The organism is Idiomarina sp. T82-3 (genome assembly GCF_001577655.1).
Lineage (GTDB): Bacteria > Pseudomonadota > Gammaproteobacteria > Enterobacterales > Alteromonadaceae > Idiomarina > Idiomarina baltica.
Genome location: NZ_LSBQ01000003.1, coordinates 173015 through 230289, shown reverse-complemented (window position 1 = coordinate 230289; position 57275 = coordinate 173015). Strand labels below are relative to the sequence as shown.

Here is a 57275-nt window from a genome sequence, read left to right as displayed (position 1 = left end):
GTTCATGCTAACTACCTTTAACTTATCAATTACTTCAGGTGAATAGACATATTAGGTCCACTCGCCTCAATATCACTCTCAAACCAACGCGCAGTCACGGTTTTGGTTTCGGTGTAGAAGCGGATCGCTTGCTTACCATAAGCATGCAAGTCACCAAAGAATGAACGTTTCCAGCCAGTGAACGAGAAGAACGGCAATGGCACCGGGATAGGAATATTGATACCGACCTGACCGACAGTGACTTCGTGTTGGTATTTGCGCGCTGCCGCACCATTCGAAGTGAAGATTGACGTGCCGTTACCGTACGGGTTGTTGTTCACCAACGTCAGTGCATCGTCTAGGTCCTCGACTTCCATCATACTAAGCACGGGACCAAAGACTTCCTTTTTATAGATATCCATATCAGCGGTGACTTCAGAGAATACCGTTGGACCAACCCAGTTGCCGTCCGGCAAGCCTTCCACGGTGCAACCACGACCATCGACAAGTAGCTTGGCACCTTCATTTTCACCGTCGGTGATCATTTGTTCAATACGCTCTTTAGCTTGTGGACTAATGACAGGTCCGTACGCTGCGTTCTCATCGTTCCAAGCGCCTGGACGAACTTTTGCAATCGCTTCAGCGACTTCAGGGATCCACTCTTTCGCCGCGCCGACAAATACTGCGACTGAAATTGCCATACAACGTTGGCCTGCCGCTCCGACAGAAGCACCGACGAGGTTGTTAATGACTTGCTGCTTGTTAGCATCAGGCATGATGACACAATGGTTTTTAGCGCCCGCGAACGCTTGTACGCGTTTACCGTTCTCAGTACCACGGCGATAAATGTATTCGGCGACAGGTACTGAACCAACAAACGATAACGCATGAATTTCAGGATGGTCTAAAACGAAATCAACTTGGTCTTTACCACCGTGAATCACCTGCAGTACGCCTTTAGGCGCGCCCGCTTGCTCAAATAGCTCAACTAAGCGTGTTGGCGTCAATGGATCTTGTTCTGAAGGCTTTAAGATGAAAGTGTTACCACAGGCAATAGCCATCGGGAACATCCATAATGGGATCATCGCGGGAAAGTTAAACGGCGTGATACCCGCACAAATACCGAGCGGCTGAATGTAGCTGTAAGAGTCGATAGAGCGTGCTACGTTTTCGACCGTCTCACCCATCATCAACGATGGAATGTTCGCGGCTTGCTCAACCACTTCAATGCCGCGCCATACATCACCTTTGGCATCTTCAAAGGTTTTTCCAGTCTCTTGCGCTAAGATTTCTGCAATTTCTTCTTGGTGTTCTTTAAGCAATGCCTGATAGCGCATCATGACACGAGCACGCTCAGAAACAGGCACTTCTTTCCACGTTTTAAAGGCTTCTCGTGCACTCGCAACAGCAGCTTCCATCTCGTCTTGAGTCGCGCATGGAGCTTCAGCAATCACTTCTTGGGTCGCTGGATTGGTTACCGGAATCCAAGACTCAGCTTTTGAAGCGCGAAACTCTCCGTCGATATACAGAGGCACTTTTTTAGACATAACTCACCTTCTTGTTGTGTTATTTTATAAACCAAATTTTCATAATCCTTAAAAGAGACGCATACCGTGCCACTTTTAATTCTTATTACGTTACTCTGGGCGGCAAGCTTCTCGCTCATCGGCGAATACCTTGCCGGCCAAGTTGATGGCTATTGGGTCGTATTTATCCGCATGCTACTGGCTTTGTTTACTATCTTGCCATTATTCAAATGGCGTCAGCTCAAAGCCTATTCGGTTAAAACACTGACCCAACTTGCCGGAATTGGTGCCGTACAAATCGGCTTAATGTACTTGTTTTTGTATCACGCATTTCTTTATTTGAGTGTCGCCGAGGTACTATTGTTCACGATATTCACCCCGCTTTACATTACACTCATCGACGAAATCATTTTAGGGCGCCGCCGCTTACCATTCACTTGGTGGCTCGCAGCCGCCATCTCAGTCTTAGGCGCTGCCATCATTCGTTACCAGGGGCTAAGCGCTGATTTCATTATTGGCTTTGCTTTGATTCAAGCCGCCAATTTATGCTTCGCTGCCGGCCAAGTAGCATACAAACGCTTAGACCTCGGCTCAACGCAAAATCAAATTCAACAATTCGCCGCATTTTTTGCCGGTGCTAGCCTCGTCTCTGGCTTAGGTGTTTTACTGTTTGGCAATCACCAAATGCTACCTACTACACCCTTACAATGGGGCATTTTGTTGTGGCTCGGCATTGTCGCCTCCGGCCTTGGCTATCTCGGCTGGAACCTAGCCAGCAAATGGGTCAATACCGGACAGCTCGCGGCTATGAATAATGCCTTAATTCCCGCTGGGATTCTCGTTAACGTGTTGTTTTGGCAACACGATACCGACTGGTTAAGATGGTTGCTGGGCGCGAGCTTAATTGTTATTGCTGTTATTTTGGCTTCGCGCCAGCAACGTAACCTAAGCCGTTGACTACATCATTTCAACGGCAAGTGCGACGGCTTCACCACCACCAATGCATAGTGAGGTAATACCCCGTTTCTCGCCGCGTTGCTTCAATGCGTGAAGCAAGGTAACCAGCAAACGGGCGCCACTGGCACCAATCGGATGACCCAACGCACACGCACCGCCGTGGACATTAACGCGGTTAGCATCAAGCTTCATTTCGTTGATTGCTAACATGGTGACCATGGCGAACGCTTCGTTGATTTCCCATAAATCGACGTCTTCTTTGCTCCATCCGACTTGGTTCAACAACGCGTCCATCGCGCCAATAGGCGCCACAGTAAACTCAGCAGGCGCCTGAGAATGAGTTGCATGCCCTTTAACGCGAGCAAGCGGTTTCAAACCGCGCTTAGCAGCCTCACTCTCGCGCATCAATACAAGCGCCGCAGCCCCATCCGAGATTGAGCTTGAGTTGGCAGCTGTAATAGTGCCGTCTTTCTTAAACGCTGGACGTAGTTGTGGGATCTTATCAAGTCGTGCTTTACCCGGCTGCTCATCGGTATCTACGGTAACATCACCCTTGCGCGTTGAATAAGTCAACGGCGTAATTTCACCTTTGAAGTAACCTTTTTCAATGGCGGCCTGCGCTTTCTCTAACGAGTTAATCGCGAAGTTATCCATCGCATCGCGATCTAATCCATACTTGTCTGCGGTATCCTGAGCATAACAGCCCATGGCTTTACCTTCGTACGCGTCTTCTAAGCCGTCGAGCATCATGTGGTCAAACAATTGACCATGTCCCATACGGTACCCATTACGGCCTTTGTCAAGTAAGTAAGGCGCACGCGACATACTTTCCATACCGCCTGCCACAACAACATCTGCTGAGCCTGCACGAATTAAGTCCGTTGCAAACATCGCTGCTTTTAAGCCTGAACCACAGACTTTATTAATGGTCGTAGCACCTGTGCTTTGCGGTAAACCGGCATATAACATCGCCTGACGTGCGGGCGCTTGACCTAACCCCGCCGGCAGTACGTTACCCATAATGACCTCAGAAACATCGGTTTCTTTGAGGCCGCTATTTCCTAACGCAGCTTTAATCGCAGTAGCCCCTAAATTAGGCGCACTGACTTCACTCAGGCTACCTTGGAAGCCCCCCATTGCTGTCCGGTTTGCGGCAACAATTACGACCGAATCGTTTGACATCTTTCCTCCAATACCACTTTACGTTAACGTAAACTTCCTCTAAGCTTAGATCTTAGGTCAACTAAAAAGCAAGTCTGATGAGTAACAAAATCACTTATACGATCGGCGAATTGGCAAAACAATTTGACATTACGACCCGTTCTATCCGCTTCTACGAAGACGAAGGGTTGCTGTCGCCTCGTCGTCAAGGTCAACATCGAATTTACAATAATAAAGATCGCGTCCGTCTAAAACTTATTTTACGTGGCAAGCGGTTAGGTTTCTCGTTAGCTGAAACCCGACGTTTATTTGAGTTGTATGACGCAGACAATAGTTCGGCTGCACAGTTAGAAAAGGTACTTGAGTTAATCGCCGAGAAAAAGGCATCACTCAAGCAACAAATGGAAGATATCAACGTATTACTGACTGAGCTCTCGGGTCTTGAGCAACGTTGCCAAGACGAACTTGAGTCAGTGCGAACGACAACCAAGAAAGTAGTCTCATCTCAGGAGTCATTATGATTACGCAATTTAATTCTTTTAACTTTGGCTTAGGCGAAACCGCGGACATGCTGCGTGAAGCAGTCAACGCATTTGCACGCGATGAAATCGCACCTCGTGCAGCTGAAATTGATGAAGCCAATGAGTTTCCAAGTGATTTATGGCGTAAACTCGGTGATATGGGTCTACTTGGTTTGACAGTTGACGAACAGTATGGAGGCTCAGGTATGGGTTACCTTGAACACGTCATCGCGATGGAAGAAATAAGTCGCGCATCAGCCTCTGTCGGCTTAAGTTACGGTGCTCATTCGAACCTGTGCGTTAACCAAATCGCGCGCAACGGCAACGAAGAACAGAAACAAAAATACTTACCTAAGCTCTGTACCGGCGAACATGTAGGCGCGCTCGCGATGAGCGAACCTAATGCGGGCTCGGACGTGGTCAGCATGAAACTGAAAGCCGAGAAGAAAGGCGACAAGTACGTACTAAACGGCAATAAAATGTGGATTACTAACGGTCCCGATGCCGACGTTTTTGTGATTTACGCTAAAACTGACGCCGAAAAGGCCTCGCGTGGTATCACCGCGTTTATCGTTGAGAAAAACACCCCAGGATTTAGCCAAGCCCAAAAGCTCGACAAACTTGGAATGCGCGGCTCAAATACTTGCGAGCTGGTGTTCGAAGATGCCGAGGTACCTGCGGAAAATATTCTCGGCGAACTTAATGGTGGCGTTGAAGTATTGATGAGTGGCTTAGATTACGAGCGCGCTGTACTCGCGGCGGGCCCGTTGGGCATCATGCAAGCGTGTCTAGATACCGTCGTTCCCTATATCCACGATCGTAACCAGTTCGGCAAAGCGATTGGTGAGTTTCAATTGGTACAGGGTAAGGTCGCAGATATGTATACGCGCACTAACGCAGCGCGTGCTTACGTTTACGCGGTGGCGCAATCGTGCGACCGTGGTGAAACCACGCGCAAAGACGCAGCGGGTGCAATACTTTATGCAGCCGAGCTAGCGACTCAACTTGCTCTTGATGCGATTCAATTGCTCGGTGGTAACGGCTACATTAACGAATACCCGACTGGACGTCTGTTACGTGATGCGAAACTTTATGAAATTGGTGCCGGTACATCAGAAATCCGCCGTATGCTGATTGGTCGTGAGTTGTTCAACGAGTCCAAATAAAAGGAGACGCTGTGGCTATTCTTGCAAGCAAAGTCAACACCCGCGACGAGCAGTTCAAAGCGAACTATGAATCGATGCAAGCGGTCGTTGATGACGTGAACGCTAAAGTCGAACAAATTAAACAAGGCGGCGGTCCTAAATATCAAGAGCGTCACTTGTCGCGCGGTAAACTTTTACCGCGCCAACGTATTAATAAACTGCTTGACGCTGGTTCAGCGTTTCTAGAAATCGGTCAGTTCGCTGCATGGGACGTTTACGACGATTACGTACCGGCAGCCGGTGTCGTGGCGGGTATTGGTCGCGTCGAAGGCGTTGAGTGCATGATCGTTGCTAACGACGCAACGGTAAAAGGCGGTACTTATTATCCCTTAACCGTTAAGAAGCATCTGCGCGCGCAAGAAATTGCCGAACGATGCCATTTGCCGTGTATTTATTTAGTCGACTCGGGCGGTGCCAACCTACCTCGTCAAGATGACGTATTCCCTGATAAAGATCACTTTGGTCGCATCTTCTTTAATCAAGCCAACATGTCAGCTAAGGGCATTCCGCAGATCGCGGTTGTCATGGGTCTATGTACAGCTGGCGGTGCTTATGTACCTGCCATGGCCGACGAGAGCGTGATTGTAAAAGAGCAAGGCACTATTTTTCTTGCCGGTCCGCCGTTAGTTAAAGCGGCAACGGGCGAGGAAGTCAGCGCCGAAGAACTCGGTGGTGCCGATGTACACACGCGGGTTTCTGGTGTTGCCGATCACTTTGCCCATAATGACGAGCATGCTTTGGCATTAGCGCGCCGTTCAGTGGCACGATTAAACCGCCCCGCACCCACTCAGTTAGATCAACGCGAAAGCAAGCCGCCGCGTTATGATGCAAAAGAACTCTATGGCATCGTTGGCACCGATTTACGTAAGCCTTACGATGTTCACGAAGTGATTGCGCGTGTCGTGGATGACTCTGATTTTGATGAGTTTAAAGCGAACTATGGCACCACGCTGGTGACGGGCTTTGCGCGTATTCACGGGTATCCCGTCGGGATCGTGGCAAATAACGGTATTTTATTCTCTGAAAGTGCACAAAAAGGTGCTCATTTCATTGAATTGTGCGCGCAGCGTAAAATTCCTCTCGTGTTCTTGCAAAACATCACCGGTTTTATGGTCGGTAAAAAATATGAAGCCGAGGGTATCGCTAAGCACGGCGCTAAAATGGTAATGGCTGTATCCTGCGCCAAAGTACCTAAGTTCACCGTGCTCATTGGCGGGAGCTATGGTGCAGGTAACTACGGCATGTGCGGACGAGCCTACGATCCGACCCTGATGTTTATGTGGCCAAACGCACGTATTTCGGTAATGGGTGGTGAACAGGCCGCCGGTGTAATGGCTCAAGTCACCAAGGACAATCTTGCGCGTAAAGGCGAAAAACTGAGTGCGGAAGATGAAGCCAAGCTGAAACAACCGATTGTTGAACAATACGAGAAGCAAGGTCACCCCTACTATGCTTCGGGCCGTTTATGGGATGACGGTATTATCGACCCTGCACAAACCCGCGATGTGCTGGGCCTTAGCATTGCCGCTTCACTTAACGCACCGATTGAAGACAGCCAATTCGGCGTATTCCGGATGTAAGGAGAGCAATCATGAGTGAATACACTGAATTTTCTATCGATTCTCGTGGTGTCGCATGGCTTACCCTGAATCGTCCAGAAGTGCACAATGCCTTCGACGATAAAATGATCGCTGAGCTCGTTGCCGCATTAACTGAAGTTGAGGAGTCTGAACAGGCGCGCGTTTTAGTATTGCGTTCCAATGGCAAAAACTTTTCCGCGGGCGCCGACTTAAACTGGATGCGCTCCATGGCGGATAAGGATTATCAAGAAAATATCGATGATGCCGCTGGTCTCGATCGCTTAATGAGCCAACTTGATCAGTTAAGCAAACCCACCATCGCACTCGTGCAAGGCGCTGCGTTTGGTGGCGCTGTTGGCTTAGCCGCCTGTTGCGACATGGTTTTAGCACTACCCAAAAGCAGTTTTTGCCTGAGCGAAGTCAAAATCGGCCTCATCCCCGCAGTGATAAGCCCTTATGTCGTACGTGTTATGGGTGAGCGCCAAGCGCGTCGTTATATGCTGACCGCCGAACGTTTCTTTGCCGAAAAAGCCTTGCAAGCAGGATTAGTCACTGAAATTGTTGAAGAATTTGAAGACACCTTGCCATCACTTCTTGAGGCACTATTAAACAATTCACCACAAGCCTTGGGCGCGTGTAAACGCCTTATTCGTGGCGTTGCACACCAACCCACTAGTGACCCGGTGCGCCGATTTACTATCGAGGAAATTGCAAAAATTCGCGTATCAGATGAAGGTCAAGAAGGCCTCACTGCATTTCTAGAAAAACGCGCGCCGCAGTGGCAAAGCAAAAGTTAACGGGATTATTTATGATTCAATCACTTCTTATTGCAAACCGTGGTGAAATCGCTTGCCGTGTTATCGAAACGGCACGCCAAATGGGTATCCGCACCATTGCGGTATACTCGGCTGCGGACGCACAGGCACGGCATACGCAACTTGCTGACGAAGCCTATTACATTGGTCCGGCACCGAGCAACGAAAGTTACTTAAAAGCAGACACGATTATCAACGTCGCAAAATCTGCCGGTGCCGATGCTATCCATCCAGGTTACGGTTTTTTATCTGAGAATGAATCGTTTGCTGAACTCTGTCAGCAGAATGATATTATTTTTGTCGGTCCACCGGTTTCGGCGATTGCTGCAATGGGGTCTAAAAGTGCCGCTAAAGCCATTATGGAAGAAGCGGGTGTACCTTTAGTTCCTGGTTATCATGGTAGCGAACAAGACGAAGACACACTATTTGCCAAAGCGAAAGAGGTTGGCTTCCCACTGCTTTTAAAAGCCGCTTATGGCGGTGGTGGTAAAGGTATGCGCGTGGTCGAATCGGAGCAGGATTTTAAATCTGCACTGAGTTCGGCAAAACGTGAAGCGAAATCATCGTTTGGCAATGACAAAATCTTGTTTGAGCGCTTTATCCGTAATCCACGCCACGTAGAGATCCAAGTATTCTGCGACCAGCATGGCAACGCGGTATACCTTGCAGAACGAGATTGTTCGGTACAACGCCGTCACCAAAAAGTCATTGAAGAGGCGCCTGCGCCGGCGCTATCGGAAACAACCCGTCAAGCGATGGGTGAAGCTGCCGTCAAAGCAGCAAAAGCTATTGACTACGTGGGTGCAGGCACGGTTGAGTTTTTATACGACGCCAGTGGCGAGTTTTTCTTCATGGAAATGAATACTCGCTTACAAGTCGAACACCCCGTAACAGAGATGATTACCGGCTTAGACTTAGTCGAATGGCAGCTCATGGTCGCCTCTGGGGACAGCTTACCGTTGACGCAAGACGCCGTCACCGTTAACGGTCATGCTTTCGAAGCGCGTATTTATGCGGAAGACCCTGCCAACGACTTTTTACCGAGCACGGGCACGATCCGTCACCTTCGTACCCCAGCAGTCAATGCCGGCGTGCGTATCGATACGGGTGTCGAGCAAGGTGATGAAATCTCGAGTTTCTACGATCCGATGATCGCCAAATTGATTGTTTGGGATACTGACCGAGATCGCGCCTTACTGAAGTTACAACGCGCTTTGAAGCAGTACCGTGTGACGGGCTTGCATACAAATATTGAGTTTTTACACCGGTTAGCAAGCCATCCAGCATTTATGCGCATGGATCTCACGACTGAATTTATCCAGCAGTATGAACAATCGTTATTCCCAGAGTCGACCCAAGATCTTAATTGGGTACGCACTGAAGCGGCAGTATTTGATGTATTACAACGTCAAACGCAAATCAACACCAACAATAGTCCGTGGGATCGTGCTGATGCACTGCGCTTGAATGAAGCCGCCGTGCACGTGGTTGAATTCAGTGACGGCGAAGAACTGAATCGTGTTGAGCTCGAGCAAACAGATAATGGCTTTAGCGTGACAATTGGCGAAGAGCGCTTTGCCATCCAAGCGAGTATCCGAGATGATCAGCTCAACGTTGTTGTGAACGGTCATCGCTATCAGCGCTACATTGCGACCAGTGATGACACACTCACTGTATTTACCGAGCAAGGTCCAGTGACACTGCATCGCCATAAGGTGGCTGATACCTTGGTCGATGACAACGCCGGTGGAGGCCTGGTCGCGCCGATGAATGGCACAATCACAGATGTTTTGGTCAGCAAAGGCGACCACGTTGAGAAAGACCAAGCCCTTGTCATCATGGAAGCAATGAAGATGGAGTACACCATTAAAGCGCATTGCGCAGGTGAAGTAACTGACGTATTTTTTGCCTCGGGTGACTTAGTGAGTGATGGTGACGAACTCGTTGCTATTGCCGAGAAGGAGTAAGCATGTTTAAACGCAGCGCTATGCCGGATGAAGTTAATATCGTCGAAGTCGGTCCACGCGATGGCTTACAAAATGAAGTGGCGGTTCCGACCGCCGCTAAAATAGAGCTGATTAATGCCCTGTCTAAAACGGGCCTAAAATATATAGAAAGCGCTAGTTTTGTCAGCCCGAAGTGGGTGCCACAGATGGCCGACAGTGGCGAGATCATGGAACAGATAGAACGTCACTCTGGGATTACTTACTCCGCTCTGACACCCAATCTAAAAGGATTGGAGAACGCGCTCGCGGTGAATACTGATGAGGTTGCCGTTTTTGGTGCCGCATCAGAACAATTTAGTCAGCGTAATATCAACTGTTCTATCGACGAGTCACTGGAACGCTTTCGTCCGGTAATCAGCCAAGCACGACAAGCGAATGTACGCGTACGCGGCTACGTCTCGTGTGTTCTAGGCTGTCCTTACCAAGGCGATGTACCACTCAAAGATGTCGCACATGTAGCGCAGCAATTGATCGAAATGGGCTGTTACGAAGTGTCCCTTGGCGACACGATTGGTGTGGGTACACCGCTACAAGCGGCTGAAATGGTCAAGGCTGTACTTGAGGTGGTGCCGGCCAACCAGTTGGCATTGCACTTCCACAATACCTACGGGCAGGCTTTAGCAAATATTCTTGCCTGTTTGGAACTCGGGGTGAATACCGTTGATAGTGCGGTGGCAGGCTTAGGCGGTTGCCCGTATGCAAAAGGCGCCAGCGGTAATGTAGCGACCGAAGATGTGGTATACATGTTAAACGGAATGGGCATTAAGACGGGCGTCGAGCTTGATGCACTCGTCCGTGCAGGTGCTGATATTTGTCAACACCTTGGGCATGGCCCTCGCTCTCAAGTAGCACTCGCAGAATTGGCAAAAAAAGGATAATTAACATGGCAGCAGAACGACTTTGGCAACCCAGTGCGGATCAAATCGCTGAAGCGCGCATGAGCGATTTCCTGCAACAGATAAACGTGCATAATGACGCGGGTCTTGCGAATTATCACGAACTCTATCAGTGGTCGATTGATAACAACGAAGCATTTTGGTCGCTGATTTGGGATTACTTTGATGTGATTGGCGAAAAAGGCGACGTCATTGTTCAAGATAAAGACAAGCTTCCGGGTGCCAAGTGGTTTCCAGAGGCTGAGTTAAACTTTGCGGAAAACCTACTGCGCCATAAAGATAACCACAGCGCACTGGTATTTCGCGGCGAGAACGGTGAGCGCCAAGAGCTCAGCTATGAAGCACTCTACTTGCAAGTTGCTCGTGCTGCACATGCACTAAAAACGCAGGGTGTATCGAGTGGCGATCGTGTCGCAGGAATGATGCCCAATTGCATTGAAACCATCGTAATGATGCTTGCCACAACGAGCTTGGGTGCAATTTGGTCATCCTGTTCACCGGATTTTGGTGTGCAAGGTGTACTCGACCGTTTTGGCCAGATTGAACCGAAAGTCCTGATGACAGTCGATGGCTACTTTTATAACCAAAAGAATCTCAATATAAAGGATAAAGTAAGCGAAATTGCAGACAACTTGCCGACTGTTGAGCATTTGGTACTTGTTAACTTTAGCGGTCAGTCAGAGGTGGTCGATGACGCTCGCATGGTGCGTTACGAGGACTTCCTAGACAATGATGCTAGCGATATTGATTTTGTAAGAAAGCCGTTCAATCATCCGATCTATATTATGTTTTCTTCAGGCACCACAGGCGTGCCTAAATGTATTGTTCACGGTGCAGGCGGCACGTTATTGCAACATTGCAAAGAACACGGCTTGCATACTGACTTAGGTCGTGAAGATACGCTGTTCTACTTTACAACCTGTGGCTGGATGATGTGGAACTGGTTGGTCAGTGGGCTCGCGTTAGGTGCTAAGTTAGTCTTGTTTGATGGTTCACCATTCGCTCCTAAACCGGAAGTGCTTTGGGATATTGCCGATGAAGAGCGCATCAGCGTGTTCGGTACCAGTGCAAAATATTTATCTGCGCTAGAAAAAGCCGATGTCAAACCGCGTAAATCTCACGAGCTAAAAGCATTGCGGAGCATATTGACCACAGGCTCAGTCTTGCCTCCAGAAAGTTTTGACTACGTCTACCGTGATATTAAAACTGACCTCTGCTTATCATCAATTTCAGGTGGAACCGACATTGTTTCGTGCTTCGCCCTAGGCTGCCCTATCCTGCCGGTTTATCGCGGTGAGTTACAATGTCGAGGACTCGGTTTAGCGGTCAATGTGTACAATGATCAAGGCGAAGCTGTTAAACAACAAAAAGGCGAGTTGGTGTGCGAGAATTCATTTCCCAATATGCCCGTTGGGTTCTGGGGTGATGACGATGGCCAACGCTATTTTAACGCCTACTTTGCACGCTTCGATAACATCTGGGCACACGGCGACTTTGCCGAGTTAACCGAACATGACGGCGTTATTATTTACGGTCGGTCGGATGCAGTACTTAACCCAGGTGGTGTGCGTATTGGCACAGCGGAGATTTACCGCCAAGTTGAGAAGGTGGACGTCGTCCTAGAGAGTATTGCTATCGGTCAACAATGGGATGACGATGAGCGCGTGGTACTATTCGTGCGTCTCCGTGAGGGCGTGCAACTTGACGACGCCTTAGTAAAAACCATCAAGCAAACGATTCGTGCAAACGCTACCCCTAGACACGTGCCTGCGGTTATATTACAAGTGAACGATATTCCAAGAACCATTAGTGGTAAGATCGTTGAACTTGCGGTTCGTAATGTTGTGCACGGACAACCTGTGCAAAATACCGATGCGTTGGCGAACCCCGATGCCTTGAACGAGTTTAAGGATCGTCCAGAGCTCAGTCGTTAAGAGAGTCTAATTCATGCGTTTAAAGCTTTTTGCGGGTGCCAAGCAAGCCGTTATTACCATAGTAACAGGGGTCTTAATCTCAATCATCGCGTTCTCCTATGTACGCTATCTAGAGAATATAGATGCACGCGAGGCACTTGAAAACGAAGCTTATAATATTCAGCGCGAAGTTCGACAAAACTTGGTGGCGCACTTATACGCCACTGAGTTGTTCGCACGTGAGTTAAAGCAGAGTAAACAAGAGCTCGATGATAGATGGAACGACGATGCGAATATTATCTCACTCTATTATCAAAGTATCACCGCGATGGTGTGGTTATCCCCCGATTTAGTCATTCAAAAATACTATCCGCCCGATCGTCAAGCTCAATTATTAGGCACGCCTTTCAAAGGTTCTGAACTGACAACGACACTCCTGAAGTCTGAGGGTAATCAGCATGCGATGATAGGTAGTGCCGGTAACTTAGGGCGAATCGGTAGCGACATTGTTATGTTTTCGCGCATCGAAAATGCCTCGCGCCAAGGCTTTTTAGGATTGATCATTAGTCTGCAAGATTTATTAAATAATGTCATTCGGCAGAATATTTCTGAAGGTTATCAAGTAGCTATTAGTCGCGACGGTCAGACGCTCTATCAGTTTGCCGGTGACGTCACCTTGCGAGACCAATGGGCCGTTAGCCGTACCCTTCAGCTGCTAGGCTCACAATGGCAACTGCATGTGTGGATGACGCCCGCACGGCTTGCAGAGGAACGACAAGGGCTTGCCCTCACCTTGTTATTTACCGGGTTATTCATCACGGCGATGCTGACCTTGGTGTTCTATATTGTTGCTCAAAGCCGATACAAAGCCCAGCAACTCGCAGATGCGAACATCGAACTTTATTCAGAAATCGACGAGCGAGAGCGCGTTGAAAAAGAAATCGCATATCTTGCTGAACACGACGCACTGACGCGTCTTATAAACCGCAATGCGTTAATGCGAATTCTTTCCGAATGGCTCGCTGATGACGCCAAGAACGGCCTTACTGCAATATTATTTATTGATTTGGATCGCTTTAAAGAAGTCAATGACGCGCTCGGTCATACCGTTGGCGATGAACTGATCAAGCGGGTAGCTCGCCGCATCAAAAAGCTTGCGCCCAATGAAGCTGTGTTGGCTCGTTCGGGCGGGGACGAGTTTCTATTAGCCGTACCTCACTCGACATCCCGTGAGCACATCTTGACGCTTGCCGATCAATTATTGCAAGCACTCGACGCCCATTTCTATGTCGATGAATACGAGCTATTCATTAGTGCATCCATTGGCATCGCATTCGCTGAAGATGCGGACAATAATCCCGAGTATTTAATTCGAAATGCTGATACGGCTCTTTATCAAGCAAAAGATAATGGCCGCAACACCTATCACATATATAGCCAAGCAGTGCATCGCGATTTGGCAAAAAAATTAGAAATGGTCAAACAGCTACGTCATGCAGTAGAGCAAGAGGCTTTAGAAGTTTATTATCAGCCGAAAGTAGAGTTACTTGGCCACCGAATTACAGGCCTTGAGGCGCTCGTACGTTGGGTAAAAGATGATGGTACAGTGATTGGCCCTGACCAATTTATTCCTATCGCCGAGGATACAGGCTTAATTATACCACTATCCGAATACGTCATGCGGACCGCCTGTAACCAACTTAAACGGTGGCACGAAATGGGCTTCAATGATCTCACAATGGCAATCAATATCTCGGGTAAGCAGTTACATCTGCCTGACTTAGTTGACACCATTGTTGATAATGTAAGCGAAGCACGACTATCACCTAAATGTATTGAGTTAGAACTCACGGAACAAGTGTTTATCGAAAATATACAATCGCACACCAACTTTATGCACTCCGTGCGTGAACATGGTATGTCGCTTGCTATCGATGATTTTGGCGTCGGCTATTCGTCGTTGTCTTACCTGAAAAACTTTCCAGTGACTTCGCTCAAGATTGATCGCTCATTCGTGCGCGATCTGCCAGACAACGAAGACGATGCAGTTATCGTTCAAACCATTATAAACTTAGCGAAGAACCTAAATATTCAATTAGTCGCTGAGGGTATTGAAACCAGCGAGCAAGTCGAATTTTTATTAAGTAGAGACTGTGGCATAGGACAAGGCTACTTATTCAGCCGACCAGTCCCCGCAGACGAAATTACACAGCTATTGCAAAACTATCATGGCCTGATGCCGATTGATATCAGCTCATGATTATGGAGGTTAACGTGGAACGCGAAAGTATGGACTTTGACGTTGTCATCGTGGGCGCCGGTCCATCTGGGCTGGCGGCAGCATGTCGACTAGGGCAACTTGCTCAAGAGAATGAGCAAGAACTGATGATTTGTGTGGTTGAAAAAGGTGCTGATATTGGTGCTCACATATTGTCAGGCGCCGTATTTGAGCCGCGCGCAATGAACGAACTCTTCCCAGATTGGAAGGAGCGCGGTGCGCCGCTCAATACAGCCGTCACAGAGGATGAAATACTGCTATTAAACGATGCGCAAAATAGTCGTAAATTACCGCATATTGCAGTACCGAAAACCTTCCATAACGAAGGTAATTACATCGTTAGCATGGGTAACATTTGCCGTTGGTTAGCGGAGCAAGCTGAAAGCCTAGGTATCGAAATTTTTCCGGGATTTGCCGCAAGTGAGTTAATTAAAAACGAAGACGGTAGTATTGGCGGTGTTATCACTGGCGATATGGGCGTTGCAAAAGATGGCTCAGAAAAAGATGGCTACATGCCAGGCATGGAGTTGCGTGCAAAATACACGCTTTTTGCTGAGGGCTGTCGTGGTCATTTAGGCAAACAATTATTGCAACAATTTCAACTCGATAAAGACGCGACTCCACAACATTTCGGTATCGGCTTTAAAGAAATCTGGGATATTCCGGCTGAACAACACAAACCGGGTAAAGTTGTACATACCGCAGGCTGGCCTCTTAATGACAACGGTTCAGGAGGGGGGTATTTATATCATGCCGATGATGGTCAGGTGTATGTCGGTTTAATTATCGACTTGAACTATAAGAATCCTTATCTCAACCCATTCCAAGAGTTTCAGCGATTCAAAACCCACCCTGCGATTAAAGCGGTATTAGAAAATGGTAAGCGTGTGACATACGGCGCACGAGCGATCGCTAAAGGTGGTTATTATTCATTACCTAAGATGACTTTCCCAGGCGGAATTCTATTAGGTTGTAATGCCGGCACGCTGAACTTTTCTAAGATAAAAGGTAATCACACGGCGATGAAGTCTGGCATGCTTGCGGCAGAAACTGTATTTAACGCGCTCGCTGAGGGCAAGCAGCATGATGACTTGGAAGTCTATAAAAGCGCATTTGAGAAGTCATGGGTATTTGATGAGTTGTACCGCTCACGTAATTTCGGTGGCGCAGTTCACAAATTAGGCACGGTACTAGGTGGTGCTTACAATACGCTTGACCAAAACTATTTTGGTGGCAAATTACCATTTAAATTTAAAGAGTGGACACCCGACTATAAATGCACGGAAAAGGCAAGTCATTATCAGCCGATAGATTATCCTAAGCCAGATAATAAATTGACGTTTGATCGTTTGTCGTCGGTTTTCTTATCCAATACTAACCATGCTGAAGATCAGCCGTGCCACTTGAAATTAAAAGATGCGGATATTCCCCTAACTGTCAACTTACCTGAATACGCTGAGCCTGCACAACGTTATTGCCCAGCGGGGGTTTACGAAGTCGTAGAAGAAGATGGTAAAGATGTGTTTAAGATTAATGCACAAAACTGCATCCATTGTAAAACCTGCGATATCAAAGATCCGAGTCAAAATATTACTTGGGTAGTCCCTGAGGGGGGTGGCGGCCCGACTTACCCCAATATGTAATTCAATTGAAAAAAAAGCGAGCTTAGCTCGCTTTTTTTATGTTTATAAATAAACAGCTAATCCAATTGTAATATATCTCGTATTTAGCATTTACTTATAGAATTACCAGTGAGAATTGTTTTATAAACACTGCACCCATTACTTAATTATCGGAGATGAATCCATGAGCGAGTTTATTAATATAATTTCACACGAACGTCGTTTGAACGCAGCCCTTAAAGAATTAGATTTAAACGAGCTATATGACATTCAAAAGAAACTCTCAAATGTAATCAGCAAGCGTGAAGAAGACGCACTCGAACAAGAAAAAGCACTTGAAGAAAAACGTCAGAAAGTCGCCGAACTTAAGCGCAACATGCAAGAAGCCGGCATTGATATTTCTGACATTTTAGAAGATGAAATTGGTGGTGATAAACTTGTATCGCCAAAACGTAAGCGCGCACCTAAACCCCCTAAGTATGAATTTAAAGACGAAAACGGCGAGTTAAAAACTTGGACAGGTCAGGGGCGTATGCCTAAAGCACTACAAAACGCGTTGGACAACGGTCGTGCACTTGAAGAGTTTTTGATAAAGTAGTGAAAAGTATTTAATTGGAGAATGTCATTGGGGATTCGAATACTCTTAGCAGTTGTGTTTTGCAGTGCATTGATGGCTGGATGTTCAACTGGTAACCAATATGGTTCACAAGAATCTGCTCTAAGAGCCCTCAATGTCGTCCCCAACGAAGTTGAGCTGCATGACCAGCAGCTCAACCCGAATCGCCATAAGATCTTGAGTGTTGTTACTGGAGATAGTTGCCAAGCCACCTTTCGTGGCGCCCCCGCTTCAACTCTAGATGCTCAACAAGCACTTCGTAACGATGCAGCACGTTTCAATGCGACAGATGTATTCGCTGTACAGTGCTTTAATATTCCGACAGATTCAAGCGCTCGGTGTTACACTCAAGTCAGTTGCGTTGGCAAGGCGACAGTACCAAAGCAGTAACTGTCGCCACGCCAATACGTTAATTCAATTCCACAAAATCTAAGGTAATATCGCCTACTCCGACTTCCGCTTTAATGCGATATTCACCCGAACTCGTCAACTCACTCTCTGAGGTCATTAATACGCGCTCTCGATTCGAGTTTCCACGCACCGAACCGCGGATACGGGTGTCACCAATGCCGGCTTCGGCTTTTACTCGCTCTACGTCACTACCGTGCAATACTAAGTCAATCTCACCCACGCCCACTTCAAAAGAGGCATTAGTGGTATACAGTTCACCAGACATCTCACCCACACCAAGCTCTGCATCAACACCTTTCATTTTGGGTAAGGTAATACACCAAGTAACTTCAACCTCTTCGTCATCCGGTTCAATACTTAATTCTAATTCATTACCGTGTTGATCGGCCTCTAAGTGCACGCTGTTAATATCACCACCACCATAGAAAAAACTATCATCATTGGCCTCTATAACGAGCTCAACTTCGACAACCTGTGAGTTTATATCGCCTTTCACGAATTCAACTGTTCCGACGGCTGCTTCAACACTCAGCTCTGTATCTGAAGACACGTTGAATGTATGTGAACGCTTAACAACGTCTTGCGCACAAGCTGCTGAAGTCACGGTCAAACCACCGACTAAAAAAATTGCTATGGGCCATACTTTATTTTTCATCATGTTGCTTTCCTTTCTATGTTATTTTTGTAGCTGACGCTCCAAACATCGTGAACAGGTCAAACTAAACAGTTATGTTGTAGTAAAGATTTAGCAAAGCGTGTGCCAAAGTTATTTTTTCTTTTAAATACAGAAACTTAGATAAATTTTTATAGCTTTAGTGCAATGCTTCTATTTTTTCCAACCACCAAAATTTAGTTAAATCCGCTAACAGTTAAGATAAATGACAAACAACCTAATGCCCCAAACCATCGCTCATATACACACACCTTTTCCTGAAAAGTTTTCTGTACCGCGCCAACCAGGACTCGCTACCCACGTTCAGGGCATCATCAAGCCTTGCGGTGATTACGATTATCCCGCAGCGTTCAGCGGAATCGAGCAACACAGTCATCTTTGGTTAGTGTTCCAGTTTCATCACAACAAAGACTCACAGTGGCAGGCACAAGTGAGACCACCGCGACTTGGAGGAAACCAAAAAGTCGGCGTATTTGCCACCCGCTCACCGTTTAGACCCAACAACATCGGTTTGTCGGCGGTTAAATTATTAGCGGTTAATAATGAACCGTACTTTCATTTAGTCGTCGCCGGTGCCGATTTAGTTGACGGCACTCCCTTAATTGATATCAAGCCTTATATTCCGTATTGTGACAAAATAGACGACGCCAGCAGTTCGCTCGCACCCGAAGCACCTAGCGCCAGCTTAGCGGTCTTTTTTGCTCGCGATGCGGCACATTTCATAAAGCAGCAAAAAGAGCTTTATCCGCAGCTTGAGTCGTTAATTGTTGAATTGCTTAGCTTTGATGTGCGTCCCGCCTACAAAAAGAACAAAACTGACAATAAAACCTACGCAAGTCGCCTATATGATTTAGATATAAAGTGGCGAGTTGTGGACAACGAAGTGACCGTAGAAAAAATTGTCCGCTATTGTCCGTAAAAGGCTTTGTCGCTTGCAGATAGGCTGTTAAACTTCCCTCCGATTTTGTTCAACTGACATAGAGATTGTTCGACCATGCGCAGCAGTCAATATTTACTATCTACTTTAAAAGAAACGCCCTCTGATGCTGAGATTGTCAGCCATCAGCTAATGCTGCGAGCCGGCATGATCCGAAAAGTGGCATCGGGACTCTACACATGGACCCCGACCGGTCTTCGTGTATTGAAGAAAGTTGAGCGTGTTGTACGCGAGGAAATGGAGCGTATCAACGCCTTAGAAATTTTAATGCCGATGGTGCAACCCGCTGACTTGTGGCAAGAGTCTGGCCGTTGGGATGACTATGGCCCTGAACTGTTGCGTATTAAAGATCGTCATGAGCGTGATTTCTTGTTAGGCCCGACCCATGAAGAGATTATTAGTGAGTTGGTAAGAAAAGAAGTCAGTAGCTATAAACAGTTGCCTTTGACACTGTTCCAGATTCAAACCAAGTTTCGTGACGAGATTCGCCCTCGTTTTGGGGTGATGCGTGCACGCGAGTTCATGATGAAAGACGCATACTCATTCCACTTAACGGATGAGTCACTGCAGCAAGCCTATGATGAAATGTACGACGCCTATTGCCGTATCTTCCAACGCTTAGGTCTAGACTTTAGACCGGTTATTGCTGATACAGGCTCGATTGGCGGTCACGCATCGCACGAATTTCATGTCCTAGCGGGCTCAGGAGAGGATGCCATCGCGTTCTCTGATGGTTCGGACTACGCGGCGAACGTGGAGATGGCAGAGGCAATCGCTCCGAAAACAAAGCGTTCACAACCCAGTCAAGATAAACAAGTACATGATGTTACAGGTCATGAAGTCAGTGCTTTCCTGCAGCCATTAGCTGTCGATGCACAACAAGCAGTACAATGTACTTTGGTCAAAGCCAGCGATGAAGTGGAGGCTGACGCCGTAATGTTAGTTTGGCGCGCGGACCACGAGCTGAATACCATTAAAGCTGAAAAGCTAACACAGATCGCAGCGCCCATTGAGGTGCTTGATAGCGATAAATTGATGGGTTGTCACGGCTCCTTTATCGGTCCTGTTAATGCATCAATGCCGGTCATCGTTGATCGCAGTGCCGCTGTGCTAGCCGACTTTGCTTGTGGCGCAAATAAACAGGGTCAGTGGTTGACTGGGGTCAACTGGGATCGCGATGCTGAAATCTCTGCTGTAGAAGACATTCGTAACGTTGTTGCAGGCGATCCGAGTCCATGTGGTCAAGGCACATTGCAGATTGCGCGTGGCATTGAAGTTGGTCATATTTTCCAATTAGGCAAAAAATACAGCAATGCGATGAAGGTGGGTGTATTGTCGGAAACGGGTAAACACGAAACCTTAACCATGGGTTGTTACGGGATCGGTGTTTCTCGCGTTGTCGCAGCTGCGATCGAACAATTCCACGATGACCGCGGTATCAACTGGCCAAATGAGTTAGCACCGTTTGAGGTTGCCATTGTACCAATGAATATGCATAAGTCGGCACGTGTACAAAAAGTTGCTAACGAACTTTATCAGCAACTTCGCGATGCCGGTTTTGATGTGCTATTCGACGATCGCAAAGAACGCCCAGGTGTTATGTTTACCGATATGGAATTGATCGGTGTGCCGCATCAAATCGTCATTGGTGAACGTAATCTCGATGAAGAAATGGTCGAGTATCAATCACGTAGTGACCGTGACAAACAAAAAATGCCGATTAACAGCGTGCTTGAGTTTTTGAATCAGACCTTGCGCAACGCATAATCACACTAGAAACCCCGCAAATGCGGGGTTTTTTATCAGCTTAACTTTCCTGTCCCGCCAATGGCTCGACATAGTGCAAATGCATATCCCACGGAAAGTGAATCCAAGTTTCTTGTTCAAGATCAGCGACATAATCGTCTACTAACTCAATACCCGCAGGCTTAGCGTAAACGGTGATAAACTTTGCCTTAGGCAAGCGTTTACGTAAAAACTTCAAGGTATTGCCCGTATCAACAAGATCGTCGACAACCAAGAAGCCCTCTCCATCTTCAGTGGCTGATACGTCTTTCAATAACGCCAACTCATCTTTTTGCTGATCGTGTGCATAGGAACTGACCGCAACACAGTCAACAGTACGTAAGTTTAATTCACGTGCAATAATCGCAGCTGGAACTAAACCGCCACGACTCACCGCGATTACACCTTTATATTGTTCAGCGGGTAACTGGCGGTGTGCCAACTCTCGTGTAGCGCGATGTAGTTCTTCCCAAGAAACAAAAAACTCTCTATTTGAGTGCCAACCCATAATCTGTTACCCCAACCAAATAAATTTACTAATAAATAATAACGCCAATAATACCACGCTAACGGTTAACTCTTTAGTCTTACCGGCCAGAAGCTTAATAACGACGTAACTGATAAACCCAAGCGCAATACCATCTGCGATAGAAAACGTGAGTGGTGTCATGAGTAGCACCACCATCACCGGTGCTGCTTCGGTAATGTCATTCCAATCAACATCCTGCAAAGTAAACAACATCAATACTGCGACATAAATAATTGCGCCGGCTGTTGCATACGGTGGAATCATGCCGGCTAATGGCGAGAAAAACATCGCTAAAAGAAACAAAACGCCGACCACCACTGCTGCAAGTCCCGTTTTACCGCCTGAGGCGACACCTGCGGCCGATTCGACATAACTGGTGGTAGTCGACGTACCCATCATTGAGCCAGCGACTGTCGCCGTGCTGTCGGCCATCAAAGCCCGCTCTAAACGAGGAAGACTACCATCCCTTTTAGCCAGTCCGGCCTTCTGAGCAACCGCCAATAACGTACCTGAGGTGTCGAACAAGTCGACAAACAAGAACGCAAAAATGACCGATAGCATACCTAAGTCAAATGCAGCCTCGATGTTCATCTGCATAAAAGTCGGTGCCAAGCTAGGCGGCATCGAAGCTATACCTGTAAAATCTACGTAACCTAGGACCCAGGCGATTAAGGTGATAGCAAGAATACTCATCAACGCAGCACCTTGAACACCTCGTGCTGCCAGTCCAATAATCGTAAAGAAACCAAACGCCGCGAGAATAACCGATGGATCGCCTAAGTGACCTAAAGTCACGATGGTGGCATCATTAGCCACCACAATATTCGCGTTCTTTAATCCAATAAGTGCTAAAAACGCGCCAATCCCCGCAGCGATCGCTCGCCGCAAGGTCATTGGAATGGACTGGATGATCCATTCCCGCACGCGAAAAACCGATAATATAAAGAAAGTAATACCAGAGAAAAACACAGCACCAAGGGCAGTCTGCCAATCGTACCCCATGCCGCCAACGACCGAATAGGTAAAAAACGCATTGAGCCCCATGCCGGGTGCTAAGGCGACTGGATAGTTCGCCCAAAACCCCATCACAAAACAACCTATTGCAGCAGCTAAACATGTGGCAACAAAAACGGCTCCGTAATCCATCCCTGCTTCACTCAGAATCGATGGGTTCACAAAAATAATATAAGCCATGGTTAAGAAGGTCGTAGCGCCGCCAATCACCTCCTTTTTCACCGAACTACCGCGACTGTAAAAGCCAAACCACTTATCTAACCAAGCCGCCACTGCTTGCATGAAATTCCCACCCTATTTGTGCAACAAATGCGATTTTTGGATTGAGCTTAAAAGCCGCGTATTCTATCCTATCGGGCAATAATTATGAATGCAGTATAAGGAATGAATCATGCCAACCGTATATTTTGTTGATGCCGAGGGTGGTCAACACGAGGCCGAAGTTGATGTAGGCACCAATGTCATGGAAGCCGCTACCGAAAATTTCATCGATGGGATCGTCGGTGAATGTGGGGGCGTTCTCTCATGTGCCACCTGTCATGTTTATGTCGACAAAGCTTGGTTAAGTAAATTACCTCAGGCCTCTGAGCAAGAAGAAGACATGCTCGATATGGCAATAGATCCGGAAGATAACAGCCGCCTGAGTTGTCAGATAGAAATGACTGAAGAGCTTGATGGTCTCGTTGTCCACCTACCGAAGCGTCAGTTTTAATCGACCGCTTCAATGCGCACGACTACCTCGTCATGATAACCCGTAATAACGGAAATCATGCCGGACCAAGCGTGGTCGAGCGCATCATCTCCTGAATCGATTCGCAGCGGACGCCCTTCCAAACCTTTTAATTTACTTTTTGTGGCGACTAACCAAACATTTTCTCGCCCCACCGCGTCTAAAACACGTGGACTTAATTGCTGGTTTCCGCGACCAATCACATGACCTTGACCACCAATCACAGTGAGCAGCAGCTTAACCTGCCCTGAAGAAACCTGCTTCACACGCTCATAGAGCTCTGATTCGGTCAGATCCTGTGCCAAAACATCGCCATCGTGGACCCAGTCAACACCGAGCAACGTATTATTCAATCCCATGTCTTCCATAATGGCGTTAATGGTTGAACCAGAACCAACAATTAAATGTTCGTCATCAAGACGCTCTTCAACTTCGGCTGCTATATCCGCCAACACCAGCTCATCGCTCTCTTTGCCGCCCATTTTCACCGCTTGGATATACTGCAACTCGTCAGGCACTAACATCTCGCCAAAACGTTTCGCTTTTACCGTACCTTGACGAAATAAATCTTCATCAATATCCATTACATCTGCATAACGGACACTGGATAGACCACCACTTATCATATTTTCTAAAACCCGAGATGCGGCTTTAGGACTAATACTGTATACACCTGAGTGAATTTTCACCCCCGCAGGAATACCGAGCACCAACTGTTCCGGCTTAATCGCAGTGTAGACATCACGAGCAGTTCCATCACCGCCGGCAAATACAATCACATCGGGATTGTGTTCTTGAATGGCTTTGATCGCAGCCTGTGTATCAGTCGCTTCTGTTTGTTGCGCTTGGGGTTGATATGCAATGTTATAATCAAAGCCCAACCCTGCGACGGCGTCAGCTCCCATAGACCCTGCTGCCGTTACAAAGTGGATCTGGTTAGCTAGATACTGCAGTTGCTGCAACGCCGTCGTTACTCGATGATTGGCTTTTGGCGTTGCACCTAACGCGAGTGCTGTTTGGCGAGTTTGCTCGCCGTCACTTCCTTTCAGTGCAACAGCACCACCAATACCTGCAAAAGGGTTTATCACTAATCCAATCGAGAAACGACGGCTATACTGCATGTATTAACTAAGCTCCATTCTCATCCGCAGACTCTTCGATAGCTTCGCCTGCATCTTCGACATCTTGTCCCATGCCCTCAATAGTAGAGCAACTTGCAAGACCCATTACCGCAATCAACATCGCAAAATAGCGTTTCATAATTCCTCCTCGTTGTTAACGTGCCAACGACTCGACTGAAGGCCAAGGTCGTTGGTAATAACGACATAATGCCTGAGCAAAAACTTTCGCTCTTGTCGGTAATGAAGTACGCATAAAATCGAAAAGTTGATCGCTTACTTTGTTATTAAAGGCTTGTCGATTAACCTCAACACCCGATAAGTTATCGACACTGACCTGAAACGGCACCCCGGCACAAACGGAAAATAACTTCTCGAGCGCTTGAGGCTTCACTTCGACCTTTTCAAACTGTTGCTGCTGCATTGCATTACGCCCGTCAGGCACATACCAATAACCGTAATCGAAGATATGGCGTCGCACCCGCCCAGCAATACACCAGTGCGCTACCTCATGAAGTGCTGAAGCAAAAAAGCCGTGAGCGAATACCACTTGATGATAAGTTTCACCTTCGGCGGCTGGACGATAATAGGGCTCATCGTCACCGCGCACCAATATCGTGTGCTCAGTATCTGCAAAACACTGATTAAAAATATCGACTAATTGCTGGTAGTGACGTGACTGGTGCTCACAGCTAACTTCGCTGGACGCCTGCATTCTGACCTCTATCACGTAAAAAATGATCAACTAAAACCAAAGCCATCATCGCCTCAACGATAGGAACAGCACGAATACCAACACACGGATCGTGGCGCCCTTTGGTAACGATATCAACGGCTTCACCTTCAGTCGTAATCGTTTTACCGGGAATACTAATGCTTGAGGTGGGCTTAAACGCCACTTCTGCGTTTACCGTCTGCCCTGTTGAAATCCCGCCGAGCACACCGCCGGCATGATTAGATTGGAATCCTTCTATGGTCATTTCGTCGCGATGTTCACTGCCGCGTTGGGTGACTACATCAAAACCATCACCCACAGCGACCGCCTTAGCCGCATTAATGCTCATCAGTGCCTTAGCAATATCCGCATCAAGCCTATCGAATACAGGCTCGCCCCAACCCACTGGTACGCCGCAGGCCTCAACGTAAATGCGTGCGCCTACTGAGTCACCCTGCTTTTTAAGCTCGCGAATTAACGCATCCATAGGCTCGACCGCATCGGGATTTGCGCAGAAAAACGCATTCCCATTAACCGCAGACCAATCTTTAACTGGCGCAACAACCGACCCCATTTGTGTTAATGCGGCACGAATGCTAATACCTTGCTGAGCCAATACCTTAGCTGCGATCGCGCCAGCCGCAACCCGCATCGCGGTCTCGCGTGCGGATGAACGACCGCCACCGCGGTAATCGCGAATACCGTATTTTTTTTGATAAGTATAATCGGCATGCCCGGGGCGAAATTGTTGCTTAATAGCGCTGTAATCTTGGCTGCGTTGGTCTTGATTGCGAATAAGTAAACCGATCGGAGTCCCCGTGGTGCGCCCTTCAAACACGCCCGACAGGATCTCAACTTGGTCAGGTTCTTGTCGCTGTGTGGTATAGCGACTGGTCCCTGGACGCCGCCGATCAAGTGCTTGCTGAATATCTTCGCAGCTAAGCTCGATTCCGGCTGGGCAGCCATCGACTACTGCACCTAGCCCCACACCATGGCTCTCACCAAAAGTGCTTACTGTAAATAATTTGCCCCAGGTGTTCCCGGCCATTTCTCGCTCCTACGCCTTTCCGTAACAAGCACGATGGTGTTCGAGTTGCGCTTTATTGAGCACAAAGACACCGTGCCCGCCGCGCTCAAATTCCAACCAAATAAAGCCTGTTTCAGGATACTTCTCATCGAGTGCTGCCATTGAATTACCGACCTCACAAAATAATAAGCCGTTATCTGTTAAATGATCAGCCGCTTCTAACAACATCGTATCCACGAGGCTCAAGCCATCGTCGCCAGCCGCCAAACCTAGTTCAGGTTCATGCCGAAACTCATCTGGCAGATCAGACATATCCTCAGCGTCAACATAAGGCGGGTTAGTTACAATTAAGTCATATTGTTGACCCTGCAAACCGACAAATATATCCGACTGAATGGGAAAGACTTGCTCTTCAAGCCCATGTTCCCCGATATTGAATTCAGCCACGCTCAACGCATCGGCAGAAATATCTGTCGCATCGATCTCGGCTTCTGGAAACGCGTAGGCACACGCGATCGCTATACAGCCACTGCCCGTACACATGTCCAGGACACGCTCAGGCGCTTGAGTAAGCCAGGGCTGAAAACCTTGCTCGATAAGCTCGGCGAATGGCGAACGCGGCACTAACACACGCTCATCGACGTAGAAAGGTAAACCTGCAAACCACGCTTGATTCAAAAGATAAGCGGCTGGTTTCCTATCAGCAATGCGTTTTCCGAGCAACTCGACGTACTGTGTCTTTTCTTGCTGAGTTAAACGACAATGCCTCATATCGATGAGTTCATCCGGTGTGAGCGATAAAACGTAGCCAAGCAACGCACGCGCTTCTTCCACTGCGTTTGCATACCCATGGCCAAAGTAGGTACCTGCTTTGCCCATTTGACTAACACTCCAACGCAAAATATCGTCAATGGTGTGTAGTTCATTCACGGCTTGCTGAGTAGCTTCTGAATCCAAACTTATCCCCTGCTATTAAATCGGTTATACTTAACTGCCGTATAAGATACCTTAAGCAGCGCTAGGAATCATCCATCATGGCTTCAAAATACAAAGCAAAACTGGAAAATAGTGGCGACCAAGAAAGCCGGTCAGATGCTGACGAACATCAGCTATTTCGACAAGCTATGGCGGGTATCAAGCCGTTAAAAAATGATGAGATTGAGCCTTTATCAGCGCGACAAAAAGTCAACCGCAAGCGCCACAAACAGCAAAAACAAGCGATAAAGCAAGTTCAAGATGTGGTTAACGATACCTTCTCTGACAACTTCGAGGGCTATCTCGGTGATGATAAAATCAACTATACAGCGCCTGGAGAAAGTCGCTACTTGACGAAACAACTAAAGCGAGGCGAGTTTGCCCCCGAGATGTTACTTGATTTACATGGCCTGACAGTTGCGCAAGCCAAACAAGAACTTGCTGCAATGCTGACAGCTTGCGAAAACGAGTTGATCACGTGCTGCTCAGTAATGCACGGGCATGGGACGGGGGTTCTAAAAAAGCAACTCCCTCATTGGCTTATTCAACATCCCGCTGTTCGAGCTTTCCATCAAGCGCCGCGAGCATACGGCGGCGATGCAGCCATACTTATTCTTTTGCAGTCTCCAGAATAGGTGCTAACAATGCTCGGGTTGCATCAGTTGCTGTAAGCGTCCTGTCCCCGTCTGCGGATCAAACTCAATTTCGGCGATTGCTGCCGTTGCAAAGATCGGTGGTTGCTGTGCTTTGTCGATTTCAGCAACCAAGTAACTCACTAAGGGCATATGAGTAACAATCAAAGCGGTGGTCACACCCGCTACCGAAATTTCAGCAGCAAGCTCAGTCACCGTTTCATGAACGCGCTTTTCTGGTGTTAAACAAGATAACGTTTTAAGTTGCTGGCAGTTCAACCGCTCATTCATCACGTTTTGTGTTTCTTGAGCACGCCGATAAGGGCTGGCATAGCATTGTTCCAAACTTTCACATTGCTGACTCAGCCATTCACTTGCCTGCTGGACTTCAGTAATACCTTCATCCGTAAGCCGGCGTTCGCTGTCTGGCCACGCATCAGACATTGGTTCGGCTTGACCATGTCGCATGATATAAAGCTTCATCCCAACTCCTACTTCGCCTATTCGCTCGTTCGACGTTTCGTATCCGGACGACCACCGGTCACTTTATCGGCGCGTCCTTCTTGTTTAGCCCGCTCCGCTCGCTTCTTACGTATCGCTTTTGGATCGGCTATTAGAGGACGGTAAATTTCGATGCGATCGCCATCACGCGGCTGAGCATCTAGTTTGGTCGCCTTGCTCCAAATACCCACTTTTTGTTGTTCGAGATCGATTTCAACAAATTGCTGCTGTATTCCAGACCGCTCAATACACGTTTTCACATCGGTTCCTTCTGGAACCGTGACCGTAACAATCGCTTGTCGCTCTGGCGTTGCATAAGCAACTTCAACCATCATCATCGCCATCATTAGCCATAAACCTGCTTAGCACGTTTCGCAAAGGCATCGACCATGCGCGCTGTGACTTCGCTGAATATCTTACCAAATGCCATGCCCAATAAACGGTTTGAAAACTCAAACGTTAAATCAAATTGAATTTTGCAGGCATCATCGGCAAGCGGAATGAATTGCCATCCACCGCTTAGAGATTCAAAAGGTCCATCTTCTAGCGTCATATCTATCCGCTCTGGCTTGAAAAGACGGTTGCGCGTAGTGAACCTTTTTTTAATGCCGGCCTTACTAATATCAAGACTTGCGATTTTAAAATCAGGCTCAGACTCATGCACTTGCGATCCAACACATCCCGGCACAAACTCAGGATATGATTCGATGTCGTTAACTAAATTAAACATCTGCTCAGCACTGTATGAGACAAGCGCGCTTTTTGATATGCTAGGCATGAATCCTCTATCGCTTACTTCGTTTAGCGCAATGATAACTCAAACACGTATTCATTGAAGCCCTTAAAATGAATTTTCTTTTAGTTTTTCATGGGTATAATAGTTGCCATGAGTAAGAAAAAATCACAGACAAATAGTTCGACCATCGCACTGAATAAGAAAGCACGTCACGAATACTTTCTTGAAGAAAAATTCGAGGCGGGAATCAGTCTACAAGGCTGGGAAGTTAAAAGCATTCGTGAAGGAAAGGTCAACATCCGCGACAGCTACGTCATTATGAAAAATGGCGAGGCTTATTTATTGGGAGCAGAGATCCAACCACTGACCCAAGCATCCAGTCATGTCTACTGTGAGCCCGACCGCTCTCGTAAACTACTGCTCAAGAAGAAAGAGCTTGATAAACTTATCGGTGCCTCAGAGCGCGAGGGCTTTGCTGTCGTAGCAACTGCCATGTATTGGAAGCATTGCTGGGTAAAACTGGAGTGCTACTTAGCCAAAGGCAAAAAGTCTCACGACAAACGCGATACGGTAAAAGAGCGTGATTGGCAACGTCAGAAGTCACGTATTCTTAAACACTCTGTCCGTTAATACTGCACAATGTCGGGGCGGGTCAGCAATTCTACGCGAATCGCGTTATCAAGTGGAATCACTTTAAAGTAGTCCGTCAGGTAACGCGCCTGAGTCTGAGTCACTGATGGAATCTTCGCAAAGTACGTGCCGTTATCGAGTGTCACATCAGCTCGCCAAGGCACCTCTGACTGTGTTAAATAGTTATTGAATTCACTGGGTGAAGGTGTTCTTTGCAGCCGCGATGACAAAACCTGCCAGGCATCATTGAGCATGGTAATTCGCTCTCGTAACAATGCGCCGGCAAGCCAATGTCCGCGCTGCAAAGTGATCATGTAAAAGCCAGCGGGTATCATCAAATTTGTAATAGCAAGCAGCATTAAGCCCACCGCATAGCCGTGACTAAATTTTTTCATGCTCTAGTTTGACGCGTTGCAGCTTAAGTAACAGGGTAAGCAGTCGCTCATCCTCGTCCGGTAAACGTTGTAGTTCCGTGCGCGCCCGCATCAAGGTTGCTGTAGTTTGTCGCAACTCTGTTAATGCCAAGTTATGCCAGACATCGGCCTCATGAGGATTGAGCTTCACGGATTGTTTGTAAGCTTCTCTCGCGGCCTCAAGCCGATGCTGACGCAAATGAATGTTCCCCATTAACCGCCAGCTATCAGCACTCCCTGCACCATTCTGATGGAGCGCATTTAGCTGTTGTTCAGCGGACAGTAGGTCGCCCTGCTCATACCACGATTTAGCACTACCTAGCTGGTACTGAGCGTACTGAGGGGACTGTGGAGTGCTCGCGCACGCCGTCAACGATAATGCGAATAGCCCAGCGATTCTTCTCATTTTGTCTCCTTTCTAACTGAAATTGTAAGTCAATCCATGACTCAAGCGGATACGGGCACAGCGCGCAGACCTCAATGAGTGTTTGCGCCCGTGGCTGCCAGTAAACTCGGTTTGGCTCTAGCATTCGTTTAATCGCGATAACTCGAGCATGCGCATCCAAAGCGACAACATCGATAGGAAAGCGCAAACCGAAAGTATGCACGGTTTGACAGCGGGGAAACCAAAAGGCACTTAAAGGCGTCAGTTCTCGTACTCCCGTTACTCCACGAAAGCGCTCTCTAAAGCCGGTCAAATAGTGAGTATCCGGCCACAATAGCTCACTGAACATTAGTAACCCCCTTGGTATAACTGAATAAATATGGGACCCAAAATGACCAAGAAATTGACCGGAAAAAAGCAACTGAGTAATGGAAGCAAGAGTTTTACAGGCGCTTCCTGCGCTTTCTTCTCTGCTAAATTGAGCTGTTCATCTCTTAGCTGCTCAGAGAAAAACAGCAGCGCCTCTGTTAAACTGTTGCCTTGTTGGTAACCTCTGTTTAGCAACTTGCACCACTCACTGAGCGCGTTCACGCGATAAAGATCAGCTAAACCTGTGAAGGCACTGGTTAGATCTCGTCCACGTCTAATTTGCTGTCCCACATAGCTGATTTCGTTAGCCAGGTAACCCATACTAGATGCTTTAGACACTCGGTCTAACGCTGGAATCAAAGGCAGTCCAGACGCCAACATCATCGCGAGCAAATCGCTAAAGTCGGGTAGTTCCCGATATATTCGGGCTTGTTTACTACGAAATTGCCGCTGACCACGTTGTATGATGAATGCAGTAAGTAAAGTTAACATCATCATTAACCAGCTCAACTGTAAAACGAGACTCACTAAAGCGAGCAGTGCGATGACGCATGCAAAAGTGACCACACGCACCTGAAAATTATCGGCTTGCTGCTCTAAATCAAACCAGCGACGTAACATCACACGTGTTCGCACCGGTATTTTTTGATACAACATGTCGCAAACCGATTCCCACCATTGCCCAAGGCGAAGTCTACGCATTAGCCAAATTAGCAATGCACTCGTAAGACAACACAACAAAAATAGGCAAACAACAATGACAATCAACTGCATCAGAAATCATCGGTATTTAAAATTCGCTTAACCATCATCGCACCTATGAGCGTCAACACAATTGCCACGCCGAGTGCAACCTGACCTATCAAGGTGTTCGTTAGATAAGCCGTATGTGTCGGCTTCATCCAGTTAAGCAGCAAGAATAACGCCAGCGGCATACAGATAAGCACCCAAGCTTGCATCCGTCCCTGTGCCGATAGCGCTTGCTGCCGGTCGCGTACCTTTTGTTGCTGACCCAAATTTTCAGCCAACCGACGAAGCACTTGCGATTGTTGTCCACCGTTGCGATAACCCAGCGTGAGCGCTTGCACGACCAACGTGATGCTAAAAATTGGTACTCGACGTTGCCAGTCAGTCAGCGCGGTTGGTAAGTCATCACCCAACCTGACTTGACGTATAAGCTCGTTGACCTCTTGCCCCAACGGCGCTTCAAATTCATCAAATAAACTCGTTACCGCATTCACCATACTCATACCAGACTTAAGTTGATTGGATAGATTCATTAGCAGCATGGGCAGCTGTCTTTGCAACGCACGATAGCGCTTATTTCTCATTCTTCGATAGAGAACTGGAGGCGACACTACGCATACCAGCAGGGTCACTAGCGCTGCCTTGCCTCCCCACACCAAACCCGCTAATAAAGGTAAACTAGCGCACGCAAACAAGTAGCCTCGAATCAGCCACTTAACGGGTAAAAATACAAAAAACTCTTGTAGTGAGCGCTGCGTATGTTGAGCAAGCGTCCCCTCGAATGCTTGAATTCGATTCTTGTTGAGCTGACGCATCCACGCCAGCCACACGACGGTAGTCATTAGAACGCAGCCAACGACAGCGATTAACATCACCTTACTCCATCAGCGTTTGAGCAATTTTCTCTTTCACTTCTGACGCTTGTGACGCGGCGAATCGCGCGGGCATTCCCTGACTAACTAAGCCCGATTTTCCTCGTTCACGAGCAAATAAGGCACCAATTTGCAATGTTTCACCATCTATTCCGGTTACTTCATCAATGCTGGTTACGACGCGTTCACCTGTACTTAAACGAGCGGTTTGAACGATGATGTCAACCGCACTTGCAATCTGCTGTCGAATGGCAAACACAGGCAAGTCCATAGACCCCATCAAAACCATAATTTCCAACCGCCGCACGGCATCTCGTGCGGTGTTTGCATGGACGGTGCTTAGTGACCCCGCATGCCCCGTATTCATCGCCTGTAACATATCAAGTGCCTCAGCACCACGACACTCACCCACCACAATACGATCAGGACGCATACGCAATGAGTTAATAACTAAATCGCGAATGTGAATCGCCCCTTTGCCTTCTTGGTTCTTCGGGCGAGCCTCAAGACTGACCAAGTTTTGATGCTGTAATCGAAGCTCCGCAGCATCCTCAATAGTAACGATTCGCTCATTACTCGGAATGAAGGAAGACAACGTATTGAGCAATGTTGTTTTACCACTCCCCGTTCCTCCGGAAATAATAATATTCTGTCGGCATTCAACGGCCAGTTTGAGAAATTCGGCAGCTTTAGGTGATAGCGATTTATAGTTAATTAAATCATCAATGGTTAAGGGCTTTGCGGAAAACTTCCGAATAGTAATACAGCTCCCTTTTACGGCTAGAGGTTGTAAGACCGCGTTCACACGAGATCCATCCGGTAGGCGTGCATCGACCATCGGTGAGGAATCGTCGATATGCCGCCCCAGTGGTAACACTATTCGCTCAATCACGCGACGTAGGCTCGGCTCATCACTAAACGTTAAGCCCGAATCTGCAAGCCTACCTGAACGCTCAATAAAAATTTGATCGTGACGATTAACCATAATCTCAGAAACGCTATCATCCCGTAATAAAGTCTCGATGGGACCTAGGCCCAGAACTTCGTCAATCACGTCAGCCACCGCTCCTTCCGAGACTTCACTTTGTTGCGAGTGCAAATCCAGTAAATAGCGTTTCGCGTGTTCTCGTAACTGATTTGCTGGCATATCTTGAAGCCCGCTTTGGCGTTGCTGCAAATGATTTTTCAATGCTTGTCTAAGTTGTTGCTTATTCATCCTCACTCCTTGAGTCCAATACAACCCGCTTGTAAATACCATTCCTTTGCTTGTTGCTGATGGCGCTGTTTCAGTTGATGGCGCTGTTGGTCATAAGCAACAATTTCGCTGGTGACAAAAATCAGTAATTCGGTATGTTGGTTTCGCTGACCACGATGTTTAAATACCTCTCCTGCGATAGGTAACTGCTTTAATCCAGGTAGACCCGCCTCTGACTCACTACTATCCGTACTTAACAACCCTGACAAAACCACAGTTTCGCCGTGTCGCGAGCTTAGTACAGCCTCTGTTCGACGGGTCAAGATGCCTGGAACACCGTTGACTTCTACCGCCGGATCGATATTTGAGACCTCGGCACTCAGTTTGGCTGTAATTTTACTTTCAGCAGACACCGTAGGCTCGATTGTTAGGCGTACACCGTACTCTCGAAAGCTCACGTCCTGCATACCTTGTCCTACCACTTGTGGAATCGGTATTTCACCACCGGCAAGAAATGAGGCGGGCTGTCCACTCTGTGTAGTCAAAACGGGGGTAGCGAGCAATTTTGCAGCGCCTTGCTGTTCGAGTAGTTGAATGTTTGACATCAGAAGAGGACTCCACTGCACGCCCCCTTGACGGCCCCACTGCCAATTCGGGCCGTCTATTTGCGAGTCCCATTGAATACCTAACTGCTGCACAAACTGTTGCTTTATCTCCAAAATAGTGACTTTGAGTCTAAGCATTGGGTGGTCGACACGCGTCGACACGGTTCGGTCAATTATGTTCGGATAAGGTTCGATAAGTTTCTTGAGTGCCGTTCTTTCTAGCGCTGGTAAACTTCCGCTCAGTTCAATGTGTTGACCCTCTTCATGCACATTAAAATTCGGATAATCCCGTGCCCAGGTTTTTAAACGCGTAACGATAGTTTTCGGCACCGCATGCACAATGGTGATAACGACACGTTTATCGTTCGGTCCGATCAACCACATATCGGTAGTACCTGGCAATAAACCACGAACTAAGAGCGTATCTTGCGAGATCAATTTGGCTTGTGCGAGCGCTTCATCAGCAATCATCACTTGTGTGCTGGGTGTGATAGTTAATAGTTCGCTTTGGCCCACCGTTAAGGTCAAGTTTTCGGTAGTGACCGCATTACTGGTTTGAACCCAAGCAGCAAAGAGTATAATAAGTATTCGCTTTACCATCCTATCAATGCTCCTACCAATCTAAAATTGCTGAACGACGCTCGTATGTCTGCCATGGTTGCCGCTTACCGGTGGAACGAACCCACCACTGTATGCCATCACCGATCATCTGCCCTAACCGTAACCGTTGCTTTGCCGAAACCGCCAAAGTCACCGACATCCCTTGACCAAGATCAGTCCCATTTACGGAGAGCACGCGAAGATTCTCCACCACACTTAAGCTATCTTGCATTGGTTTTTTACTGACTAAGTCAACACGATCATCGGGTTGCAACTGTCCATCGTGTAATTGCATCAGATCGACCGGTAGGGTAATCGCCCAGTGGTTTTCAGGTAAGCGATCGGCCATCCGCTTTTGATAGTTCAACTCGAATTGAGTCTCTTCAACGGGTGAACCTGCGGTTACTGCGCGTTTGATAGGTAGATCTAAGATCGTGCCGACATAGTCTTCTGTCATCCAGCCTGGGTTAACTAAATGAGCCGGATACTGACGTAGCGATAGCATCGAAGCATCAACCAAGGTGCCGGCCTTTAAGTCTTGGTTAAATACCACGATAGCTTGTTCAGGAGGTGTCTCAGCCTTCAAACGTTTAGCCGTCTCGTAGTTAAGGTATGAGCGCAATAACCACAAGGTGAAAGCCGTCAACACAATACTCATGAGCAATAAAATGACCCATTGCTTTTTCGCTTTCACATTCCACTCCCTGGTACAAAGCTAATCAAGTTGAGCATGGTTTTAAAATGCAGTGTCAATAAGTTTCCCAGTTGCCTGAGTTGCTCTACAACCGACTGTCCCCAATCGGTGCCAAACAAAAATACAGCGCACATTAATAACAATATCAGTGACTCTGTCAGCGCTTGTCCTGCTGATGCTTTAACCATATCAATACCGTCCATTGGCTATAGTTATAGAGGCTAAGTAAGCTGTTTAATGCAGGCAAATGAATGAGTTCGTGCGAGCTATTTACGGATAATCGTTGACGTTTTAACTGACTCAACCGAAATTCAAGTTGTCGTCGCATAGCAACGCGTCCAACAGGCTCAATAAACAGCCAATATTGATAGCCTTGTTGCGTCCCGTAGCCGAATGGTTTCAGACCAATATTTATTGGCGGAGGTTGCGTTGTTGGCTTATTCATGTCTATCGATGATAACCACCAGTGCTTATTTTCTCCTTGATGTAATAGCCAGATTTTTTGTTCAATTTCACACACCCATAGCTTGAGTTCAGTGGTGACAGGGCAATCAGGGAACTGTTCTTCTAATTGATGCCAGTCCGGCTGTGCAGGCTCTACTAAACGTATCAGCTCATGGACTGGAGCGGGGTCAGCCCATGTCCACATCAACAAAGCCATTGGAATATCCGCGAGCACGTTTCTTCCTCCTCAGGGACGATTTCGTCATCAATATGGCCCCAAATTAATGAATCACTTGAGAACTCTCTGGCAAAAGGCAAAATAGCGATGATGTCACGCACTGCATTCAACCACCCCATGTCTAATACACGATTAATCACCCAACCTGCAGGACGGTCGCGTAACGCCGCATCATCCCTCGCCGACCAATCATTGCGTATCTGCGCCATAGGCCATAGCGATGTTTCTTGTTCAGGCTGCACGAAATTATCGATATCCAGTTCATTCTTTACGAGTTTATCCAACGGTCCGAGAACGCGATGACTGACCTGAGCCGAGGTATAATCACTTGAGCGTTGCAATAGCTCGGAATCTTCAGGCTCAGAAAAGATGCGGTGTCGCTGTTGAGCTAACGTCGTCTCGCTCGTCTTGACAGCGGGTAAGAGTTCATCAGCAATAGACAGCACCAACAGCACCCAAAGCCCCGCCACTATAAGCGACTCGACCAATACGTGACCGCTATTTAATTGTAGATTAAGTCGACTTTTCATAGGCTTGGATGCCTAATACAGTTTGTTCAATCAGCGATAGGGGCGACAACTTTGTTTGCCAAAGCGCATTGAATAGATTTTCCTTCTCGTGTTTGCTGTCGGAGCGCGGAAATAAACTATTGGGACGCGAAAAAAACACTTCGGCTTTTGCCACGGCTTGTTGCTCCGATTCAGGGTCAGTGACTTTGATAACAATTTTATCAGCACCGAGTCGTGCTTTATGTTGTAAGCGAACAAAGCGAAATGCAGGCTGTTTCACTTTGAGCCGTGGCATCGACTGCCAACCTAGCCACGTTGCCCAAGGATTGATCCACTCGGACTCACCGTACAGTGATGCCCAACGTTTTACACGAACATACTGTGCCGAAGCCCCCCACGCCAACGGCAAACGCTCTTTCATACTGCCGAATGCCCAATATTTACGCCAGTGCGCTGAAACTGTATCGATAGCATGCCAATTCCATTCACCATTCCAACGCGTTGCCAAGTCACTACCTCCGGCTCGACGAATTTTTAGTGCATAAGTATCGAGCCAATTGTAGGTTCGCTTTTTAGAAAACGGATCTCGGCTCTTCAGCACTAGCGTTTTAAAAAACGCTGACTGCTCTTTGTCACGTGTTGACTCGACTTGGGTTAACCGCCACCAAAGCGCTGGAAAAGGAACAATACCACCGCCATGAAAGGCGTCCCACTCTAAACGGTCGTCATGTGCCGCTACCACGTCCTCGATCGAAAATGGAATTTCGGCAATTAAGGTGTGCTGTAATACGGTCTGCAGTGCCGAGATCGCTTGAATAATAGCAACGTGAAGCATAACCACGGCAGACAAACCACGCTCAGTGCCCAATTTAATACCTTTAAGCGCTCGTTTGAGTGTAACCATAGGTCCGGTAAGAACGGGAACAAAGGACAATACCGTGGCGCTATTGTTGATTAATGACACCATCATATTGAACCAACTATGCAAGCCCACCCACTGTGCAAGTGCAACTTGATTACCAATCAGGGCTCGGTTTAATAACGCGGCAAAATTAAGCTGCCGCGCCATTAATACACCTGCACTCATAGCAGCATTATCGGCGACACTTTGTAGATAAAACTGTCGACGCGCATGTTGACCTAACTGAGTGACTGAGAGCAACGCTAAACAAAGTAAGGTTGATAAGGCTAGGTAAAGCGGTAGTGCCATACCTCGGTTACGTAGAAGACGGTTCATTGTTCTTCCGTTTGGTTAGCTTCGTCGTAATTGCCTAAGTTAATATTCTTTTTCGCTACCGTTGATGCGGTACGTGCTGACTGTCTTGCTTGATTGATTTCCGAAGACGCACTTTGACCTGTCATCTCTTTAGCCAGACCCGCGACTTGGTTTCGTAAGCTTTGCCCAAACATGGAATACACACCAATTGCAGCAACCGCAATTAAGGCAACAATAATGATGTATTCTGTCATTCCCTGACCGTGTTGGCGGTGATGGGTTCGAGTTAAGTGATTAAATTGACACATACTGATTCCTCGAGCTGTGAAAGGAATCCGCAGTATAGAAGGGAAATGTGAGTATCGCCCTACCTAACGAGGGCGATCTAACTTTAACTTACTCGATATTCAGATATTTGTGCATCTGTACCGACAAACGCCAGTTGCGCTCAATACAGGTTTTCATCGCTAGTTCGGTGGCTCGTGGACGTTGACTAATAGGCTGCAAACAAATAACCACATCCGATTTAAGCTTTTGTCCTTGCAACAATCTATCTAAAGCATCTATATGTTTTTGCATCGCGACCGGGTGCTTGATCTCATCGGCACGACTCAAGCAATCGCTGCGCACTAAATAGCCCCCAGGCATATCGAGCTTAGGCGATACTGTCACCCATGTACCGGCTGTAATGAGCAACTCATAAGTACCGCTTGTCTCTATCTGTAATCGCATACCCTGGGCTTCCAGCACCTCACCCAGTTCTCGCAAATCATACATTGCAGGCTCGCCACCGGTAATCACGACATGTTTAGCACGATAGCCGCGTTGCTTTATCAGTTCGACAATATCAGCACTGGACATCTCCGCCCACTCGGACGTTGCCTCAGACTTTGCCATCATCGTTGCAACTGACACTTGGTCTTCTTGCTTCACGTCCCATGTGTGTTGCGTATCACACCAAGGGCAGCCAACAGGACACCCCTGTAAGCGGATAAAAATTGAAGGCACACCCGTAAAGGTCCCCTCACCCTGCAGAGTTTCAAAAATTTCGTTAATGCGGTAAGTCATGATTTTCGCTAAAATGATTGGAAGCTTAATTATACGGGGAGTCAGCGAATGTCGCAAAAGGTGGTTGTCATTTATTCAGGTGGAATGGATTCATTTACAGTACTGAATAGAGCATTAGAGCAAGGTCATGAAGTATCGGCATTGTCTTTTAATTATGGTCAACGCCATGTGCGCGAGCTGGATGTGGCCGCTAAAGTTTGCGAAGCACTCAATATTCCTCATAAAATCGTTGATATAACCGCAATTAACACCTTGCTAGCGGGCAGTTCTTTAACTGACGACATTGAGATCCCTGAGGGGCATTACGAAGAATCCTCAATGAAGTCGACAGTCGTACCCAACCGCAATATGATTTTGTTGTCACTAGCGATCGGTTACGCCGTATCCGAGGGCGCAAGTGCCGTTTATTATGGCGCTCACTCGGGTGACCACGCAATTTATCCTGATTGTCGCCCCGAATTTGTACGCCAGATGAACGTGGTCAGTCAGTTAGCAAACTACGAACCTGTAGAAGTGGTTGCGCCTTACCTTGATGTTGATAAAAATGCCATTCTCGCTGACGGCTTGCGTATGGAACTGAACTACGCAGATACGTGGACCTGCTACAACGGACGCGATAAAGCCTGTGGTAAATGCGGTGCCTGTGTCGAGCGGTTAGAGGCCTTTGCCGCCAATGGCGTCACCGACCCCCTTCCCTACGAAGCTTAATTAACCGCTGATACGCTCGAGCCAGCGTTGCACTTCCTGCCAACGGTTCGAGCGTTGTAGCTCATCCATACGCTCGTAATTAGCAGCGCCCAACATCGCTTGTAAGCGCTGACGACTGCGAGCCGAAGTATCAGGTAACGGCTGTTGCAGTAGTTCAAAGGCCGCATCGCGATCATTACATACCAGTATCATGTCGCAACCCGCCTGCAGTGCTGCCAAAGCGCGCTGACGCATATCGCCGACCACTGTCGCTCCTTGCATCGACAAATCATCGCTAAAAATCAGCCCGTTAAAGCCCAGTTGTTCGCGCAGTATGGTTTGTAACCAATAATGAGAGAATCCCGCTGGCTGCGGATCGACCTGCTCGTATATCACATGCGCAGGCATTATGCCGGCAAGTCGATCGGCCAACATATCAAAAACAGGGAGATCGGTACTAAAAATGGCTTCTTTTGAGCGGCTGTCAACCGGCACTGCAAAGTGCGAATCCGCTGCTACCGAGCCGTGTCCAGGAAAATGCTTACCTGTTGCACCCATACCTGCTTCATGCATGCCCTCAATAAATGCTTGCGCGATATGCGCGACCTGCTGAACGTCGCTCGCAAAGGCACGGTCACCAATCACTTCGCTACATCCATTAATATCCAATACCGGCGCAAAACTGATATCAATCCCTACGGCTCGAACTTCTCTCGCCATGAGCCACCCTAAGTCTTGCGCCGCAGTCAGTTGTTCATCACTCGGCAGATCAGTAATACGGGCCATAGCTGGGATAGCACTGAAACCATCGCGAAACCGTTGTACTCGCCCGCCCTCATGGTCAACAGCAACTAACAAGGGTGTTTCAGACGCGGCGCGAGCAGCCGCCACGAGGCTTTCCACTTGTTCAATACTGACAAAGTTGCGGGTGAACAATATCAGTCCGTTAACATCCGGATGCGCTAATAGTTGCTTATCTTCGGCGGTTAACTCAGTACCCGCGATATCGATCATTACCTGTGCCATGCCATCATCTCATTTCTTCATAATAATAAGCGCTAGTTTGCCAGAGGTGGCTGAATTGTACAGCTTGACCCCTGTAAAAAATAAGCATGTAATAAGATCATTAACACGTCGTTAACAAGAGTGGCCAAAATGAAACCTCTACGTTCAGTCTTATCATGCTCGTTGTGCGCTGCGCTTATCGCTTGTGGCGGTTCTTCGTCCGATAACAGCAATACCACAGGTGGAGGAAATAACTTCGCCAGTTGCTCGTTCGCGGATCAAAACCAACGCTTCTTCGAGTACATGCAGGAAGATTATTTTTGGAACGATAGCCTTCCGCAAACCATCGACCCCGAGGCTTATGACGACGTATATCAACTACTTGAAGAATTACGTGCCCCCGAAGATCGATACAGCTATATTTTGACGCAAGATGAATATGACGCCCTGTTTGTCTCAGCTGAATACGCAGGCTTTGGTTTTTCCCAACAGCAGATTAGTGCCGATCGTGTCAAACTACGTTTCGTCTACCAAGACTCACCCGCATGGAACGCTGGCATGCGTCGTGCAGACGAAATTATTGCGATCGACGGTGTTGCTGTTTCACAATTACTCGCGAATGGTGCTTACAGCGGCGCGTTAGGCCCTGCGGAGTCAGGCATCACAAGAGAGATTACTTGGCGTAACCCGACGGGCGATGAGCAAACGGCAACAATCACCAAAGATGAAGTCGCAACAAATACGGTGATGGGCCAAACAATTTGGCAGATTGATGGCCAACGTGTCGGTTACTTTACCCTCGATGCGTTTATCAACCGAACAGGAGATGACCTCAATCAGGTATTCAATGAACTGGATGCCAACAACATCGACCGTTTAGTGATTGATCTGCGATACAACGGCGGAGGGTTAATTCGTTATGCTAACCAACTTGCCACCCAGACCGCAGGTACGCAAGTACAGGGCAAAACCTTCATTCAATATCGCTTCAATGATAATAACGCGGCGCAAAATGAGACGGTGCCCTTTAGTTTGGTTGATGGCATCCGTCAGCTCGATCTGGATCAAGTCATTGTACTCACCACAGGGGCGAGTTGCTCGTCCTCTGAGTTGGTAATTAACTCATTACGGCCGCACGTTGATGTGATCACGATCGGTGAAACCAGTTGTGGTAAACCTGTGGGTCAACAACCACAAGAGTTATGCGATAAGGTCACCTTCGCTATTAATTTTGAAACCGTGAACTCGGAAGGGCAAGGCCAGTACTATGATGGTCTATCGCCTGACTGCCCAGTAAATGATGCAATTGTCGCCGATTGGGGCGAGTTTGCCGATCCGCTAACCGGTGCTGCTCGCGACTTCATTGTTAACGGTCAGTGTCCAGTGAGTACCGCAGCACTGGAGCACGTATCAACACCCGCTTACAAAAACGCGCCTATCTTTACCATGAAAGATAAGCGCGCCACATTACAGTAAATACCACGTCCAGAGCCGTGCGTTAATCACGCACGGCTTGTTTGCGTAAATCACCCTTCGTGGTATAGAACTGATTGTTTTCGATAATACCGGGGGCAAAGCTATCGACACCAATCGCTGTCATGCGAAGTTTTTCGGTATGAGCCAGCTTATCGGCTTCTTCTGCACTGATAATATTAAGCTCTTTCGCCTTATCGGCTAACGCCTGACCATTCAAGTTACCCGATAGCTCACCGCGTTTTTCGGCCTTACGAAGCTTCTTATAGACGTCTTTCATATCCAACATCGCTAAGAATGCTTTCTCCATATGACCTGTCATATCGTTCTCATCATCTTTCCAATAGCATAAGAACGTGTGACGATCGCGAGTGATACCCGGCTTCATCATGTCAGTACTAATGTCTTGTAATAACTCATCCGACGGCTGTGCAAAGTGATTACCCAATGGGAATACCATTGCGCGCATGAGTACCGCCACTGAACGTTTCGGGAAGTTGCGGAAGAATCCATCAAATGCATAACCAATCTTATGTAGGTGGCTCTGCACTGCATAATGCACATAAGGTAAGTCAGCCGCTTGTCGTCCTTCGTCCTCGAAACGCTTCAGCACCGCTGACGCCATATACAAGTGACTCAAAACATCACCTAAACGCGCAGAGATCATTTCTTTACGTTTTAAGTCACCACCCAGCATTAGCATCGACACGTCCGCTGCCATGGCTAAGCCACGACTAAAGCGCGTTAAGTGCTGATAATAACGACCAGTTTCACCACTGACCGGCGTTTCATTAAAGCGCGAACTTGTTAAACCCATCCAAAGGCTGCTGAACACATTGCTGACCGCAAAGCCTACATGTTTCATCAGCAAGCCATCGAATGCCATTAAACCTTGCTCTTCATCTGGGTTCGAAGCGGCTTTCATTTCTTCTAGGACATACGGGTGACAGCGTGTTGCACCCTGACCAAAAATCATCAGGTTACGGGTTAGAATGTTCGCGCCCTCGACCGTAATCGAGACCGGCGTCGCCATATAATTATGACCCAGGTAGTTGTGTGGACCTAGCTGAATCCCTTTACCTGCGTGAATATCCATCGCATGTTCGATGACCTCACGACCCATCTCAGTCATGTGGTACTTGGTCATAGCCGTAACAACCGAAGGTGATTTGCCCTGACATAACGCAGATACGGTGAGCCGGCGCATCGATTCTAAGGTATAGTTTGTTCCACCAATTTTACCCATAGCGCTCTGCACGCCTTCGAATACACCAATCGGTAAACCGAACTGTTGCCGCACATAAGCGTACGCACCTGTCATACGTTGTGTGACGTGACCTGAAGCTGCCGCCAATGCGGGCAATGAAATACCACGACCAGCAGATAGACACTCAACCAACATGCGCCAGCCTTTACCCGCATAATCCGCGCCGCCAATGATCCACTCTAAAGGAATGAAAACATCTTCACCGTAGGTGGTCCCATTTAAAAACGCTTGATTCAGCGGGAAGTGACGATCCCCAGTGACCACCCCCTTGTGTGATGTCGGAATCAAAGCGCAGGTAATACCTAGTTCTTTCTTGTCGCCTAGCAAGCTTTCAGGGTCGTACAACTTGAATGCCAAACCCAGCACCGTTGCAGAAGGCGCCAACGTAATATAACGTTTTGACCAATTAAGACGAATACCAACGACTTCCTTGCCCTCGTGTTCACCCTTACAAATAATGCCTTCATCGGGAATAGCACCTGCATCAGAGCCCGCTTCAGGACCCGTTAATGCAAAACATGGGATATCCGTACCGTCCGCTAAACGCGGAAGCCAATAGTTTTTCTGTTCATCCGTACCGTAATGCGTTAACAGCTCGCCTGGACCGAGAGAGTTCGGCACCATCACCGATACCGCAGCACTGATAGAGCGTGACGCGATACGCGAAACAATGTAAGAGTTAGCCGCTGGAGAGAAATCTAAACCACCATATTCCTTACCAATAATCATGGCAAAGAAATGCTCCTTGCGTAAAAAGTCCCAAACAGGTTTAGGTAAATCTCTATCTTGTTGAACGATTTTAAAATCATCCAACATATCCAATAACTCAGCCAACTGATTATCGACGAACGCTTGCTCTTCGCTGGTCAACTTCGGCTCAGGCGTTTCCAGTAGCTTCTGCCAATCTGGACGTCCACTGAACAACTCGCCGTCCCACCAGATGTCACCTGCCTCCATTGCCTCACGTTCAGTGTCTGACAACGGCGGAAGAATGCGTTTAAATAATTTGAACACCGGCTTAGTAATTAAGCTGCGACGAATATCACCCACTGCGAGTACAATGACCAACAGCACGATAATTAATATCAAGATTTCCATTCAACTCTCCAAACAATGGGACTTACAGTCAGTCTAGAACAACCTAGCAGAGCTGTCTGCCTTTAAGGACGTTCAAGTCCACCTGCTATAAATACGATCAAATGTTCAATGACGGTTTTAATATTCACTTCATAATTAAACTCAGCTCGGGCGATTTCAATCAGTGCCTGCCCAGATACCTGCGCAAACACAGTCGCACCAAGTACAAAGTGTAAGCGCCAAAACATTTCTTCATCAGAAAGCTCTGGGTTGGCTCGGTGTAACAGCGCCAAAAGGTGCTGTAACACATTGCCAAATGCCGATTGCGTATAGCGTCGTAAATGACCCTGAGTTTCTGAGTAAGCAAAACCGAGTAGCCGAAGAAAGCGCTCGGTGCCGCGTTTATGAATACCGTTCAACGAAAATAATGGCAGCTTGAAGGCTTCAAACACCTGCAATGTTGTTAGCGCTGATTCATCATCAAGACCACGTAACTCCTCATCCAGCGCAGGCATGAACACATCCATGTAGCGTGCTACCACAGCCTGAATGAGTGCTTTCTTAGAACCAAAGTGATAGTTGACGGATGCTAAATTAACATCCGCTTCTTGGGTAATTTGGCGTAAAGACGTTTGTTCAAACCCCTCTTTCGCAAACAATCGCTCGGCGGTATCGAGTATCCGCTTCTGTGTTGAGGGCTTGTTAGACGACGCCCGCACTGATGACGGGGCGTCGCTAGCATGACTTTTAAGATTAGACATGATTAGAAACACACATTTTAAACATGCGTTTAATTTAATCGATGTCGTTTCAGCGATCAAGTGTTCGCTGAAATATTATGGCAAGTTACCACATCGGCGAGTAATTTACAGGTACCCAGTCATAGGCATCGCCATCGCTTTTTACTTGGCCCACACCAGGAAATGGTAAATGCGCGCCCGCGACGTAATAACCCTCTTTCTCTGCCTCAGCATAGGCTTTGATGCGTCGCTCTCGCGCCTCATCTTGATTACTATCAAACGCAATCGTCACTTGCGGTTGATCAAACTGTACTTCCGCAACGTGCATAATATCGCCCCAAAAGACTAAGGTTTGGTCACCTGCATCCAACCGATACATCGTATGTCCAGGAGTATGGCCGTAGGCTTCCACACTTTTAATATTCCCGGCGAGCGTTTCGCCCGCAACAAAAGGTTTAAACTGACCGGCTTCTGCGTAAGCACCCAAGGCTTTCATCGCAGCTTTAAAACCACCCTGTTGTGCTTCAGGCACTTGTTGCATTTGTTGCTTTGATAGCCAGTAGTCCGCGTCATGTTTATCCGCGCGAACGGTCGCATTTTTAAACACGCGTTCTCCATCATCGATCAGCCCGCCGATATGGTCTGAGTGCATGTGAGTAATATACACCTCATCGATTTGATCGGTACTGTAGCCTGCTGCCTCGATGTTACGGACGAGATTACCTAAAGATGCGCCGAACATTGAGCCCGCACCGGTATCTATCAAAATGAGAGACTCACCGTCATTAATAAGGTAAGCATTGACCGAGGTTTCCAACGGTGACTGACGATAAAATTCGGCGAGTTTTTCACGCACCTTGTCCGCATCCATTTGTAACAGCTGATGCACCGGTAACTCTGTCGTACCATCAGATATAGCCGTTACCTCGACATCACCTAACATCATACGGTAATAGCCCGGCGCCGAAGTCTTTTGCTGAGGAGCGCTTGCAATCGCACTGACACTCAAAGTGCTAGCCAACGTTAAGGTTAAAACTGAACGTTTAAACATGGTTTTTTATCCTCTATAGAATGAACTCAACCTAACCATACGTCTAGAAACAGCATTATGACCAATCCAACCATCAACCCGCCACTGGCTTTAGAATGCTCACCCTCGCGGTGAGTTTCAGGAATAATTTCATGGCTAATGACGTAAATCATCGCTCCGGCTGAAAGCAATAACCCCCAAGGCAACAGCCACTCCGTTAAGCCAACAAAAATCCCACCTAACAAACCACCTATTGGCTCAACTAACCCTGTCAAAGCACCAATTAAGAAAGCCTTAAAGCGCGAATAGTTAAGGGCTAACAAGGCCAAAGAAACGGCCAACCCTTCTGGCACATTTTGTAAACCAATACCGGAGGCAATCGCTATAGTTGCGTCCCAGTCCTCGCCAGCAGCCGTTATACCGACCGCTAAGCCTTCTGGGATGTTGTGAATCGTGATCGCGATAATGAATAGCCACAAGCGACTTAGACGTGAATTGACGGGGCCTTCAGTGCCTTTGATAAAATGCTCATGGGGTACGGTCTTATCAATAAGCGCAATGAGTAAAGCGCCAGCGAGGATACCCGTAACCGCCATTAACGGAGGAATGATCCCATCGCCATAGAGATTACTGGCAATCTCTAGCGCCGGCACAATCAAAGAGAAAAAAGCTGCAGCCAACATCACGCCAGCAGCAAAGCCAAGCAGAATATTGGTATGACGCTGACTCGGTTGCCAGCCAATAAGAACAACACTGGAACCTAGTGCTGTCATCAAGCCACTAGCACCGCTTACAAAAAAGGCAAGCAACCAAGGATCCATAAGTTAGTCCTACGTTTTGATAAAAAGGTATCAGTGTCGCCAGTAGTGGCGATGAAACAATATCAGCACGGTCATTATTTCTAGACGCCCGGCTAACATGGCAAACACCAGTAATAATTTAGCACCACTCTCTAAACTCGCGAAGCTACCCGAGGGACCGATTACTTCACCCAAACCGGGACCTACGTTACTTACGGCAGAAGCGGCACCCGAGATCGCCGTTAGGAAATCAAGATCAAACAAAGATAGTCCTAGCGCGATGAATGCAACGAGGAGAAAATACATAAAACAAAAGGCGACCATAGAACCCAGTAAGGCATCATTGACACGGCGATCTTGGTAACTTTGAACCCTAACTAAGTTCGGGTGTATTAGCTGACTAAACTGCTTTTTGAGTAGCAGTTGTGAGAGCTGAAAACGAAAGATCTTCATACCGCCAGCGGTAGAGCCCGTGCAACCACCGACAAACATCAAGTAGAAAAACACCATTAATGCCCAGTTTCCCCACTGTCCGTAATCTTCGCTTGCGTAGCCGGTCGTCGTTACGACCGATACCACGTTAAAGGCTGTATGAATTAATGCATCAAAGACATCTCGACCACGCGTACCGTGCACCAGTGTGATAAAGGTAATTGCGATGGCAAGAAAAATCAGAAAAGCACGTACTTGGGAGTCTTGATACAGCGGACCAACATCCCCCTTCAGCGCACGAATATATAAAACAAAGGGCAAAGCACCGGCGACCATAAAGAGTGTTCCCGTTATCATCAAAAACGGGCTATCGGCAAAATGTCCGAACGAGGCATCATAATTGGAGAAGCCAGCCGTCGCAATTGTAGTCATGCCGTGCACAATCGCGTCAAAGGTGTGCATCCCGCCAAACCAATACAGCAACATCACCAGAAGCGTTAAAAGAATATAGACTCGCCCAATCGCAAATACCATATTGCTCGAACGAGGCATAAATTTACCGGAGATATCTGAGGATTCAGCTTGGAAAAGTCGCATACCACCGACTTGCAAAAACGGTAATATCGCCATCGCCATAACAATGATACCGATGCCGCCTAACCATTGCAGCATGCCACGCCAAAGCAGCACCGCGCGAGGGAGGTTATCAAGCCCAACAATCACCGTAGCCCCTGTCGTGGTGATGGCGGACATTGATTCGAACCAAGCATCTGCGAAGCTCAAGTAGGGTTGCGCGAAAATAAATGGCAGTGCCGAGAATAGGCTTGCAGATAACCAACAGAGTGATGTCAGCAAAAACACTTGTCTAGCTCGTAATTTGGCATCACCCGATTTTTGTAGAAACAACGCGGTACCGACTACCACACCGATAACAGCTAACGTGAGGTAGGTCCATTGTTCTTTTTCGCTGTTTGCGACGGCTACCGCAAACGGTAATAGCATTGCGATGGATAACAATGCTAACAAGCCGCCGACTGCTCGCGACAAAATTTTTGCCGCATCAACGCCAGTAAGTTTAGTTGGCGCCTGCATATGTGACGGCTTTAACATGGCAACGGTTTAGTTCGTAGTATCGAGGGGGGCAAATGATTTGACCAAGTCGTCAACTGCTTTCATTTGCTGCAAATAGGGTTCGAGTTTTGCCAATGGTAGCGCACAAGGACCGTCACACTTTGCTTCATCTGGGTTTGGGTGTGCCTCAATAAATAGACCGGCTAATCCCAGCGCCATTCCCGAACGCGCTAACTCGGCAGCTTGCGCCCGACGACCGTCCGCCGAATCGAGCCGACCTCCAGGCCGCTGTAAAGCATGCGTCGCATCAAACACGACCGGTGCCATTGACTTCATGTCATCCATGCCCAGCATATCAACAATTAAATTATTATAGCCAAAGCAACTCCCCCGCTCGCATAACAAAATACGTTCGTTGCCTGCTTCATTGAACTTCTTGATGATATGTTTCATCTCATGCGGCGCTAAAAACTGCGGTTTTTTAACATTAACCACCGCGCCCGTTTTTGCCATAGCCATAACTAAGTCGGTTTGACGTGCCAAAAAGGCGGGTAGCTGAATAATGTCAGCGACTTCAGCTACTGGCGAGGCCTGATAAGGTTCGTGTACATCCGTGATAATGGGTACATTAAAAGCCTGTTTTACAGCTTCAAATATTTTTAAGCCTTCCTCTAATCCGGGCCCTCGAAACGAATGAATCGATGAGCGATTTGCTTTATCAAAAGATGCTTTAAAGACATAAGGGATACCTAATGCCTCGGTCACCTTCATAAAGTGCTCAGCGGTCCGGAGCGCGAGATCTCGAGATTCGAGTACATTGAGACCGCCAAATAAAACAAACGGACGCTGGTTATCAAACGTAATATTACCCATATCAACGGATTGCATACTAACGCTCCTTAACTACCGACAACACGCAGGATTTGACCGGCTAAATAAGCCATATAGGTACCCAATGCATAACCCATCACGGCCAATAATACACCAACCGGAGCTAGCGAAGGATGAAAAGCGGATGCAACCACAGGCGCGGACGCAGCACCGCCAACATTGGCTTGACTTCCCACAGCCATGTAAAAGACAGGGGCTTTTATGAGCTTAGCAACAAGTAGCATCAAGCCTGCATGAATCATCATCCAAATAGCACCTATCAAGAAATATTTAGGGGCATCAACGATTGCGGTGACGTCCATATGTAAACCAATACTGGCGACTAGAATATAAACGAAAACTGAACCAATTTTAGAGGCGCCAGCCGCTTCAAGAGACCGGGCACGCGTGAACGATAATGCGATCCCGCCTGCTGTTGCTAATACGATGACCCAGAAAAACAAACTATCTAAGCTAAAACGACTTAAGTACGGCGCATGCTCTCCGATGGCGGGTGCTATCCAATCGGCCAGTAAATGAGCCAAGCCCGCTACCCCAAAACCAACAGCTAAAATCAACATCAAGTCGCGTAAACTGGGATTACGCACGTGTTCAGCTTCGTATTTTTCAACTTTCGCGCGAATTGCGTCAATCGCCGAGGTATCCGCGCCGGTGCGCGCATCAATTTTCTTAGCGTTTGCCGCCATATAAAGCAGTACAGCCATCCAAAGGTTGGCAACAATGATATCGACTGTAACCATTGCAGAGAAGATGTCGCCGCCGACTTCGTAAACTTCTTTCATCGCCGCTTGGTTTGCACCACCACCTATCCAACTACCTGCAATCGTAGTCATACCGCGCCAAACCGCATCCGGTCCTGCACCACCCAGTAGTTCTGGGAAGACTAAGGAGACCAACAGCAACGCTATAGGCCCCCCTATAACAATACCCAACGTACCTGTTAAGAATAGAATAAGCGCTTTTGATCCCAAACCTACAACCGCTTTCAGATCTAAGCTCAGAGTCAATAGCACCATACACGCAGGTAAGAGATAATCCATGGTGATATCTGTCACAGCATTGGCATTGCCATCGACAATATTAAATGTGTTCAGCAGTGATGGAATGAAATAACACAGCAACAATGCTGGAACGTATTTATAAAACTTTTCAAACGCAGGATGTTTGCTCGAGTGGGTATAAAAAACCAACCCTAAAATGGCTAATAGCAAGCCAATAATCACACCATCATTGGTGATCAAAGCGGTCGTCTCTGCAACCTTAGGTGCAGCTGCCAGCATCTGGATACTCCTTAATTTTAATCATTCTTATTAAACTTTTTTTATCAATGAACAATATGCGACGGTCCAGCATAATTTTCCAATTGTAACTTTAACAACTGAGCGCTGGGGTCATCAGGACATTGTTCAACGAAAAATTGATAGTCGTCTGCTGCAATATGCTGACAACCTAATTCTTCGTACAAATAACCACGATCTCGAATCTCATAGGGATCGTTGGGCCGTAAAACGAGCAACATCTCAATACAACGCAACGCTTTCTCGAAGCGAGCCTCAGCCATGAAGCATTGTTTTAATTCAGTCAGATACGCTTCGATAAGCGCTGACTGCGGTGTTGCTTCTGCCCACTCCCAACAGAATTCTGCATCTCCGTCCATCAGGTGATCGAACCGATGAACAATATCTTCGTAGCGCACTGACTCGCCCGTATGAGGATCAAAAAAGTACGCTTGGTTGTGCGCTTCATATTTAAGTAGCGGATAACCGGGAAAGTCAATCAGTTGAACATGCAAGCCATGACGGTGCGCCGCTGCGTGTAATAACATTGCTAACACCAAGGGCACACCCGTGCGTTGCATACACACATCATGGATTAAAATTCGATGGGATTTAACCCATGATTCAGGCGCATCGCTGTAACCCAATTGGCGATAAAAATGACGTCCCAACTGAGCCATTTTATCTGCCGCGGAGGCGTCTTCCTCGAAACCTCCAAAGTTGTCCACTTGTTGCCAAAATTCATCAATATCGGCTACCTTTCGATAGCCAAGTTGACGACTGATTTCCCAAATAATATCAATTGTTGGTAGCCATTCTTGTTCACTGGACTCAAGAAAAGAATACGACATGGTCACCTAAGTAAAATTGAGTGTATGAATGCGTTTTGCGTATTTTACGCAAACAGTACGGGCATTTTTGAATAAGCGACATGGAAAAGAAACAATAACCAAGCCACAGCACCTAAAAATCCAACCCAACGCCAAGCAGCACTCGACGCCTTAAAAGCAATTAGACCAAAAATAATGTAGCCGACAAGGCCAATAATTTTATTAGACAGCCATGCTGCGCCAATAGGCGCCCCACCAACGATAATAATCATCGCGATGGCACTTAACAGAAGAAAAGTATCGTTCACATGCGGCACAATTTTCACCCACTTCTTCTGTAACTGTTGAGGGGACTTCAACACCCAGAAAAAACGCAGCATAAATAAAGCCACGGAAATCACGACAAATAGCACGTGCAAATGTTTAAATGCGATATACAAAATTAATTCTCCTTGCCGTCAAAAAAATGCATAGTAGACGCGCTAATCATGACTACGCCAGGACACCGCTTAGGTGTTTAATGACGTTATCTAAAAAGTCGGGAGAGTAATAACGCCCGCGTTCGTCTTGCAAACGCGTAATCATATCACTTTCTGCCAATCCCTGCGCGCGCCAATCGGCGATTTGTTCCGATACCAAGATGACTTGAGTCGGTTGAGCAATCGAGTTTCCCTTTTTGCCATCCGGTAAACCTAATCCATCCCAACGCTCCAATCGATCCATTAACGCCGTAAAAGCAAATTGTGTTGCTTGTTCTTGACCATTTTTCAGTCCTCGCAGTGACGTCGCAATTCGTTGTTGGCAACTGGTTTCGTGAGCGGCTGCGTTAGGCTCAATACACGACAACAAAGGTTTAGCGCGTGTATATAGCGTCAACGCACAACTTATATTGATGGCAGTGGTCTCATCGAATAACGTAGTGCCGATGCGATAAGCAATAGCCTCAGACCCGCCAACGGTGCTACTATCAAAGTGCACTGCTTGCAGGCGCACTAGTTGGTCAGCAATGCCCGCCATAAGAACGTCTGTATCTTCGATACACACTACATTGTCTTGCGCTTTCTGCACGTTTTCAGCAAATAGCTTTAAGACATGATGATCATCATCGGTGAGCGCACGCGACATACCACCGATAAACAACACAGAGCCTTGAGGACGACAATGGCTCCGACAATACATCAGTACAAAATCATCTCCATAATAATGGCTATTATCACGGATGACGTTATCGAGCTCGGAGAGCGCCTTGCCCGGTAATACAGCACGCAAAGTTTGCCCCATCGCAACGTCGCTATCCTCGCCATTGGCGGCAACAACACGGTAAGCACGGCCATCGTCGGTCGCCGTTGCATACAACGTTTGCCTGGCTCCGCCGATCACCCAACTGAGCTGCTGGACAATACCGTCAACAAACTGTTGCATAGGTTGCAATGTATATAAGTTGGCCGATGCTTCAATGATTTTCTCGAGGCCCTGACGGCTTTGATCGACCGACATGATATCGCGGTACGAACGTAACGACGACATCACCGCAGTAAACAGTTTCTGCGCAGTAAGCTCAGTTTTAGATTTGTAGTCGTTGATATCATAATTGACAATCACTGTACGCTCGGGCGCTTGCCCTGGCTGACCTGTGCGAAGAATAATCCGAGTGTAGTGGTTATCCGCTTCTTCACGAATATAACGAGCGACTTTCAAGCCCGCATCGTCAGATTCCATCACCACGTCGAGTAATAGAATGGCAGCATCAGGATGTTGATCCACCAATTGACGCGCTTCTTCACCCGAAAAAGCACTGAAAAAATCAAGACCTCGACCGAGGAACTCAAAATCGCTTAATGCCAATTTTGTCACCGCATGAACCTCGGGTTCATCATCAACAATAAGCACCTTCCATTTGTCTTTTAGGAGTGCAGGTTGCGAGTGTTGCGGCTCATCAGCAAACATGAACTGATTGCTCATAATGGTCTCTCTCTTATTTCACTTTCTGTCCGCCAGTGATTCGTTCGACATTACCATAATCTCGCCATATGTTAACGTTTTTATAACCGAATTCACGTAATAAAGTTATAACCGCTTGCGCTTGCTGCCAACCATGTTCCATTAGCAACCAACCGTTCGGTTTCAGGTACGCGTGACCTTGTTCTGCGATGTGATGAAGATCAGCGATCCCAGCGCGTTCCGCGACAAGTGCCGAACGGGGCTCAAAACGCACATCACCTTGAGCTAAGTGCGCATCATCCTCAGCAATGTAGGGAGGATTACTAACGATTAGATCGTAAACGCTTCGATCTGCCAAACTGTCGAACCAATGACTGTGCAAAACTTCAACAGCAAGCCCAAGACGTCGCGCATTACGTTGAGCAAGCGACACTGCCGATGCTGACCAATCGACTGCGGTCACCTGCCAATCTGGACGCTCGCTTTTCAGCGCCAGTGCGATCGCGCCCGTTCCAGTACCTAAATCTAAAACCCGTGCATCTGCCGGTAAGGATAGTGACAGTGCTGTTTCTACAAGGCATTCGGTATCCGGTCGGGGGATCAGTGTGCTTTTGTCTACCGCAAGAGAGAGTGACCAAAATTCTCGCTCACCAACAATATAAGCAACGGGTTCACCTCGGCAACGTCGCGCAACCCAGTTTTGCAATTGTTGAAATTGTGCATCCGTTAAACGACGTTCCGGCCACGTCATGAAATAGCTCAATGGCTTATCGAGGAGGTAAGATAACAATACGCGGCTGTCAACCTGAGCATCGGCTGAGTCTGAATCCGTTGCAAGCTGTTGACGCGCCCACTTGAGCGCGTCTTCGATACTTAAGTTCATTAATTATCTTGCGACAATGCAGCGAGCTGGTCAGCTTGATGTTCAGTGATAATCGGGTCCAACAATAGGTCAAGCCCGCCCTCAAGTACCTCATCTAAGCGATATAGAGTGAGGTTTATACGATGATCTGTGACGCGGCTTTGTGGGTAATTGTAGGTACGGATACGTTCTGAACGATCACCGCTTCCCACCAAGCTGCGTCGGGTACTGGCTTCTTCTTGCGCGCGCTTCTCATCTTCCATGCGCTGTAATCGTGATTGCAGTACCGACATCGCCTTGGCACGGTTTTTGTGCTGTGAGCGCTCTTCCTGACACTCAACGACCACCCCCGACGGCAAGTGAGTAATACGAATCGCAGAGTCCGTTCGGTTAACGTGTTGTCCACCTGCGCCCGACGCTCGAAAGGTGTCAACGCGCAAGTCAGCTGGATTTATTTCAATGGCTTCTGCCTCTGGAATTTCGGGCAACACCGCCACCGTACATGCCGACGTATGAATCCGCCCTTGAGATTCCGTTTCAGGTACGCGTTGAACACGATGCCCACCGGATTCAAATTTCATACGACCATAGACACCATCGCCACTTAACTGCGCAATCACTTCCTTATAACCGCCATGTTCGCCTTCGTTAGCACTGACAGTACTTACGCGCCATCCGTGTTGTTCAGCATAACGGCTGTACATGCGGAACAAATCGCCGGCAAAAATCGCCGCTTCATCACCCCCTGCGCCCGCACGGATTTCTAGGTAACATGCGCGATCATCGTTTGGATCTTTAGGCAGCAGTAGTACTTGCAATGAGTTTTCTAGGCTTTCCACCCGCTGTTTAGCATCGGCAATCTCTTCATTTGCCATTTCACGCATTTCGGGATCATCGTCATCAGCCATTTCGTGTGCAGCGGTTAGATCAGATTGCGCCTGTCGATAAGAATTAAACGCACTGACTACTTCTTCTAACTGAGCGTATTCCTTTGATAATGAACGAAACTTATCCTGTTCTGAAATAATATCAGGTTCGCCCAGTAGTGCTTGCACTTCCTCATAACGCTCAATTAATCCCTCAAGCTTGCGCTCTATCGATGGATTCATGCTTAATTGGTTTCCTTATTCTGATTATCATCCTCAAGCCACAATCGCTGAAGCACTGACAAAGTCGTTTGGTCACCCTGCTCGCCCGCTTGTTTTAACAGCTGCGTGGGTCGGTGCGCGAGTTGTTGCGTTAGTTTGTGACTGAGAACTTGCATGACTTGCTCGGCTGGCTTGCCTTGTTGCAACATCGCCAACGCCTTTTCTAGCTGGAGCTGCGCAACTTTCTGTGTGTGTTGCCGATAGTCCCTAATTAACGTAACGCTATCTAGGGAGCGTAACCAATCTAAAAATTGGTTGGCTTCCCGAGCAATAATTTTGCGAGCTTGCTGCGCGGCTTGCTCGCGGTTCTTAATATTTTCGCTGATTATATTTTGTAAATCATCAACCGTATAGAGGTACGCGTCATCCAATTCATTCACTTGCTCCTCAATATCGCGAGGTACCGCCAAGTCGATGAGTAAAATGGGTTTATGGCGACGCTGCTTTAATGCTTTTTCAACACGCCCTTTACCAATAATCGGTAAAGTACTGGCGGTCGAGCTAACTACGATATCTGCATTCGGTAATAACTCACCTAACTGACTCAGACTGTGTGCCTCGGCGCCTACACGTTGAGCCAGTTCGGTGGCACGCTGCAAAGTGCGGTTGGCAACGTTTAAAGAGCTAACACCTTGCTGCACAAGATGTTGAGCAACCAGTTCAGACGTATCACCAGCGCCCACCAGAAGTACATTCGAATGTTTTAAATCACCGAAAATATGCTTAGCTAAACTAACAGCAGCAAAGGCGACAGACACCGCATTTTGACCAACTTCGGTTTCATTTCTAACCGCTTTAGCAACACGGAACGTATTTTGAAAAAGTCGCTCGAGAATACCACCCACCACATTAAAATGCTTCGCCTGCTGGTATGCTTGTTTCACTTGTCCTAGTATCTGCGGCTCTCCAAGCACCAATGAATCTAAACCGCTAGCGACACTCATCAAATGTGCAACCGCATCTTCTTGAATATGATAATAGTGATGTTGCTCAAGTTCACTCGGCGTGATGCCATGAAATTGTGACAACCAATGCAGCATCGGCTGATGTTCGGCATGACCATGACAATAAAGTTCAGTACGATTGCAGGTCGATACAATGATGGCTTCTTCAATTCCAGGTAACTGCTTAAGCTCAGTCAACGCCTGTTCTAATTGCACCGGACCAAAAGCTACGCGCTCTCGTAACTCGACAGGTGCTGTTCTATGGTTTATGCCTAAAATTGAAATGGTCATCGGGAGTCGCGGTTTACTCTAACAGAGGGTTGAAAACGCTGAGCGGATTGTACGTGATCGGAGGGATTATTGAAAGTCACAGACAATTCTGGTCAACTACGCAAAACGATATGTTCTATCCTCTTTAATTGATAAAGGCGAATTCCCCTGTGGTGTTAAAAATCTCTCGTTGGACATTGCTGACGCTATTATGCAGCCTCGTTTTAACAGCCTGCAGCATACCCGAACCACCGCAACAAAGTGTTGGTACTAATATTACCAATCAGCAAGTTCAAGCGCACCAAACACGCTTGCAACGAATAAATAGATGGCAGCTATCGGGTCGCTTTGCCTTGACAGAAATCAAATCAAACAGTAAAGACAGTGCTTATCTCAGTTGGCGTTCGTCGCCTCAACAGCAAGATATTGTGATTACACATCCCTTACGTGGGGAACTAGCCCATTTGAATATAAGCGCTCAGGTTGCAACGATAAAAGTCGATGGCGAACAGGTACAAAGCCGCTCAGCGCGAGACCTGCTTTATCAATACACTGGGATGCGGCTGCCGGTAGATGAGTTGCCCCATTGGCTGTTGGGTCGTCTCGACCCGAGGTTTACGCAATTTCACTTTGATAAACAAGGTCGGCTCATTAATGCACATTACAAAACAAGTGCAGGTGATCATT

Annotated in this window: 61 protein-coding genes (2 of these 61 running past the window's edge); 20 read left to right on the top strand and 41 right to left on the bottom strand. The window is 47.5% G+C overall.

Translation table 11 applies throughout. The features are described from left to right. Both AWU56_RS03435 and AWU56_RS03430 read right to left on the bottom strand, forming a co-directional pair. Positions 1-6, bottom strand: partial view of an acyl-CoA dehydrogenase family protein gene (locus AWU56_RS03435; RefSeq protein WP_006955273.1) — the beginning only. 1152 nt of this gene lie to the left of the window's left edge; only the first 6 of its 1158 coding nucleotides appear in the window; it begins with the start codon at positions 4-6; the stop codon falls past the left edge of the window. A 23-nt stretch (positions 7-29) separates the two neighbouring features. Then, entirely contained in the window at positions 30-1526 is a 1497-nt protein-coding gene (locus AWU56_RS03430) for a CoA-acylating methylmalonate-semialdehyde dehydrogenase (RefSeq protein WP_286681765.1), read from the bottom strand. A 66-nt stretch (positions 1527-1592) separates the two neighbouring features. Here AWU56_RS03430 and AWU56_RS03425 point away from each other — a divergent pair, with 66 nt between their 5' ends. Continuing rightward, positions 1593-2462, top strand: a complete 870-nt coding sequence (locus AWU56_RS03425; protein ID WP_286681764.1) for an EamA family transporter — start codon at positions 1593-1595, stop codon at positions 2460-2462. Here AWU56_RS03425 and AWU56_RS03420 read toward each other — a convergent pair whose 3' ends face one another. Then, positions 2463-3644, bottom strand: a complete 1182-nt coding sequence (locus tag AWU56_RS03420) for a thiolase family protein (RefSeq protein WP_006955270.1) — start codon at positions 3642-3644, stop codon at positions 2463-2465. It abuts the gene before it with no gap. Between the two features lie 77 nt (positions 3645-3721). On the opposite strand from AWU56_RS03420, the gene AWU56_RS03415 reads away from it, so the two are divergent. The 11 genes from AWU56_RS03415 to rcsF all read left to right on the top strand — a co-directional run bounded on the left by AWU56_RS03415 (position 3722) and on the right by rcsF (position 17465). After that, complete coding sequence (locus tag AWU56_RS03415) at positions 3722-4144, top strand: MerR family transcriptional regulator (RefSeq protein ID WP_006955269.1); 423 nt, start codon at positions 3722-3724, stop codon at positions 4142-4144. Further along, a complete protein-coding gene (locus tag AWU56_RS03410) occupies positions 4141-5310 on the top strand; it encodes an isovaleryl-CoA dehydrogenase (protein WP_286681763.1) in 1170 nt (389 codons plus the stop codon). The genes AWU56_RS03415 and AWU56_RS03410 overlap by 4 nt, the downstream gene beginning before the upstream one ends. Positions 5311-5321: 11 nt before the next feature. Then, on the top strand, positions 5322-6929 hold the full coding sequence (locus AWU56_RS03405; RefSeq protein WP_286681762.1) for a carboxyl transferase domain-containing protein: 1608 nt from the start codon (positions 5322-5324) through the stop codon (positions 6927-6929). Between the two features lie 11 nt (positions 6930-6940). Beyond that, positions 6941-7726, top strand: a complete 786-nt coding sequence (locus AWU56_RS03400) for an enoyl-CoA hydratase/isomerase family protein (RefSeq protein WP_286681761.1) — start codon at positions 6941-6943, stop codon at positions 7724-7726. Positions 7727-7737: 11 nt separating this feature from the next. Continuing rightward, positions 7738-9711 (top strand): acetyl-CoA carboxylase biotin carboxylase subunit, encoded by a 1974-nt coding sequence (locus AWU56_RS03395; RefSeq protein ID WP_286681760.1) that lies wholly within the window; start codon positions 7738-7740, stop codon positions 9709-9711. A gap of 2 nt (positions 9712-9713) precedes the next feature. Continuing rightward, positions 9714-10628, top strand: coding sequence for a hydroxymethylglutaryl-CoA lyase (locus AWU56_RS03390; RefSeq protein ID WP_286681759.1), 915 nt, complete (start codon positions 9714-9716; stop codon positions 10626-10628). A gap of 5 nt (positions 10629-10633) precedes the next feature. Continuing rightward, positions 10634-12580 carry an acetoacetate--CoA ligase gene (locus AWU56_RS03385; protein WP_286681758.1) on the top strand — a complete coding sequence of 649 codons (1947 nt, stop codon included), beginning with the start codon at positions 10634-10636 and terminating at the stop codon, positions 12578-12580. Between the two features lie 13 nt (positions 12581-12593). Beyond that, positions 12594-14819, top strand: a complete 2226-nt coding sequence (locus AWU56_RS03380) for a putative bifunctional diguanylate cyclase/phosphodiesterase (protein WP_006955262.1) — start codon at positions 12594-12596, stop codon at positions 14817-14819. A 14-nt stretch (positions 14820-14833) separates the two neighbouring features. Then, entirely contained in the window at positions 14834-16480 is a 1647-nt protein-coding gene (locus tag AWU56_RS03375) for an electron transfer flavoprotein-ubiquinone oxidoreductase (RefSeq protein WP_040487827.1), read from the top strand. 163 nt (positions 16481-16643) lie between these two features. Continuing rightward, positions 16644-17057, top strand: coding sequence for an H-NS histone family protein (locus AWU56_RS03370; RefSeq protein ID WP_006955260.1), 414 nt, complete (start codon positions 16644-16646; stop codon positions 17055-17057). 72 nt (positions 17058-17129) lie between these two features. Next, the gene (gene rcsF, locus AWU56_RS03365) at positions 17130-17465 is read left to right on the top strand and encodes an Rcs stress response system protein RcsF (protein WP_006955259.1); all 336 of its coding nucleotides are present in this window, start codon (positions 17130-17132) and stop codon (positions 17463-17465) included. A gap of 19 nt (positions 17466-17484) precedes the next feature. Here rcsF and AWU56_RS03360 read toward each other — a convergent pair whose 3' ends face one another. Beyond that, a complete protein-coding gene (locus AWU56_RS03360) occupies positions 17485-18144 on the bottom strand; it encodes a hypothetical protein (protein WP_286681757.1) in 660 nt (219 codons plus the stop codon). Between the two features lie 220 nt (positions 18145-18364). Between AWU56_RS03360 and tsaA the strand changes: the two genes are divergently transcribed. After that, positions 18365-19078 carry a tRNA (N6-threonylcarbamoyladenosine(37)-N6)-methyltransferase TrmO gene (gene tsaA / locus AWU56_RS03355; protein ID WP_286681756.1) on the top strand — a complete coding sequence of 238 codons (714 nt, stop codon included), beginning with the start codon at positions 18365-18367 and terminating at the stop codon, positions 19076-19078. Between the two features lie 75 nt (positions 19079-19153). Continuing rightward, positions 19154-20863 (top strand): proline--tRNA ligase, encoded by a 1710-nt coding sequence (locus AWU56_RS03350; RefSeq protein ID WP_286681755.1) that lies wholly within the window; start codon positions 19154-19156, stop codon positions 20861-20863. Between the two features lie 40 nt (positions 20864-20903). Here AWU56_RS03350 and gpt read toward each other — a convergent pair whose 3' ends face one another. Together gpt and AWU56_RS03340 are read right to left on the bottom strand one after the other, a co-directional pair. Continuing rightward, the gene (gpt, locus tag AWU56_RS03345) at positions 20904-21389 is read right to left on the bottom strand and encodes a xanthine phosphoribosyltransferase (RefSeq protein WP_006955255.1); all 486 of its coding nucleotides are present in this window, start codon (positions 21387-21389) and stop codon (positions 20904-20906) included. 6 nt (positions 21390-21395) lie between these two features. Beyond that, positions 21396-22706, bottom strand: coding sequence for an NCS2 family permease (locus AWU56_RS03340; protein WP_006955254.1), 1311 nt, complete (start codon positions 22704-22706; stop codon positions 21396-21398). Positions 22707-22815: 109 nt separating this feature from the next. Between AWU56_RS03340 and AWU56_RS03335 the strand changes: the two genes are divergently transcribed. Further along, the gene (locus tag AWU56_RS03335; RefSeq protein ID WP_006955253.1) at positions 22816-23136 is read left to right on the top strand and encodes a 2Fe-2S iron-sulfur cluster-binding protein; all 321 of its coding nucleotides are present in this window, start codon (positions 22816-22818) and stop codon (positions 23134-23136) included. Here the strand turns inward: AWU56_RS03335 and AWU56_RS03330 are convergent. Genes AWU56_RS03330 through prmB form a run of 5 tightly spaced genes read right to left on the bottom strand, consistent with a single transcriptional unit; the run spans position 23133 to position 26971 of the window. Further along, a complete protein-coding gene (locus tag AWU56_RS03330) occupies positions 23133-24275 on the bottom strand; it encodes an ATP-NAD kinase family protein (protein WP_286681754.1) in 1143 nt (380 codons plus the stop codon). The genes AWU56_RS03335 and AWU56_RS03330 overlap by 4 nt on opposite strands. A gap of 7 nt (positions 24276-24282) precedes the next feature. Continuing rightward, entirely contained in the window at positions 24283-24414 is a 132-nt protein-coding gene (locus tag AWU56_RS03325) for an entericidin A/B family lipoprotein (RefSeq protein ID WP_006955251.1), read from the bottom strand. 15 nt (positions 24415-24429) lie between these two features. Further along, positions 24430-24987, bottom strand: a complete 558-nt coding sequence (locus tag AWU56_RS03320; protein ID WP_286681753.1) for an elongation factor P hydroxylase — start codon at positions 24985-24987, stop codon at positions 24430-24432. Beyond that, on the bottom strand, positions 24965-26035 hold the full coding sequence (aroC, locus tag AWU56_RS03315) for a chorismate synthase (RefSeq protein ID WP_006955249.1): 1071 nt from the start codon (positions 26033-26035) through the stop codon (positions 24965-24967). Before aroC ends, AWU56_RS03320 begins: the two co-directional genes overlap by 23 nt. A gap of 9 nt (positions 26036-26044) precedes the next feature. Next, on the bottom strand, positions 26045-26971 hold the full coding sequence (gene prmB, locus AWU56_RS03310) for a 50S ribosomal protein L3 N(5)-glutamine methyltransferase (RefSeq protein WP_286681752.1): 927 nt from the start codon (positions 26969-26971) through the stop codon (positions 26045-26047). A 77-nt stretch (positions 26972-27048) separates the two neighbouring features. Here prmB and smrB point away from each other — a divergent pair, with 77 nt between their 5' ends. After that, on the top strand, positions 27049-27624 hold the full coding sequence (gene smrB / locus AWU56_RS03305; protein WP_006955247.1) for an endonuclease SmrB: 576 nt from the start codon (positions 27049-27051) through the stop codon (positions 27622-27624). Positions 27625-27627: 3 nt separating this feature from the next. On the opposite strand, the gene sixA is transcribed toward smrB, so the two are convergent. Genes sixA through AWU56_RS03290 form a run of 3 tightly spaced genes read right to left on the bottom strand, consistent with a single transcriptional unit; the run spans position 27628 to position 28900 of the window. Then, positions 27628-28104, bottom strand: a complete 477-nt coding sequence (gene sixA / locus AWU56_RS03300) for a phosphohistidine phosphatase SixA (protein ID WP_006955246.1) — start codon at positions 28102-28104, stop codon at positions 27628-27630. Between the two features lie 17 nt (positions 28105-28121). Continuing rightward, positions 28122-28469, bottom strand: a complete 348-nt coding sequence (locus tag AWU56_RS03295; protein ID WP_006955245.1) for an RnfH family protein — start codon at positions 28467-28469, stop codon at positions 28122-28124. Then, the gene (locus tag AWU56_RS03290; protein WP_006955244.1) at positions 28469-28900 is read right to left on the bottom strand and encodes a type II toxin-antitoxin system RatA family toxin; all 432 of its coding nucleotides are present in this window, start codon (positions 28898-28900) and stop codon (positions 28469-28471) included. Before AWU56_RS03290 ends, AWU56_RS03295 begins: the two co-directional genes overlap by 1 nt. Positions 28901-29008: 108 nt before the next feature. Between AWU56_RS03290 and smpB the strand changes: the two genes are divergently transcribed. Next, positions 29009-29488, top strand: coding sequence for an SsrA-binding protein SmpB (gene smpB, locus AWU56_RS03285; protein ID WP_006955243.1), 480 nt, complete (start codon positions 29009-29011; stop codon positions 29486-29488). Here smpB and AWU56_RS03280 read toward each other — a convergent pair. From AWU56_RS03280 to queE, 13 genes are all read right to left on the bottom strand, one after another. Then, on the bottom strand, positions 29485-29883 hold the full coding sequence (locus tag AWU56_RS03280; protein ID WP_286681751.1) for a hypothetical protein: 399 nt from the start codon (positions 29881-29883) through the stop codon (positions 29485-29487). The two genes, smpB and AWU56_RS03280, sit on opposite strands and share 4 nt — an antisense overlap. Then, positions 29870-30307 (bottom strand): tetratricopeptide repeat protein, encoded by a 438-nt coding sequence (locus AWU56_RS03275; RefSeq protein ID WP_083773239.1) that lies wholly within the window; start codon positions 30305-30307, stop codon positions 29870-29872. The genes AWU56_RS03280 and AWU56_RS03275 overlap by 14 nt, the downstream gene beginning before the upstream one ends. Then, positions 30216-30635, bottom strand: a complete 420-nt coding sequence (locus tag AWU56_RS03270; protein ID WP_286681750.1) for a DUF192 domain-containing protein — start codon at positions 30633-30635, stop codon at positions 30216-30218. Before AWU56_RS03270 ends, AWU56_RS03275 begins: the two co-directional genes overlap by 92 nt. Further along, positions 30635-31312 carry a type II secretion system F family protein gene (locus tag AWU56_RS03265; protein WP_050749978.1) on the bottom strand — a complete coding sequence of 226 codons (678 nt, stop codon included), beginning with the start codon at positions 31310-31312 and terminating at the stop codon, positions 30635-30637. The genes AWU56_RS03270 and AWU56_RS03265 overlap by 1 nt, the downstream gene beginning before the upstream one ends. Positions 31313-31428: 116 nt before the next feature. After that, positions 31429-32274, bottom strand: a complete 846-nt coding sequence (locus tag AWU56_RS03260) for a type II secretion system F family protein (RefSeq protein WP_006955238.1) — start codon at positions 32272-32274, stop codon at positions 31429-31431. 4 nt (positions 32275-32278) lie between these two features. Continuing rightward, a complete protein-coding gene (locus tag AWU56_RS03255; RefSeq protein ID WP_006955237.1) occupies positions 32279-33490 on the bottom strand; it encodes a TadA family conjugal transfer-associated ATPase in 1212 nt (403 codons plus the stop codon). Positions 33491-33492: 2 nt separating this feature from the next. After that, positions 33493-34674, bottom strand: coding sequence for a Flp pilus assembly protein CpaC (locus AWU56_RS03250; RefSeq protein ID WP_006955236.1), 1182 nt, complete (start codon positions 34672-34674; stop codon positions 33493-33495). Between the two features lie 13 nt (positions 34675-34687). Further along, positions 34688-35368: a Flp pilus assembly protein CpaB gene (cpaB, locus tag AWU56_RS03245; RefSeq protein WP_286681749.1), complete on the bottom strand. Its 681-nt coding sequence runs from the start codon at positions 35366-35368 to the stop codon at positions 34688-34690. 157 nt (positions 35369-35525) lie between these two features. Beyond that, positions 35526-36029, bottom strand: coding sequence for a hypothetical protein (locus AWU56_RS03240; RefSeq protein WP_040487724.1), 504 nt, complete (start codon positions 36027-36029; stop codon positions 35526-35528). Then, a complete protein-coding gene (locus AWU56_RS03235; protein WP_272978265.1) occupies positions 36017-36580 on the bottom strand; it encodes a hypothetical protein in 564 nt (187 codons plus the stop codon). The genes AWU56_RS03240 and AWU56_RS03235 overlap by 13 nt, the downstream gene beginning before the upstream one ends. Further along, positions 36564-37796: a hypothetical protein gene (locus tag AWU56_RS03230; protein ID WP_272978264.1), complete on the bottom strand. Its 1233-nt coding sequence runs from the start codon at positions 37794-37796 to the stop codon at positions 36564-36566. The genes AWU56_RS03235 and AWU56_RS03230 overlap by 17 nt, the downstream gene beginning before the upstream one ends. Next, on the bottom strand, positions 37793-38083 hold the full coding sequence (locus AWU56_RS03225; protein ID WP_006955230.1) for a Flp family type IVb pilin: 291 nt from the start codon (positions 38081-38083) through the stop codon (positions 37793-37795). The genes AWU56_RS03230 and AWU56_RS03225 overlap by 4 nt, the downstream gene beginning before the upstream one ends. An 88-nt stretch (positions 38084-38171) precedes the next feature. After that, positions 38172-38843, bottom strand: coding sequence for a 7-carboxy-7-deazaguanine synthase QueE (gene queE, locus AWU56_RS03220; RefSeq protein WP_286681748.1), 672 nt, complete (start codon positions 38841-38843; stop codon positions 38172-38174). Positions 38844-38891: 48 nt separating this feature from the next. Here queE and queC point away from each other — a divergent pair, with 48 nt between their 5' ends. After that, complete coding sequence (gene queC / locus AWU56_RS03215) at positions 38892-39551, top strand: 7-cyano-7-deazaguanine synthase QueC (protein WP_286681747.1); 660 nt, start codon at positions 38892-38894, stop codon at positions 39549-39551. Here queC and nagZ read toward each other — a convergent pair whose 3' ends face one another. After that, on the bottom strand, positions 39552-40556 hold the full coding sequence (gene nagZ / locus AWU56_RS03210) for a beta-N-acetylhexosaminidase (RefSeq protein WP_286681746.1): 1005 nt from the start codon (positions 40554-40556) through the stop codon (positions 39552-39554). 129 nt (positions 40557-40685) lie between these two features. Here nagZ and AWU56_RS03205 point away from each other — a divergent pair, with 129 nt between their 5' ends. Further along, positions 40686-42011, top strand: coding sequence for a S41 family peptidase (locus AWU56_RS03205; protein WP_286681745.1), 1326 nt, complete (start codon positions 40686-40688; stop codon positions 42009-42011). A gap of 22 nt (positions 42012-42033) precedes the next feature. On the opposite strand, the gene AWU56_RS03200 is transcribed toward AWU56_RS03205, so the two are convergent. The 13 genes from AWU56_RS03200 to hemA all read right to left on the bottom strand — a co-directional run bounded on the left by AWU56_RS03200 (position 42034) and on the right by hemA (position 56609). Further along, positions 42034-44373, bottom strand: coding sequence for an acyl-CoA dehydrogenase (locus AWU56_RS03200; protein ID WP_272978260.1), 2340 nt, complete (start codon positions 44371-44373; stop codon positions 42034-42036). Positions 44374-44435: 62 nt separating this feature from the next. Beyond that, on the bottom strand, positions 44436-45113 hold the full coding sequence (locus AWU56_RS03195; protein WP_286681744.1) for a TetR/AcrR family transcriptional regulator: 678 nt from the start codon (positions 45111-45113) through the stop codon (positions 44436-44438). Positions 45114-45198: 85 nt separating this feature from the next. Then, the gene (locus tag AWU56_RS03190) at positions 45199-46143 is read right to left on the bottom strand and encodes an MBL fold metallo-hydrolase (protein WP_286681743.1); all 945 of its coding nucleotides are present in this window, start codon (positions 46141-46143) and stop codon (positions 45199-45201) included. Between the two features lie 26 nt (positions 46144-46169). Continuing rightward, the gene (locus AWU56_RS03185) at positions 46170-46943 is read right to left on the bottom strand and encodes a ZIP family metal transporter (protein ID WP_006955222.1); all 774 of its coding nucleotides are present in this window, start codon (positions 46941-46943) and stop codon (positions 46170-46172) included. 30 nt (positions 46944-46973) lie between these two features. Further along, positions 46974-48464, bottom strand: a complete 1491-nt coding sequence (locus AWU56_RS03180; RefSeq protein WP_286681742.1) for a TrkH family potassium uptake protein — start codon at positions 48462-48464, stop codon at positions 46974-46976. A gap of 9 nt (positions 48465-48473) precedes the next feature. Next, entirely contained in the window at positions 48474-49313 is an 840-nt protein-coding gene (gene kdsA / locus AWU56_RS03175; RefSeq protein WP_286681741.1) for a 3-deoxy-8-phosphooctulonate synthase, read from the bottom strand. Positions 49314-49324: 11 nt separating this feature from the next. After that, positions 49325-50596, bottom strand: a complete 1272-nt coding sequence (locus AWU56_RS03170; RefSeq protein ID WP_286681740.1) for a DUF819 family protein — start codon at positions 50594-50596, stop codon at positions 49325-49327. Between the two features lie 44 nt (positions 50597-50640). After that, complete coding sequence (locus tag AWU56_RS03165; RefSeq protein WP_006955218.1) at positions 50641-51444, bottom strand: SirB1 family protein; 804 nt, start codon at positions 51442-51444, stop codon at positions 50641-50643. A gap of 44 nt (positions 51445-51488) precedes the next feature. Beyond that, complete coding sequence (locus tag AWU56_RS03160; RefSeq protein ID WP_006955217.1) at positions 51489-51863, bottom strand: SirB2 family protein; 375 nt, start codon at positions 51861-51863, stop codon at positions 51489-51491. A gap of 52 nt (positions 51864-51915) precedes the next feature. Continuing rightward, on the bottom strand, positions 51916-53385 hold the full coding sequence (locus AWU56_RS03155; RefSeq protein WP_286681739.1) for a response regulator: 1470 nt from the start codon (positions 53383-53385) through the stop codon (positions 51916-51918). Positions 53386-53398: 13 nt separating this feature from the next. Next, complete coding sequence (gene prmC, locus AWU56_RS03150; RefSeq protein ID WP_006955215.1) at positions 53399-54247, bottom strand: peptide chain release factor N(5)-glutamine methyltransferase; 849 nt, start codon at positions 54245-54247, stop codon at positions 53399-53401. Beyond that, entirely contained in the window at positions 54247-55335 is a 1089-nt protein-coding gene (gene prfA / locus AWU56_RS03145) for a peptide chain release factor 1 (RefSeq protein WP_006955214.1), read from the bottom strand. Before prfA ends, prmC begins: the two co-directional genes overlap by 1 nt. 2 nt (positions 55336-55337) lie before the next feature. Then, positions 55338-56609, bottom strand: a complete 1272-nt coding sequence (hemA, locus tag AWU56_RS03140; protein ID WP_006955213.1) for a glutamyl-tRNA reductase — start codon at positions 56607-56609, stop codon at positions 55338-55340. Between the two features lie 149 nt (positions 56610-56758). On the opposite strand from hemA, the gene lolB reads away from it, so the two are divergent. After that, positions 56759-57275: the 5' portion of a lipoprotein insertase outer membrane protein LolB gene (lolB, locus tag AWU56_RS03135; protein WP_286681738.1), read on the top strand. 134 nt of this gene lie beyond the right edge of the window; only the first 517 of its 651 coding nucleotides appear in the window; its start codon is at positions 56759-56761; the stop codon falls past the right edge of the window.

Bases quoted from the DNA above. Each gene is read 5' to 3' on its own strand.
- AWU56_RS03400 (WP_286681761.1), top strand. From the start codon at position 6,941: ATGAGTGAATACACTGAATTTTCTATCGATTCTCGTGGTGTCGCATGG.
- AWU56_RS03275 (WP_083773239.1), bottom strand. From the start codon at position 30,307: ATGAGAAGAATCGCTGGGCTATTCGCATTATCGTTGACGGCGTGCGCG.
- queE (WP_286681748.1), bottom strand. From the start codon at position 38,843: ATGACTTACCGCATTAACGAAATTTTTGAAACTCTGCAGGGTGAGGGG.
- AWU56_RS03190 (WP_286681743.1), bottom strand. From the start codon at position 46,143: ATGTTTAAACGTTCAGTTTTAACCTTAACGTTGGCTAGCACTTTGAGT.
- AWU56_RS03330 (WP_286681754.1), bottom strand. From the start codon at position 24,275: ATGCAGTATAGCCGTCGTTTCTCGATTGGATTAGTGATAAACCCTTTT.
- AWU56_RS03390 (WP_286681759.1), top strand. From the start codon at position 9,714: ATGTTTAAACGCAGCGCTATGCCGGATGAAGTTAATATCGTCGAAGTC.
- AWU56_RS03320 (WP_286681753.1), bottom strand. From the start codon at position 24,987: ATGCAGGCGTCCAGCGAAGTTAGCTGTGAGCACCAGTCACGTCACTAC.
- smrB (WP_006955247.1), top strand. From the start codon at position 27,049: ATGGCTTCAAAATACAAAGCAAAACTGGAAAATAGTGGCGACCAAGAA.
- hemA (WP_006955213.1), bottom strand. From the start codon at position 56,609: ATGACCATTTCAATTTTAGGCATAAACCATAGAACAGCACCTGTCGAG.
- AWU56_RS03155 (WP_286681739.1), bottom strand. From the start codon at position 53,385: ATGAGCAATCAGTTCATGTTTGCTGATGAGCCGCAACACTCGCAACCT.
- gpt (WP_006955255.1), bottom strand. From the start codon at position 21,389: ATGGGTTGGCACTCAAATAGAGAGTTTTTTGTTTCTTGGGAAGAACTA.
- rcsF (WP_006955259.1), top strand. From the start codon at position 17,130: ATGGCTGGATGTTCAACTGGTAACCAATATGGTTCACAAGAATCTGCT.
- smpB (WP_006955243.1), top strand. From the start codon at position 29,009: ATGAGTAAGAAAAAATCACAGACAAATAGTTCGACCATCGCACTGAAT.
- kdsA (WP_286681741.1), bottom strand. From the start codon at position 49,313: ATGCAATCCGTTGATATGGGTAATATTACGTTTGATAACCAGCGTCCG.
- AWU56_RS03395 (WP_286681760.1), top strand. From the start codon at position 7,738: ATGATTCAATCACTTCTTATTGCAAACCGTGGTGAAATCGCTTGCCGT.
- AWU56_RS03260 (WP_006955238.1), bottom strand. From the start codon at position 32,274: ATGTTAATCGCTGTCGTTGGCTGCGTTCTAATGACTACCGTCGTGTGG.
- AWU56_RS03230 (WP_272978264.1), bottom strand. From the start codon at position 37,796: ATGAACCGTCTTCTACGTAACCGAGGTATGGCACTACCGCTTTACCTA.
- AWU56_RS03235 (WP_272978265.1), bottom strand. From the start codon at position 36,580: ATGAAAAGTCGACTTAATCTACAATTAAATAGCGGTCACGTATTGGTC.
- AWU56_RS03270 (WP_286681750.1), bottom strand. From the start codon at position 30,635: ATGTTCAGTGAGCTATTGTGGCCGGATACTCACTATTTGACCGGCTTT.
- prmC (WP_006955215.1), bottom strand. From the start codon at position 54,247: ATGAACTTAAGTATCGAAGACGCGCTCAAGTGGGCGCGTCAACAGCTT.
- nagZ (WP_286681746.1), bottom strand. From the start codon at position 40,556: ATGGCACAGGTAATGATCGATATCGCGGGTACTGAGTTAACCGCCGAA.
- AWU56_RS03225 (WP_006955230.1), bottom strand. From the start codon at position 38,083: ATGTGTCAATTTAATCACTTAACTCGAACCCATCACCGCCAACACGGT.
- AWU56_RS03370 (WP_006955260.1), top strand. From the start codon at position 16,644: ATGAGCGAGTTTATTAATATAATTTCACACGAACGTCGTTTGAACGCA.
- AWU56_RS03420 (WP_006955270.1), bottom strand. From the start codon at position 3,644: ATGTCAAACGATTCGGTCGTAATTGTTGCCGCAAACCGGACAGCAATG.
- AWU56_RS03340 (WP_006955254.1), bottom strand. From the start codon at position 22,706: ATGCAAGCAGTGGCGGCTTGGTTAGATAAGTGGTTTGGCTTTTACAGT.
- AWU56_RS03430 (WP_286681765.1), bottom strand. From the start codon at position 1,526: ATGTCTAAAAAAGTGCCTCTGTATATCGACGGAGAGTTTCGCGCTTCA.
- AWU56_RS03295 (WP_006955245.1), bottom strand. From the start codon at position 28,469: ATGATGGCGATGATGATGGTTGAAGTTGCTTATGCAACGCCAGAGCGA.
- tsaA (WP_286681756.1), top strand. From the start codon at position 18,365: ATGACAAACAACCTAATGCCCCAAACCATCGCTCATATACACACACCT.
- AWU56_RS03265 (WP_050749978.1), bottom strand. From the start codon at position 31,312: ATGTTGTATCAAAAAATACCGGTGCGAACACGTGTGATGTTACGTCGC.
- AWU56_RS03360 (WP_286681757.1), bottom strand. From the start codon at position 18,144: ATGATGAAAAATAAAGTATGGCCCATAGCAATTTTTTTAGTCGGTGGT.
- AWU56_RS03335 (WP_006955253.1), top strand. From the start codon at position 22,816: ATGCCAACCGTATATTTTGTTGATGCCGAGGGTGGTCAACACGAGGCC.
- AWU56_RS03380 (WP_006955262.1), top strand. From the start codon at position 12,594: ATGCGTTTAAAGCTTTTTGCGGGTGCCAAGCAAGCCGTTATTACCATA.
- AWU56_RS03195 (WP_286681744.1), bottom strand. From the start codon at position 45,113: ATGTCTAATCTTAAAAGTCATGCTAGCGACGCCCCGTCATCAGTGCGG.
- AWU56_RS03180 (WP_286681742.1), bottom strand. From the start codon at position 48,464: ATGTTAAAGCCGTCACATATGCAGGCGCCAACTAAACTTACTGGCGTT.
- AWU56_RS03290 (WP_006955244.1), bottom strand. From the start codon at position 28,900: ATGCCTAGCATATCAAAAAGCGCGCTTGTCTCATACAGTGCTGAGCAG.
- AWU56_RS03240 (WP_040487724.1), bottom strand. From the start codon at position 36,029: ATGGCTTTGTTGATGTGGACATGGGCTGACCCCGCTCCAGTCCATGAG.
- queC (WP_286681747.1), top strand. From the start codon at position 38,892: ATGTCGCAAAAGGTGGTTGTCATTTATTCAGGTGGAATGGATTCATTT.
- AWU56_RS03200 (WP_272978260.1), bottom strand. From the start codon at position 44,373: ATGGAAATCTTGATATTAATTATCGTGCTGTTGGTCATTGTACTCGCA.
- AWU56_RS03255 (WP_006955237.1), bottom strand. From the start codon at position 33,490: ATGAATAAGCAACAACTTAGACAAGCATTGAAAAATCATTTGCAGCAA.
- AWU56_RS03250 (WP_006955236.1), bottom strand. From the start codon at position 34,674: ATGGTAAAGCGAATACTTATTATACTCTTTGCTGCTTGGGTTCAAACC.
- AWU56_RS03385 (WP_286681758.1), top strand. From the start codon at position 10,634: ATGGCAGCAGAACGACTTTGGCAACCCAGTGCGGATCAAATCGCTGAA.
- AWU56_RS03280 (WP_286681751.1), bottom strand. From the start codon at position 29,883: ATGAAAAAATTTAGTCACGGCTATGCGGTGGGCTTAATGCTGCTTGCT.
- AWU56_RS03410 (WP_286681763.1), top strand. From the start codon at position 4,141: ATGATTACGCAATTTAATTCTTTTAACTTTGGCTTAGGCGAAACCGCG.
- aroC (WP_006955249.1), bottom strand. From the start codon at position 26,035: ATGGCCGGGAACACCTGGGGCAAATTATTTACAGTAAGCACTTTTGGT.
- AWU56_RS03165 (WP_006955218.1), bottom strand. From the start codon at position 51,444: ATGTCGTATTCTTTTCTTGAGTCCAGTGAACAAGAATGGCTACCAACA.
- AWU56_RS03185 (WP_006955222.1), bottom strand. From the start codon at position 46,943: ATGGATCCTTGGTTGCTTGCCTTTTTTGTAAGCGGTGCTAGTGGCTTG.
- AWU56_RS03350 (WP_286681755.1), top strand. From the start codon at position 19,154: ATGCGCAGCAGTCAATATTTACTATCTACTTTAAAAGAAACGCCCTCT.
- AWU56_RS03325 (WP_006955251.1), bottom strand. From the start codon at position 24,414: ATGAAACGCTATTTTGCGATGTTGATTGCGGTAATGGGTCTTGCAAGT.
- AWU56_RS03170 (WP_286681740.1), bottom strand. From the start codon at position 50,596: ATGCTGGCAGCTGCACCTAAGGTTGCAGAGACGACCGCTTTGATCACC.
- AWU56_RS03415 (WP_006955269.1), top strand. From the start codon at position 3,722: ATGAGTAACAAAATCACTTATACGATCGGCGAATTGGCAAAACAATTT.
- sixA (WP_006955246.1), bottom strand. From the start codon at position 28,104: ATGAAGCTTTATATCATGCGACATGGTCAAGCCGAACCAATGTCTGAT.
- prfA (WP_006955214.1), bottom strand. From the start codon at position 55,335: ATGAATCCATCGATAGAGCGCAAGCTTGAGGGATTAATTGAGCGTTAT.
- AWU56_RS03205 (WP_286681745.1), top strand. From the start codon at position 40,686: ATGAAACCTCTACGTTCAGTCTTATCATGCTCGTTGTGCGCTGCGCTT.